The organism is Ammoniphilus soli (assembly GCF_040813775.1).
This window is the reverse complement of sequence record NZ_JBEGDL010000011.1, coordinates 1-57,671: the sequence shown is the minus strand read 5'-3', so window position 1 is coordinate 57,671 and position 57,671 is coordinate 1. Positions and strand designations below refer to the sequence as shown.

General features: G+C 44.1%; 57 protein-coding genes and 2 riboswitches (1 of these 59 running past the window's edge). Of the genes, 42 read left to right on the top strand and 15 right to left on the bottom strand.

Annotated features, from left to right (window positions below; all coding sequences use genetic code 11):
• Together nirD and ABLT31_RS20275 are read left to right on the top strand one after the other, a co-directional pair.
• Window positions 1-125 carry the final stretch of a nitrite reductase small subunit NirD gene (gene nirD, locus ABLT31_RS20280; protein ID WP_367755042.1) on the top strand. The gene continues 187 nt to the left of window position 1, outside the view, so 125 of the gene's 312 nt are visible here — the last part of the coding sequence; its start codon lies beyond the left edge, outside the window; it ends in the stop codon at window positions 123-125.
• 24 nt (window positions 126-149) lie between these two features.
• Window positions 150-962: a formate/nitrite transporter family protein gene (locus tag ABLT31_RS20275; RefSeq protein WP_367755040.1), complete on the top strand. Its 813-nt coding sequence runs from the start codon at window positions 150-152 to the stop codon at window positions 960-962.
• Window positions 963-995: 33 nt separating this feature from the next.
• On the opposite strand, the gene ABLT31_RS20270 is transcribed toward ABLT31_RS20275, so the two are convergent.
• Window positions 996-1,337 (bottom strand): hypothetical protein, encoded by a 342-nt coding sequence (locus ABLT31_RS20270; protein ID WP_367755038.1) that lies wholly within the window; start codon window positions 1,335-1,337, stop codon window positions 996-998.
• Window positions 1,338-2,105: 768 nt separating this feature from the next.
• On the opposite strand from ABLT31_RS20270, the gene ABLT31_RS20265 reads away from it, so the two are divergent.
• Together ABLT31_RS20265 and ABLT31_RS20260 are read left to right on the top strand one after the other, a co-directional pair.
• Window positions 2,106-2,393: an HU family DNA-binding protein gene (locus tag ABLT31_RS20265; protein ID WP_367755037.1), complete on the top strand. Its 288-nt coding sequence runs from the start codon at window positions 2,106-2,108 to the stop codon at window positions 2,391-2,393.
• A 439-nt stretch (window positions 2,394-2,832) separates the two neighbouring features.
• On the top strand, window positions 2,833-3,024 hold the full coding sequence (locus tag ABLT31_RS20260) for a hypothetical protein (RefSeq protein ID WP_367755036.1): 192 nt from the start codon (window positions 2,833-2,835) through the stop codon (window positions 3,022-3,024).
• 1,269 nt (window positions 3,025-4,293) lie between these two features.
• Here ABLT31_RS20260 and ABLT31_RS20255 read toward each other — a convergent pair.
• Both ABLT31_RS20255 and ABLT31_RS20250 read right to left on the bottom strand, forming a co-directional pair.
• Window positions 4,294-4,434, bottom strand: coding sequence for a protein-tyrosine phosphatase family protein (locus ABLT31_RS20255; protein ID WP_367755034.1), 141 nt, complete (start codon window positions 4,432-4,434; stop codon window positions 4,294-4,296).
• 27 nt (window positions 4,435-4,461) lie between these two features.
• Window positions 4,462-4,719, bottom strand: coding sequence for a hypothetical protein (locus tag ABLT31_RS20250; protein ID WP_367755032.1), 258 nt, complete (start codon window positions 4,717-4,719; stop codon window positions 4,462-4,464).
• Window positions 4,720-4,906: 187 nt separating this feature from the next.
• On the opposite strand from ABLT31_RS20250, the gene ABLT31_RS20245 reads away from it, so the two are divergent.
• On the top strand, window positions 4,907-5,785 hold the full coding sequence (locus ABLT31_RS20245; RefSeq protein ID WP_367755030.1) for a DUF1002 domain-containing protein: 879 nt from the start codon (window positions 4,907-4,909) through the stop codon (window positions 5,783-5,785).
• Between the two features lie 124 nt (window positions 5,786-5,909).
• Here the strand turns inward: ABLT31_RS20245 and ABLT31_RS20240 are convergent, their stop codons facing one another.
• Both ABLT31_RS20240 and spoIIP read right to left on the bottom strand, forming a co-directional pair.
• On the bottom strand, window positions 5,910-6,050 hold the full coding sequence (locus ABLT31_RS20240; protein ID WP_367755028.1) for a hypothetical protein: 141 nt from the start codon (window positions 6,048-6,050) through the stop codon (window positions 5,910-5,912).
• 64 nt (window positions 6,051-6,114) lie between these two features.
• A complete protein-coding gene (gene spoIIP / locus ABLT31_RS20235) occupies window positions 6,115-7,059 on the bottom strand; it encodes a stage II sporulation protein P (protein WP_367755026.1) in 945 nt (314 codons plus the stop codon).
• Between the two features lie 1,336 nt (window positions 7,060-8,395).
• Between spoIIP and ABLT31_RS20230 the strand changes: the two genes are divergently transcribed.
• From ABLT31_RS20230 to ABLT31_RS20155, 16 genes are all read left to right on the top strand, one after another.
• The gene (locus ABLT31_RS20230; RefSeq protein ID WP_367755024.1) at window positions 8,396-8,602 is read left to right on the top strand and encodes a hypothetical protein; all 207 of its coding nucleotides are present in this window, start codon (window positions 8,396-8,398) and stop codon (window positions 8,600-8,602) included.
• A gap of 1,127 nt (window positions 8,603-9,729) precedes the next feature.
• Window positions 9,730-10,194: a CBO0543 family protein gene (locus tag ABLT31_RS20225; RefSeq protein ID WP_367755022.1), complete on the top strand. Its 465-nt coding sequence runs from the start codon at window positions 9,730-9,732 to the stop codon at window positions 10,192-10,194.
• Window positions 10,195-10,656: 462 nt separating this feature from the next.
• A complete protein-coding gene (locus tag ABLT31_RS20220; RefSeq protein WP_367755020.1) occupies window positions 10,657-11,289 on the top strand; it encodes a GntR family transcriptional regulator in 633 nt (210 codons plus the stop codon).
• On the top strand, window positions 11,289-12,044 hold the full coding sequence (locus ABLT31_RS20215; protein ID WP_367755017.1) for a creatininase family protein: 756 nt from the start codon (window positions 11,289-11,291) through the stop codon (window positions 12,042-12,044). The genes ABLT31_RS20220 and ABLT31_RS20215 overlap by 1 nt, the downstream gene beginning before the upstream one ends.
• Window positions 12,031-12,480 carry a TRAP transporter small permease gene (locus ABLT31_RS20210; protein ID WP_367755015.1) on the top strand — a complete coding sequence of 150 codons (450 nt, stop codon included), beginning with the start codon at window positions 12,031-12,033 and terminating at the stop codon, window positions 12,478-12,480. The genes ABLT31_RS20215 and ABLT31_RS20210 overlap by 14 nt, the downstream gene beginning before the upstream one ends.
• Window positions 12,481-12,493: 13 nt before the next feature.
• Entirely contained in the window at window positions 12,494-13,780 is a 1,287-nt protein-coding gene (locus tag ABLT31_RS20205) for a TRAP transporter large permease (RefSeq protein ID WP_367755013.1), read from the top strand.
• 20 nt (window positions 13,781-13,800) lie between these two features.
• A complete protein-coding gene (locus tag ABLT31_RS20200; RefSeq protein WP_367755011.1) occupies window positions 13,801-14,823 on the top strand; it encodes a TRAP transporter substrate-binding protein in 1,023 nt (340 codons plus the stop codon).
• Between the two features lie 19 nt (window positions 14,824-14,842).
• Window positions 14,843-15,490 (top strand): RraA family protein, encoded by a 648-nt coding sequence (locus ABLT31_RS20195; RefSeq protein ID WP_367755009.1) that lies wholly within the window; start codon window positions 14,843-14,845, stop codon window positions 15,488-15,490.
• Window positions 15,491-15,520: 30 nt separating this feature from the next.
• Window positions 15,521-16,321 (top strand): carbon-nitrogen hydrolase family protein, encoded by an 801-nt coding sequence (locus tag ABLT31_RS20190; protein WP_367755007.1) that lies wholly within the window; start codon window positions 15,521-15,523, stop codon window positions 16,319-16,321.
• A gap of 91 nt (window positions 16,322-16,412) precedes the next feature.
• A complete protein-coding gene (locus ABLT31_RS20185; RefSeq protein ID WP_367755005.1) occupies window positions 16,413-17,882 on the top strand; it encodes an ethanolamine ammonia-lyase reactivating factor EutA in 1,470 nt (489 codons plus the stop codon).
• A complete protein-coding gene (locus ABLT31_RS20180) occupies window positions 17,857-19,221 on the top strand; it encodes an ethanolamine ammonia-lyase subunit EutB (protein ID WP_367755003.1) in 1,365 nt (454 codons plus the stop codon). The genes ABLT31_RS20185 and ABLT31_RS20180 overlap by 26 nt, the downstream gene beginning before the upstream one ends.
• 13 nt (window positions 19,222-19,234) lie before the next feature.
• On the top strand, window positions 19,235-19,939 hold the full coding sequence (gene eutC / locus ABLT31_RS20175; protein ID WP_367755000.1) for an ethanolamine ammonia-lyase subunit EutC: 705 nt from the start codon (window positions 19,235-19,237) through the stop codon (window positions 19,937-19,939).
• A gap of 188 nt (window positions 19,940-20,127) precedes the next feature.
• Window positions 20,128-20,304 carry a hypothetical protein gene (locus ABLT31_RS20170; protein WP_367754998.1) on the top strand — a complete coding sequence of 59 codons (177 nt, stop codon included), beginning with the start codon at window positions 20,128-20,130 and terminating at the stop codon, window positions 20,302-20,304.
• Between the two features lie 68 nt (window positions 20,305-20,372).
• The gene (gene gloA2 / locus ABLT31_RS20165) at window positions 20,373-20,756 is read left to right on the top strand and encodes an SMU1112c/YaeR family gloxylase I-like metalloprotein (RefSeq protein WP_367754996.1); all 384 of its coding nucleotides are present in this window, start codon (window positions 20,373-20,375) and stop codon (window positions 20,754-20,756) included.
• A 336-nt stretch (window positions 20,757-21,092) separates the two neighbouring features.
• On the top strand, window positions 21,093-23,183 hold the full coding sequence (locus ABLT31_RS20160) for an Ig-like domain-containing protein (RefSeq protein WP_367754994.1): 2,091 nt from the start codon (window positions 21,093-21,095) through the stop codon (window positions 23,181-23,183).
• Window positions 23,184-23,278: 95 nt separating this feature from the next.
• Window positions 23,279-24,145: a beta-propeller fold lactonase family protein gene (locus tag ABLT31_RS20155; protein WP_367754992.1), complete on the top strand. Its 867-nt coding sequence runs from the start codon at window positions 23,279-23,281 to the stop codon at window positions 24,143-24,145.
• A gap of 88 nt (window positions 24,146-24,233) precedes the next feature.
• On the opposite strand, the gene ABLT31_RS20150 is transcribed toward ABLT31_RS20155, so the two are convergent.
• Window positions 24,234-25,193 (bottom strand): hypothetical protein, encoded by a 960-nt coding sequence (locus tag ABLT31_RS20150; protein WP_367754990.1) that lies wholly within the window; start codon window positions 25,191-25,193, stop codon window positions 24,234-24,236.
• A 170-nt stretch (window positions 25,194-25,363) separates the two neighbouring features.
• On the opposite strand from ABLT31_RS20150, the gene ABLT31_RS20145 reads away from it, so the two are divergent.
• The gene (locus tag ABLT31_RS20145) at window positions 25,364-25,510 is read left to right on the top strand and encodes a hypothetical protein (protein ID WP_367754988.1); all 147 of its coding nucleotides are present in this window, start codon (window positions 25,364-25,366) and stop codon (window positions 25,508-25,510) included.
• 480 nt (window positions 25,511-25,990) lie between these two features.
• Here ABLT31_RS20145 and ABLT31_RS20140 read toward each other — a convergent pair whose 3' ends face one another.
• On the bottom strand, window positions 25,991-27,895 hold the full coding sequence (locus ABLT31_RS20140; protein ID WP_367754986.1) for a sensor histidine kinase: 1,905 nt from the start codon (window positions 27,893-27,895) through the stop codon (window positions 25,991-25,993).
• A 639-nt stretch (window positions 27,896-28,534) separates the two neighbouring features.
• On the opposite strand from ABLT31_RS20140, the gene ABLT31_RS20135 reads away from it, so the two are divergent.
• From ABLT31_RS20135 to ABLT31_RS20125, 3 genes are all read left to right on the top strand, one after another.
• Window positions 28,535-29,110, top strand: coding sequence for a DUF3231 family protein (locus ABLT31_RS20135; RefSeq protein ID WP_367754983.1), 576 nt, complete (start codon window positions 28,535-28,537; stop codon window positions 29,108-29,110).
• Window positions 29,111-29,235: 125 nt separating this feature from the next.
• On the top strand, window positions 29,236-29,817 hold the full coding sequence (locus ABLT31_RS20130; protein WP_367754981.1) for a hypothetical protein: 582 nt from the start codon (window positions 29,236-29,238) through the stop codon (window positions 29,815-29,817).
• Complete coding sequence (locus ABLT31_RS20125) at window positions 29,817-31,523, top strand: GMC family oxidoreductase N-terminal domain-containing protein (RefSeq protein WP_367754979.1); 1,707 nt, start codon at window positions 29,817-29,819, stop codon at window positions 31,521-31,523. The genes ABLT31_RS20130 and ABLT31_RS20125 overlap by 1 nt, the downstream gene beginning before the upstream one ends.
• 192 nt (window positions 31,524-31,715) lie before the next feature.
• Here ABLT31_RS20125 and ABLT31_RS20120 read toward each other — a convergent pair whose 3' ends face one another.
• Window positions 31,716-32,060 (bottom strand): helix-turn-helix domain-containing protein, encoded by a 345-nt coding sequence (locus ABLT31_RS20120; protein WP_367754977.1) that lies wholly within the window; start codon window positions 32,058-32,060, stop codon window positions 31,716-31,718.
• Between the two features lie 184 nt (window positions 32,061-32,244).
• Between ABLT31_RS20120 and ABLT31_RS20115 the strand changes: the two genes are divergently transcribed.
• The 4 genes from ABLT31_RS20115 to ABLT31_RS20100 all read left to right on the top strand — a co-directional run bounded on the left by ABLT31_RS20115 (window position 32,245) and on the right by ABLT31_RS20100 (window position 36,873).
• Window positions 32,245-33,255, top strand: a complete 1,011-nt coding sequence (locus tag ABLT31_RS20115) for an asparaginase (RefSeq protein ID WP_367754975.1) — start codon at window positions 32,245-32,247, stop codon at window positions 33,253-33,255.
• Between the two features lie 38 nt (window positions 33,256-33,293).
• Window positions 33,294-34,721 carry an aspartate ammonia-lyase gene (gene aspA, locus ABLT31_RS20110; protein WP_367754973.1) on the top strand — a complete coding sequence of 476 codons (1,428 nt, stop codon included), beginning with the start codon at window positions 33,294-33,296 and terminating at the stop codon, window positions 34,719-34,721.
• Window positions 34,722-34,805: 84 nt separating this feature from the next.
• Window positions 34,806-36,242: an alanine/glycine:cation symporter family protein gene (locus ABLT31_RS20105; RefSeq protein WP_367755346.1), complete on the top strand. Its 1,437-nt coding sequence runs from the start codon at window positions 34,806-34,808 to the stop codon at window positions 36,240-36,242.
• Between the two features lie 202 nt (window positions 36,243-36,444).
• Window positions 36,445-36,873 carry a cell wall hydrolase gene (locus ABLT31_RS20100; RefSeq protein WP_367754971.1) on the top strand — a complete coding sequence of 143 codons (429 nt, stop codon included), beginning with the start codon at window positions 36,445-36,447 and terminating at the stop codon, window positions 36,871-36,873.
• 85 nt (window positions 36,874-36,958) lie between these two features.
• Here ABLT31_RS20100 and ABLT31_RS20095 read toward each other — a convergent pair whose 3' ends face one another.
• A complete protein-coding gene (locus ABLT31_RS20095) occupies window positions 36,959-37,969 on the bottom strand; it encodes a DUF3231 family protein (protein ID WP_367754969.1) in 1,011 nt (336 codons plus the stop codon).
• Window positions 37,970-38,303: 334 nt separating this feature from the next.
• On the opposite strand from ABLT31_RS20095, the gene ABLT31_RS20090 reads away from it, so the two are divergent.
• On the top strand, window positions 38,304-38,846 hold the full coding sequence (locus ABLT31_RS20090) for a CBO0543 family protein (RefSeq protein ID WP_367754967.1): 543 nt from the start codon (window positions 38,304-38,306) through the stop codon (window positions 38,844-38,846).
• 116 nt (window positions 38,847-38,962) lie between these two features.
• The gene (locus ABLT31_RS20085; protein WP_367754965.1) at window positions 38,963-39,355 is read left to right on the top strand and encodes a VOC family protein; all 393 of its coding nucleotides are present in this window, start codon (window positions 38,963-38,965) and stop codon (window positions 39,353-39,355) included.
• A 50-nt stretch (window positions 39,356-39,405) separates the two neighbouring features.
• Here ABLT31_RS20085 and ABLT31_RS20080 read toward each other — a convergent pair whose 3' ends face one another.
• The 4 genes from ABLT31_RS20080 to ABLT31_RS20065 form a co-directional block, all read right to left on the bottom strand.
• Window positions 39,406-39,762: a MerR family transcriptional regulator gene (locus ABLT31_RS20080; protein ID WP_367754963.1), complete on the bottom strand. Its 357-nt coding sequence runs from the start codon at window positions 39,760-39,762 to the stop codon at window positions 39,406-39,408.
• 219 nt (window positions 39,763-39,981) lie between these two features.
• Window positions 39,982-40,860, bottom strand: coding sequence for a transglutaminase family protein (locus ABLT31_RS20075; RefSeq protein WP_367754961.1), 879 nt, complete (start codon window positions 40,858-40,860; stop codon window positions 39,982-39,984).
• On the bottom strand, window positions 40,857-41,828 hold the full coding sequence (locus tag ABLT31_RS20070; RefSeq protein ID WP_367754959.1) for an alpha-E domain-containing protein: 972 nt from the start codon (window positions 41,826-41,828) through the stop codon (window positions 40,857-40,859). Before ABLT31_RS20070 ends, ABLT31_RS20075 begins: the two co-directional genes overlap by 4 nt.
• 15 nt (window positions 41,829-41,843) lie before the next feature.
• The gene (locus tag ABLT31_RS20065; protein WP_367754957.1) at window positions 41,844-43,328 is read right to left on the bottom strand and encodes a circularly permuted type 2 ATP-grasp protein; all 1,485 of its coding nucleotides are present in this window, start codon (window positions 43,326-43,328) and stop codon (window positions 41,844-41,846) included.
• Between the two features lie 388 nt (window positions 43,329-43,716).
• Between ABLT31_RS20065 and ABLT31_RS20060 the strand changes: the two genes are divergently transcribed.
• The 3 genes from ABLT31_RS20060 to ABLT31_RS20050 are packed head-to-tail and all read left to right on the top strand — an operon-like array spanning window position 43,717 to window position 48,996.
• Window positions 43,717-46,386: an ATP-binding protein gene (locus ABLT31_RS20060; protein WP_367754954.1), complete on the top strand. Its 2,670-nt coding sequence runs from the start codon at window positions 43,717-43,719 to the stop codon at window positions 46,384-46,386.
• Window positions 46,383-47,246 carry a CheR family methyltransferase gene (locus ABLT31_RS20055; protein WP_367754952.1) on the top strand — a complete coding sequence of 288 codons (864 nt, stop codon included), beginning with the start codon at window positions 46,383-46,385 and terminating at the stop codon, window positions 47,244-47,246. The genes ABLT31_RS20060 and ABLT31_RS20055 overlap by 4 nt, the downstream gene beginning before the upstream one ends.
• Window positions 47,218-48,996, top strand: coding sequence for a response regulator (locus tag ABLT31_RS20050; protein ID WP_367754950.1), 1,779 nt, complete (start codon window positions 47,218-47,220; stop codon window positions 48,994-48,996). Before ABLT31_RS20055 ends, ABLT31_RS20050 begins: the two co-directional genes overlap by 29 nt.
• Before the next feature lie 247 nt (window positions 48,997-49,243).
• On the opposite strand, the gene ABLT31_RS20045 is transcribed toward ABLT31_RS20050, so the two are convergent.
• Entirely contained in the window at window positions 49,244-50,068 is an 825-nt protein-coding gene (locus tag ABLT31_RS20045; protein WP_367754948.1) for a stalk domain-containing protein, read from the bottom strand.
• 196 nt (window positions 50,069-50,264) lie between these two features.
• A riboswitch (cyclic di-GMP riboswitch) is annotated at window positions 50,265-50,358 on the top strand.
• A 14-nt stretch (window positions 50,359-50,372) separates the two neighbouring features.
• Here ABLT31_RS20045 and ABLT31_RS20040 point away from each other — a divergent pair.
• A complete protein-coding gene (locus ABLT31_RS20040) occupies window positions 50,373-50,513 on the top strand; it encodes a hypothetical protein (protein ID WP_367754946.1) in 141 nt (46 codons plus the stop codon).
• Window positions 50,514-50,574: 61 nt separating this feature from the next.
• On the opposite strand, the gene ABLT31_RS20035 is transcribed toward ABLT31_RS20040, so the two are convergent.
• Complete coding sequence (locus ABLT31_RS20035) at window positions 50,575-50,814, bottom strand: hypothetical protein (protein WP_367754944.1); 240 nt, start codon at window positions 50,812-50,814, stop codon at window positions 50,575-50,577.
• A 316-nt stretch (window positions 50,815-51,130) separates the two neighbouring features.
• Here ABLT31_RS20035 and cysQ point away from each other — a divergent pair, with 316 nt between their 5' ends.
• The 7 genes from cysQ to ABLT31_RS20000 all read left to right on the top strand — a co-directional run.
• On the top strand, window positions 51,131-51,919 hold the full coding sequence (cysQ, locus tag ABLT31_RS20030) for a 3'(2'),5'-bisphosphate nucleotidase CysQ (RefSeq protein ID WP_367754942.1): 789 nt from the start codon (window positions 51,131-51,133) through the stop codon (window positions 51,917-51,919).
• Window positions 51,920-52,032: 113 nt separating this feature from the next.
• Window positions 52,033-52,968, top strand: coding sequence for an extracellular catalytic domain type 1 short-chain-length polyhydroxyalkanoate depolymerase (locus ABLT31_RS20025; RefSeq protein WP_367754940.1), 936 nt, complete (start codon window positions 52,033-52,035; stop codon window positions 52,966-52,968).
• Between the two features lie 189 nt (window positions 52,969-53,157).
• Window positions 53,158-53,245: riboswitch (cyclic di-GMP riboswitch) on the top strand.
• A 32-nt stretch (window positions 53,246-53,277) separates the two neighbouring features.
• Window positions 53,278-53,463: a hypothetical protein gene (locus ABLT31_RS20020; protein ID WP_367754938.1), complete on the top strand. Its 186-nt coding sequence runs from the start codon at window positions 53,278-53,280 to the stop codon at window positions 53,461-53,463.
• A 437-nt stretch (window positions 53,464-53,900) separates the two neighbouring features.
• Window positions 53,901-54,983 (top strand): DctP family TRAP transporter solute-binding subunit, encoded by a 1,083-nt coding sequence (locus ABLT31_RS20015; RefSeq protein ID WP_367754936.1) that lies wholly within the window; start codon window positions 53,901-53,903, stop codon window positions 54,981-54,983.
• An 83-nt stretch (window positions 54,984-55,066) separates the two neighbouring features.
• A complete protein-coding gene (locus tag ABLT31_RS20010; RefSeq protein ID WP_367754934.1) occupies window positions 55,067-55,624 on the top strand; it encodes a TRAP transporter small permease in 558 nt (185 codons plus the stop codon).
• Between the two features lie 3 nt (window positions 55,625-55,627).
• Window positions 55,628-56,905, top strand: a complete 1,278-nt coding sequence (locus ABLT31_RS20005; RefSeq protein ID WP_367754932.1) for a TRAP transporter large permease — start codon at window positions 55,628-55,630, stop codon at window positions 56,903-56,905.
• A gap of 54 nt (window positions 56,906-56,959) precedes the next feature.
• On the top strand, window positions 56,960-57,671 hold a 712-nt coding region (locus tag ABLT31_RS20000; protein ID WP_367754930.1), incomplete at its 3' end, for an alcohol dehydrogenase catalytic domain-containing protein.

The following is a 57,671-nucleotide window of genomic DNA, read 5'->3' as shown; positions in this document are numbered from 1 at the left end:
TATTTTGCCCTCTCCACGACTGGAAAATTTCCTTGTGCGATGGATTGGTTCAAGCACCGGATACCGGATGCATCAAGACTTACGAAGCGAGCGTAGAAGGAAAGGACATTTACATCACGCTTTAATGATGAACACTATAGGAGTTGGATATGTATAAGGAAACGTTTGAAACGATTGGTAATCTAGCAGAAGAAAAGAAGAAGATGATCCTTCAACATCCATTCCGTTATTTATTATCATCCAGTCTTGCCGGTGCCTATGTGGGATTTGGCATCGTCCTGATTTTTATCTTAGGCGGCCAATTCTCTGCGGCCAACTCACCATTCACGACGCTGATCATGGGAATATCTTTTGCGGTTGCCTTGATTCTGGTGGTGTTTTCCGGATCTGAACTATTTACTGGAAATCATATGATCTATACGATCAGTACATTGTCGGGCAAGACAACGATAAAAGATACTCTGATAAATTGGGCATGGTGTTATGCCGGAAACGCACTTGGTGCAGCAGTATTTTGCTTATTAATCATCGGATCAGGGGTGTTTTCCAACCTTCCTATGGACCATTTGCTGTATGAATCAGCCAACAAAAAAATGCACTTGTCTACTTCCGAATTATTTTTTCGGGGAATCCTGTGCAACTGGCTGGTCTGTTTAGCGATTTGGATGGGGATAAAAACAAAAAGCGAGTCAGCAAAAATCATGCTTATTTTTTGGTGTCTATTTGCCTTTGTTTCCTCCGGCTATGAGCATAGCATCGCCAATATGACCGTACTCTCTTTGGCTTTGCTTTTGCCTCATCCCGAAACGATTTCCTGGGCAGGATTGGTTCATAATCTCGTACCAGTCACGCTTGGAAATATCGTGGGAGGCGGATTGTTTGTTGGAGCCGCCTATTGGTCAGTAGGGCAGCCGAAAACAAATCGAGTCTTCAAAGAATCAAAGGGTAAAAAATTAGCATGATAAATTAAGATGGAACAGTAAAGTAAGGGAGCTTTAGAGGGCATTTTTCTTAAGGCTCCCTTGCTTTAGCTTGTTTTTTATGCGATATTCGATCGAGTGATCGAACCATCGTTCCACTTCCTTACCTATCTCATCTGCAAAAATTTGAAGAACAGGGTTTGCTTCTTCTGTCTTATCTTCAAACCGGCGATAGACACTTTGATATTCCCATTTTTGAAGTTTAGGGTCATAGACGGCATGCATCGAATAAATATTATCTTTTTCTATATCGTTTTCCAAAACAAAACAGTAATGTACTTTGACTCGAACAATCGTATCGTTCATCTGTTCCCAAACCAATTCGCCATTTAACCATGCATGCGAAATTTCAATCATAAACATGGCTCCTTTCGTTTTATTAAGGAAATAAAAGCAGGAAATGGGATGAAAAAGATATTTTAGCGAGCGTTCTATTGGAAACGCTTACACAAAGAATAATACATTTAACTTTATTTTACAAGACTATTTCTTTAATCTGTATGACCATTCACTCTCAAGTTCTGTCGTACTACCGTATTTGCTATCTGTTAAAAAACCATGTGATAAAACCTAACAATAAATGTGTCGAAATAGTGAACCCGATATATAATCAAATTACATAAAACGATAAGGGGCGGAGAGAAATGAGAAACTTTGATCTATCCACATATACAGAAGAAGAGTTGTACTGGGCAATCTACCAAAAAGAGCAAAAAGAGCAAACCAATAAAGGGGATGCCCCTAAAGGCCGGTAAAAACCGACTTTATGGGTCAGCTGGCCCTAATTTGGAATATAATTCCACCTTACTATAAAGGACAGGTGGGAAACATCGGGCATGGGCGGTATGCTCGCTTAACAATCATAAAAAGCACTCTCAACTGAGAGTGCTTTTAATAATTATCTAAATTTAGTTAACATGTCTAAAAAACTAGTGATTTGTCCATAATGCTAGTATCAAACTAGCAGGAAATGGGTGGAGGATAATACCACCTGAAGGGTAGAAGATCCTTTACCTTGGAATCTAGTAAAGGAACAGAGATTTCGTTCAATTAACACTTGATTCCGAATGCTGTTTTTCATTATATTTGTAATAATGATAATATTTTCGCTAGGAGGGCTTAAAAATGAACAAAACTGAATTAATTGCTTATGTTGCTGAACAGGCTCAATTGACCAAGAAAGATTCCGCAAAGGCGGTGGATGCCGTTTTTGAAGCGATTGAGAACAGCTTGAAAAAAGGTGAAAAGGTTCAACTCATCGGTTTTGGAAACTTTGAAGTTCGTGAACGTGCCGCCCGTAAAGGCCGCAACCCACAAACGGGTCAAGAGATTGAGATCGCAGCATCCAAAATTCCTGCCTTCACAGCCGGGAAAAGCTTGAAGAGTTCCGTCAATGGAGAAATAACGGCATAAAGAACGGCAAAAAAGCCTTGAGAATCTATGGTTCTCAAGGCTTTTATTTTTGCATTTTTCCATTTGAAATTTTTCTTTAGTCACTTCTTGTTTGCCGTTTAATTTTTTCGATCATCCACTTCATTAGGACTGGAACAAGAATATAAAATGGAATGGAGTATATATGCTCCCAATGTTCCAACTTATAAATCTCTAGCCATACAAGGATAGGCTCTAAAACAAAAGCAAAAATCACTGCCAATAAAATATGTGTAAAAAGGAAATTCTTCCAATTGGAAAAGTATTGGTAAATTAACATATTCCGAAAGGGCGGTTTTCTTTGTTTTGGAAGGAAAATCGCCAAGAATAGCTTTAGTCGATTTTTGTAAGTATTTAACTAGCGATAGATCTATCTTTATATGGGCATATATGGTAAATTAAGTGCAAGGAGTTAAGGATGATGGAAGAAGGATTTGGGCGTTATATCTATTCAAATCTTCTTTATAACCTGGGTACTCTTTTGCTGCTACCAAAAGGGCTGTTAGGAGGAAAAGGCAAAATCAAGTTCAAGGCTGATTCGCTTCTATTGTTCATTCATAAACCAAGGCCTGATATTCTCCGGGTTCGGATGAACAGGCCTTTTGTCTTTTAGACTTCTGATGCTTTTATGATTTATCAACCTTATGGGCATTAAAAGTAAAAATGGGAACCTCCACTAAATCATTGGAAGACATAAAATGAGATTAATTAAATAAATGTTTTGAAAATTCATTGACTTTACCATTTGTAAAATGGTAATATATGTAATGTTAGATCCGATAAGAACTTAACTTATTATGATACTATTAAACTCAAAAATAGGAATCCAATAGTAAAATGTTTCTTTGCTCGAAAAGCGCGATTGCTTACGCGTAGATTACTGAACATTATATAAATTCAACCAATTATCTGGTGACCAGTTTACGAGGTTAGTAAAAGGAATCACTTCGAAGGACAAAAAAAATAATGAGGCGGAAAGGATGAAGAAAGTTATGGTGCATAATGTCAGGTTTATCGATGTAATGAAAAACGCTACCTTTCAAATCATAACACGGTATTTTATCCAGAATCGTTGTCTGAGTCCCTTTCAGTGGTTCATGCTTGAATATCTATTGGACAAGGAAACCTTATCTGCAACTCTAGAAGAAACAGTCCTAGGGAGGCGATACAGCGGTAACGCATCTCGTGTGAAGGCATTTCAATATGTAAACATGAAAGTGGAAGTTCGGTTTAATAGGCTAAGGGAAAGCTTATCTATTAGTCGATCTGGGTGGCGTTATTTAAAGAGTAGAAAACGAAATGCAAGTAGCCCCAATGTGCAATTTGATCGCGGGAAATTTGAGGGGATTCATGGAATGGGAGTACGGGGCACATTATTAGAATTTTTCAGGGGAGGATTATTTTCCATACGATCAGATTTTAGAAGTATAAAACGAGATTCGCAATTCGTAAAGAGGGACCTATTTTTTCTGTGGAATACCTATTTAAGTGAGGAGCGAGGTCCACCAAGTCCTTCTAGACTATTGGTAAGTATGAGTACGGACAAGCCATAGCTAAACCACTTCATTCTGACTTTGCATGAGCTGCTACATCACTGAAATACCTTTGCGTGATTGTTGCCTACCCCCTAAATCTAACTCAATAAAATTGAAATGTAAGGAGGAAGAATACAGGTAAACTATAACTAAAGTTCGTATTAAATATGAGCGACTATTTTGACCTATTGACCAAAAAATTTTTGTATCTTGTTCTACTCTACTTTTTACTAATGATTAAGGCCTGATCCCTTCCCCGCTGGGATGAAGATCAGGCTTTTTTTTGATTTTCGGGCTTCCGCCATCTGTTCATCTACTTGCCCGTCGACTGAGGAGTTCCTCAATTCTTACGCTGATGGAAACAAGGCTTTCAAGTCCCGCTTGAATTCTGGAGAAATTTTGACCTGTGGACGAATGGCCTGGAGCATAGCTTCCGCTTCGTCAATTGTGTCTGCTTTTTTTAGAGCGAGTAATACACCTGCTGCCACGCTTCCAGCGCGGCCTCCGCCGCCTTTTCAATGGAGGGCGGCTTTTTCACCTTTGTGGTAAGCCTCGACTAGCTGGTCTATGGCTTCCTTCAAAGGTTGAGCTTGGTTTGTTTTTGCGCTGTCCAGCGGGACATTGACCCATTGAGCGTTCTCTGGAGCTGAACTTTGTTTCGCTTCGGCCCTCACGTCTACGATGAGAGTCGCTTTCTCATTGGTGATCACCGAAGGTACGTCAGCTTCCCCACAAATAAAGATACCTTCTAGAAAAGATTGGTATGCCGCCAAAATCGTCCCTCCCTTTATATGATAGCTTGTATCTATCATAACTGGAATGGGAAGGAAAAGCCAGTTGCAAGGATGATGGGTTTACTCTAAAATGCTTCAATGAAGCATTTTTAGTTTGGTACGCTAGACGGAGGTCATGCAAAACTATACTATACTATGCTATATTAATCGTGGAGGTGGTGAAAAAATGACAATAAAAAAGAGACTGCTAGCCCTTATGCTCACGGCTTTTGTTATGTTCAGCTCTGCGGCTTCAGCTGACGTTGCCGTCGGAGACCGCGTGATTACACTCGGAGCAGACCTCAACGCCAGCCAAAAAACTCAGATCCTGAACGAACTTCAGCAGAACAGCGAAGACATGATGGTTACTGTAACGCACCAGGACGAGGTGAAATACCTGAAAGGGCTGGTTCCGGCTTCCGTGATTGGAACGCGAGCCATTTCTTCTGTCCTCATCACCTTTGGAAACCAGGGAGACGGCTTAACCGTAGAAACCAACAATATTACTTGGGTAAGCCAGGATATGTATCGAAACAGCCTTCTCACAGCAGGGATTAAAGATGCTGATGTGGTCATTACAGCTCCGTTCCCTGTGTCTGGAACAGCGGCCCTTGTAGGGATTACCAAGGCTTTCGAAACGGCAACGGGAGAGAGTCTCTCCGAAGAAAATAAACAAGTAGCCAATGAAGAAATGGTCAAGACAGCTACTCTAGCGGACCAAATCGGGGACAAAGAAAAAGCAGTCCAATTCATCTCGGCACTGAAAGAAGAAGTTCAAGCTAAAAACCCTGCGAGCGACGCCGATTACGCAGCTATCGTTACGTTGGTCGCGGAACAGATGGGGATCCAGTTAACGGATGAACAGATCGCTTCTCTCACGGAACTATTAAAAAAGATAAAGGATCTAAATATAGATTGGCAGGGAGTAGCTGATCAAATCAGCGATATTGCGGAAAAAGCCAATGTTTGGATAGAGAATAATCCAGAAAAAGTAGAAGCGGGAAAAACCTTCTTGTCATCGGTTTGGAACGCATTAATCGAATTTCTAACGAAGATATTCTCTTAAAAGAGTGCCTGTCATCACCCGAATTTTGCCGATGATGGTCAGAATCAAATTTTGAATAGACTGGAACAATTTCTGGCCATTAAAGCCCACCTTGAAAATAATTTCGAAGTGGGCTTTTCTTTAACTAATGAATCTGCTCATTATCTATTATTTCAACTTCACCATTATCAATTGCATTTGTAATTGATTCATAGCTAACCCCAGCTAGTGCGATCAATTCTTCTAGTGTGTATTTTGTTGATTCAATCTGAGGGTTTTTATTCATTATTCATACTTCCTTTACATTGAGTATTCATTCAATAAATTATTTTTACCAAATGTATCCCCCTCTAACCCGTAGGCGATGAATCTGCTTTTTTGTCTTGCTGAAAGTAGGTATCGGCCAATACATCTGCTAACGCAGCAGCGGTATTATAACATTCCTCCAGGGTATTATCGATTCCTCCGATTTCAACTAATACACTATTTGGAGAAAGCGACTGATTGTATTCCCCGTTTCCTTCCGCTGTTCCTTTATAGTCAATTCCCCGTGATAGATCCGGAAACTCCTGTTCTAGATGAGAGTGAATTTTCTGAGCGAACTCATCATTTTTCTCCCAGTTTTGATGGCCTTTTCCAACCACAAAGGAGATGCGTGCGTAGGATTTACCATCAATATTGGTTGTTGTCATCTCTTTAGGAAAAGAATCTCGGTGGATATCCAAAAAGTAATGGATATTCTGTTCTTTAGTGGCTTCTTTTAGCATTTTAAGGGATTGGGCATAAGAAAATGCGTAGGGCAGACCATTCTCTTTCAGTAATTTTTGGTGGTCCGTAGGATCAAATTTTGCCTTAATTCCCCTTTTCTGAAGCTCCTCGGATAACTTTTTACTAACTAATGAAATATTCTTTTTGTCATCGGTCACGTCCGGGTTGTCTGAGACGTGAGTCCACGATTCCGTATTATGGGTATTGTAGATTAATACCACTTGCTCATGCTGTTCCTCTATCTTTGAATTCTTTTCTGTCGGCGTTTCGGGAGAATTTTCGACCATAGATGGAGCGGGAGACTCGATGGAAACAGCATGTTGATTAGGTTGATTAGGTTGATCTACTGCTGTCTTTTCGTTAAAAGCCCTTAAACCAGGCAGCTCTCGGCTGACCACCGAGGCAAGATCGGATGGCTCTAGATTTGTTAAGGTCTCAAATAAATATAAGGATATGGGTTTTGGGGGATCTTCTGATTCATGGGTTAGAATCCCAAGATAGGGAATCGCCATTTCGAAAGATTCCATCATGATCCTTTCGGGAACATAAAAAAAAGTTTGCTTTAATGTTCGTGAAGTGCTGATCGTATACTGATAGTGAAATAACCACCCCAAAAAAACAATCAGCAATATGCCGCAAATAGAAAAAAGGATAAAAAGGTTCGGTTCACTTGGTTTAGAATGTTTGTCCATCATTGTTCCTTTGGCTAATGCATATTTTAATTTGATTTTATTTTACGCCTACCCTAAAAATACTGATCAATAAATCCCATTTATCATCCTGGGTATTACGTATGTATAATCCTCAATAAAGAAAAGCGGGGTGAACCATACGGGTTAGTTAAATGGAAACCAGGGAATGGCTAACCAATCTAGAAAAAAGATGACCCAATGATTAATAGTGGTTCAGTCATAGTTTATTTTTGTGTGAAGAAAGTCCTGTAAAAATGAACCAATGGTAATGATTTTGTTCGATTTCCTTTTTGAAGCCTTTCAAGATATTGACAAGATGATACATATAGATGTAAATTACACCTATATGCTTAATTGTGAAAATAGTCCAACAATGATATTAACGATAAAAAACAAGTTGTACATCAACGCTGTCGTTTAAAACATGAAAACACCCAGAATTTAATCATATGTATACGGATGTAGGAAGAATGAGTGGGGTGATAAACGTTGAAAGAAATCAATTTGGTCATACAATGTGAGTTCTGTGAAGATGGAATTTACGCGGATATATTAGAGGCATACAGAAACATATTGTATGTAGTTAAATGTAATCATTGCGGGAAAGTATATGAAATTAAACCAAGCCATTACCAACCCAGACCAATAGCGAAAGATGAAGCAAAGTTATGGACGCCGAGATAAAAAATATATAGGATATATTTTGTCAATTTCTCGAGTATGCCAAAGGTGTGTCCTGCTGATGTTATTCCTCTCAGAAAAACTTATTCTACTCAATAAGGTAGGAGGATGCGAGATGAATAAGAAAATATGTTTTTGCAACAATTGTTCACATGATAAATATATTCTTGTAGAAAAGAAAAAGATTTACGTTGATAATAAAGGTCGGATAATTCTTCAATACAGGCAATGCTTAAATTGTTGTAAAAGGTATAAAGTTGCTTATGATGGAATTAAAGAATTTTATTTTTAATAAAGATCGTTGTGCTTGAATGAATGATTGATGAAAGCAAAAGGGATAACCAGATTTTTATGGTGTACCTCTTCTAGTATCGTACTCTTTTTTGAGCAGATCATCTTCATCATATCCATTTGTGTTAGACTATAAGAAATTGAGGTGATGATATCAATGGAGGATCTTTTAAAACAAATACTTTTGAAGCTAGACTCAATGGAAAAGCAGACAAGAGAAGGATTTGAAGAGGTAAATCAGCGCTTTGATAAAGTGGATACTCGTTTAGTTGGTATTGAACAATCCGTAAACAGCATTCAACATGCACAACCCAAAGATATTGAAGCTATGCTTGGTATTTTGAATATGAAGCTGGATATGCTCACTCACCATAAGAAAATTAAGATTAAAAAGAAAAATTCCTAACTGTTAAGGGCTTTTTGTTTTTAATCGACAGTCTGGTATTGCCGGTTATTTTGATCGGTAGATGCTGGAATTGTGAATGGAAGAAGCTATTTAAAAAATGTTTATAGAGATCAAACTGGCTATCCATTAGTGGAACTATGGTTGATCAATGGAATGGGGCACGCCTGGTCAGGTGGCAGCTCTGCTGGATCGTATGAGGATATACTAGGCATACCACCTAGATTAATTGACCAGTGGCGATTGTGCCGAAAAAGGGTGAGGGTGTTTACTAGTTATTGATAGCCGGCTGCTAGGTCAGCCTATTTTTTGCCTAACGAGAGGGAGCATAGCAGAATAGGATGAAAATGAATGGTGGTGTGGGCTAACCGATCTCGCTTGAAAAGAATTTTAGATATTATGGATTTACTTTTATTCAGAATTCTTATTAATCCCATCTAATGCGGCTTACATAAATAGGAATGCCTAGAAATTTGTAAGTTCTGATAATAAAGCGCTTACCGCGTGAAAAATCCTGTTCTCTAGAAGTTTCAATTCTAAACCATTTGCCATTCTTCATATTAGCACCTTCTTAAATAAAGTTTTAGTGGATGTAATTTACATTATATGTTGGAAGTGCAAGGAGTAGAAGATAAAAAATCTCGACAATTATTTTAATGGCAGTCTATCTTTGTCGAATATGAGCGATCTTGCAAAAACATCCACTTTCTTTATGCCTGAGAAACACTGATCTTAATTAAAAATGTGTGTCCTCCCAGGAATTTAGCCGTTCCTATTAATCTATAAATTTCATTGTATATTAATAGATTAATAGACAAGGGAGTGAATAACGGATGTCCAAAAAATACTCAACGGGTCCGATGCTCAGCGTATTTCCGAAAGATGGAAACAATAACCTTGTCTCTGCTCAAAGGGTATTGCACTCCGAATTAAAGAGAGTCTAGTTTCATGCCTCAAACCTTGTATAACTGCCTGGAAAAGGGCAGTTATTTTTTCGGCGGTTGTGATGATATCATAGAAGCCGCTATCTGGATTATTGTTAATTGACTTTTATGGGGTTTATTCGGACAAGTAATGGATAAAATTAATTTGAGAATGCCTGAATATCATTAAGGTGGATGATCAATATAATGGAATGGGTAATAAACTGGACTTTTCTGATCCTATCCCTAGGGATCCTTTTCTATTGGATACGTAATCCACCATTTAAAGATTGGCCGCTCGTCTTTTTTTCAACCGGTTATGTTTCCATCATACTTGCTGTTGTTTTAGTTGAAAAAGGATGGTTTTCTTTTCCTGTTCGGTTTTTTTCTGAGCATTTTCAGAGCAGTATCTTGTATGAGTATATGATTCTCCCGGTCATTTCTGTTTTTTATAACAGCACCACGTATGTTTCAAAGACGAAAGGAATTATCGTGCAGGCCATTCTATACAGCATTCCATTGACTGTATTGGAATATCTGATGGAGAGACATTCTGATCTCATTGAGTATCATAAATGGACATTGGTTCATACCTTTATAACGCTTATCCTTTTATTTATAAGTATCAGATATCTAATAGCTTTTTTGCGAAACTTGACTGATCACAAGTGAACTTAGGCTTAAAGCCTAATCTCATCTTTATTAGATGAAGTCTAGGCTTTTTTGCTATTATAGGGTTTTTGGAAATTATATAAACCATAACAATACCTTCATCAATTTTCGACAAACAAGGTATTTGGTTTCATGTAACTTACTCGGATACGTGGAGTATCCGTTTTTTTTATTTAATAAAATAATCTAAAAATTTCAAATTGACATTTAGTAATAATTGCAATATTATCTATGTATAGCAGTTGTATACAACCTGCATTCACGAGTCGAATGAGAAGAGGTGATAGGAATAGTTAACGAACCCAGGAAGAAAAAGCTGTTACATTTCCTTACTAAAATCGAACGCTGCAACAAAGACCATGATAAAAATAATTCATAGAAAACTTTTTCTTTTTTATACCACTTGTATACAACCTGTATCAAAACAAAGCGCAACCAGTATTCTAGAAAGGAGGAGAAACCATGGTTACAAAAAAAGCATTGCTAAAAGATGTGGCCTACGAAAAAATCAAACAAAAAATCTTGAGAGGAAGAGAGGATTACACGTCGGAAAATACATTAGTAGAAGAACTCGAAATGAGTAGAACACCGATCCGTGAAGCCTTACAGCGTCTGCAATATGAAGGCTTCATCAAAATTATCTCTAACCAGGGCGTGGTTATTCCAGAACTCTCTGTGAAAGAAACCAATGATTTGTTTGATATGAGAATAGCGATCGAAACCTTTTCTCTTAAACAAGCGGTGGATATCACCACCAAGGAAGATTTTGAAGCGATGTATCGCTTGATTGAAGAACAGAAGGATGCTGCTCAACACAACGATGTTTTTCAATTTATAGAGAAAGATGCAGAATTTCATCTTTACCTGTTGGATATCGTGGGGAATCACTTATTTATTCAGAGTTTCAATAATATTAAAGATCGTCTCCATCGCACAAGCCGAAACCTCAAAACGAATACAGAAAGATTGCTGCTGCTTGCAGAAGAGCATGTTAGAATCATCGAGTTCATTAAAAACAAGGACATCGATCGTGCAGTCGTCGAAATGGAAAACCATCTGAATGGCGGAAAACTAAATATTTATGGAGGGATCTAATGATGAACCAACGTACAAACTTTTTAAAGGAAATGAGCTGGACGACCTTTGCGGAGCGGAAAAAGGAAACGAATCTTGTGATTATCCCTTCCGGAGCCTTTGAAGTGTACGGGCCTCACCTGCCTTTAGGTACGGATACCCTAGTTGCTGTGAAAATTGCCGAGCTGGTAGCCCATCGTGTCCCGTCTATCATCGGACCGACACTTGAAGTGGGGGATTCATCGGTATTGGATGTATTTCCGGGTACGATCACGATTAAACCGGATAGCTTCAAACAGTATATGCAAGATGCGGTGACGAGCTTGAAGAAGTGGGGTTTCAGAGATTTCTTGTTTGTGAATACCCATTTGGGAAATGTTCCGATCATCAATGAAATAGCCCACGAGCTTCATCGCACGAAAGAATATCGCTGTGCCCAAATTGACTACTGGCGCTTCATTAAATCGATAGACGAGGGGATTATCGAGACAGGGGATTTAGCGCATGCGCATGCCAGCGAGGCAGGCACATCGGTGATGCTTCATTTATATCCTGAATTGGTGGAAGTGGAGAAATGGGTAAACGATCCGCCTACATATGATTCTAGCTTTTCTGACATTATTCAATACAGAGACTATGACTTCTATACGAAATCGGGGACGATCGGGGATGCGACAAAAGGAACTCGAGAGAAAGGAGAAGCTTTAGTTCAACGTTCCGTAGACCGTATTGTCCAATTTTTAAATGAAAGTTGGAACCATCATGAAAAAAATTGAGAAGTTACTAGAAATCATTACGGTTACGCTGATGGCTCTTCTGGTGATTGTGGTAAGTGCCCAAGTTATTTCCCGCATGTTCAATAGCCCCTTTATGTGGACAGAAGAGTTCTCCCGTTTTGCCCTTGTGTATCTTACCTTTTTGGGTGCAGCATTGGCCTATTATAAAGGAGAGGGTTTGCGGATTACGATGTTCATCGATCGATTTCCGCCTGCCGTGCGTAAGGCGAATGACGCGGTCATGCTGGTTATGAGTGTCATTTTATCCGTATGCTTAGTCATCTTTAGCTTTGATCTGGCAAAAGAACTTTGGGGTACCCCTTCTACGGCTCTGCAATGGGATCGAGGGATTGTAGTTTTGGTCATCCCGGTCGGGTTTGCTCTGATTTTCCTGAAGTTAATCAGAGATGTGAAAAAGACCATACTGACGAGGTAAGGGGGGATTCAAGTTGCTGTATCTTTTGTTTTTCTCGATGTTTGCCCTCATCATGCTAGGGATGGATATTGCCTTTGTTTTGATGGTGAGCACGGTCATCGTGATCGGGGTGAGTCATTTGGGAGACTCCCTGATCCCGGTCGCGGTTGTGCCCCAGTATTTATTCGGGGGAGTCAATTCCTTCAGCTTCACGGCGATTCCCCTCTTCATTCTCGCCGGTGAAATCATGAACTATGGCGGAATTACGGACAGGCTGGTTCAGTTTTCCCAACGCATGGTTGGACATATTCGAGGCGGGGTGGCCCAAACGGGTGTAGCGCTGAACGTATTTATGTCTGGCGTATCGGGATCGGCGGTAGCGGATTGTGCGGCTACAGGTTCCGTACTGATTCCGGCGATGAAGAAAGATGGGTACAGTGCAGAAAAAAGTGCCGCGGTCATTGCCAGCGCTTCGACCATTGGTCCGGTGTTTCCTCCTAGTATTCCGATGATCATTATTGGATCGCTCGCTGGCATTTCCGTAGGGAAGCTATTTTTAGCCGGGATGATTCCAGGGCTGATGATGGGAATCGCGTTGATGATCTATATCTATTTTTACGCGAAAAGAAAAAACATGCCCAAGAGGGAAAGGGCCACGCTGAAGGAGCAATGGAAAGCGACCAAAAGTGCCGCGCTGGCGCTTGGGATGCCTGTTCTGATTATTTGGAGTATTATGTCCGGGATTGTCAGTCCGACGGAGTCGGCAGTGCTGGGCGTACTCTATGCCTTAATCATCACGATGTTCATTTACAAAACGGTCAATATCAAATCCCTCTATCAAGTGCTGCTTCAGTCTGTGATATCCACGGGTTCCATTATGATTGCCGTTGCGGGAGGAGTGCTCTATGGCTGGCTTGCAACCTACCTGGGGATCGGGGATACCATTCAAGAATTTCTGTATTCGATCAGTGACAACAAGTATGTTCTTCTCTTAGTCATCAACATCATCTTGCTCGTACTGGGTATGGTTCTGGAGGCCATTCCGATTATCCTGCTCATGGTTCCTATATTGTATCCCATGCTGACTCAAATGGGAGTGGACCCCATCCACTTTTCCGTCATCATCGTGGTGAATCTGATGATTGGATTAGTAACTCCGCCGATTGGATTACATTTATTTATTACTTCTTCTATTGCAAAAGTGCCGATGTCTGGAGTCATGAAAGCCTCTTTACCCTTTATGGGTGTGCTGATTATCGTCTTGCTATTAGTAACCTTTATTCCTCAAATCTCTCTATTTTTGCCTAATCTATTTAATTAATAATTATGGGGGTTATGATGATGAAAAAAAGATTCCTATCTAGCATTCTCGCTTTGTCTCTACTTGGTTTAACCGCATGCGGTCAAAGCCAGACCTCTTCGGATGTGAAAGAACAGCCAACGGGAAGCGCGGAAAAAGTCATCAATTTGAAGTCTGCAGATACGGTGGCAGCCACAAGCCCCTATACCGTGGGGATGAATGAATTCTCGGAGCTATTGGCCAAAGAAACGAATGGCAAAATCCAGCTGAAGCACTTTCCTGCGGGACAGCTAGGGAATGATATCGAAGTGGCTGAAGGCGTGAAGATGGGGAGCATTGATTTGGCGATGATCGGAAACGTCCAAACCAAGGCAACGGATGCTTTTTACCTGCCCTTCTTGTTCGAGGACAGTGAGCACTGGCATGCGGTGCTAGATGGTGAAATCGGAGAAAAAATCAAGCAAAAGATCGAAGAGCAATCAGGCTTAAAGCTCATAGGGTATGTATACTTTGCACCCCGAATTATGACCACAAAAGGAAAAGAAATCAAAACGCCTGAAGACCTAAAGGGCCTAAAGATTCGCGTTCCTGAAATCCCCCTCATGGTGGATACTTGGAAAGCTCTTGGGGCAACGCCTACTCCGATTGTGTTTGGCGAGCTGTTTTCCGCCTTGCAGACCGGTATTGTAGATGCACAGGAAAACCCGTATGAGATTGCGGTGAATAACAGCTTTTTCGAGGTTCAAGATACGATTATTGAAACAAATCATAGCATTCCCGTCCGCTTCTTGGTCATGAACAAGAAAAAATATGAATCTCTCACTCCGGAAGAACAAGGAATTCTGCAAAAGAACTGGGATGCGACAGCATTGAAAATTGAGTCTCTCTATAAGGAAAACGAAGCCGAATATATCCAAACTCTAAAAGATAAAGGGATGAAATTTGTACAGCCGGATGTTAATGCCTTTAGAGAAGCAACCAAGGATGTATGGAAGAAATATGCTCCAGAAGCTTGGGGTGAAGGCGTGTACGAGGAAATCGAAGCTTTGAGAAAAAATAAATAATCGAATGGAGGATGAGACGATGTTTACGATCAATCCAAGAGTACAAGGTGTTACACCCGCCCTTTTAGACTTATATGAAAAAGTTTGCCCTTCTACCATTGGCCATATGACCGATTTTGGGTTCCTGAAAGGGCTGCAGCCCTTATCCCGTCCGATTCGTTTTGCCGGGAACGCGGTAACGGTCCGCATTCCGCATATGGACTCTACAGCCGTGCACCGGGCTCTCGATTTCGTCGAGCCAGGGGATGTCATCGTGGTCGATATGTCTGGAGACACCGAGCGTTCCTGCTGGGGAGGAATGGTTTCTTATGCAGCGAAGGCCAAGAAAGTGGCCGGCGTGGTGATTGGCGGCTGCATTAATGATGTTCCGGAAATTCTGGAGCTGGGCTTGCCGGTCTTTTCCCTAGGGGTAAGTCCCATTACGACGCGATTATTGGGAATTGAAGGCGAGATCAATACCGCGATTAGTGTTTGCGGGGTCAGTGTTCATCCCGGGGATCTCGTGGTGGCCGATGATGATGGAGTGTTTGTGATCAACCCTAAGCAAGCTGAAGAATTTGGCAGGATTGCCCTTCAAAAGCAGCATGCGGAAATCGAGATGAAGCAAAAAATCGATCGAGGAATCTCGCTTTCTGCGATAAGCGGCGCACTCGAGTTGACGAAATAAACCAATCTATATTAAGGAAGGTGTATACCAATGAAGGTAGCGATTGCACAGCTAACATCCAGTTTAGACAAAACATCCAATTTGCAGAAAGCGGTGGAGTATATTTCTCGGGCCAAGGGCTTGGGAGCAGACTTTGTCATTTTGCCGGAAATCTATATGGCTGCAACCACTCCAGGCTGCGGCGTGCTTCCCTCCGAGGTGGCAGAGCCATTAGATGGCCCTTTTGTCACCGGTTTGGCGGAAGCCGCTCGCGAAAATCAAATCTATGTGATTTGCGGCATGTTTGAATCCACTGTGAGAGAAGATAATCGAGCCTATAATACAACGGTATTTCTAAACCGTTCGGGGGAGCTGATTCAGTCCTACCGCAAGACGCATCTCTATGATGCCTTCTCTTATCAGGAATCGAAAACCGTAGCACCGGGTGAAAATCCCTACGAAGTCGTCGAAACCGAATTTGGAAAAATCGGGTTGATGGTTTGCTATGAAGTCAGATTTCCGGAGATTGCCAGGCAGTTTGCCCTTCAGGGAGCAGATATCCTGTTTATGCCTTCCGGTTGGGTAGCTGGGCCGATGAAAGAAGATCATTGGGAAACTTTGATCCGGGCCCGTGCGATTGAAAACACCATGTTCATCTGCGCGGCGGATCTGGTAGGCAGCATTTTCTCGGGTCAAAGCCTGATTGTCGATCCGATGGGCGTGGTCGTATCCCGAGCGGGAGAAGAAGAGTCGTTGATTATTGCCGATCTGGATCTGAGCCGCGTTCAGCGAGTGCGCCAAAAGCTGCCCAGCGTAGGCCATCGAAGAACTGAATTTTATACGCTAAGATAGCATATTCATTAGGAGAAGGCTGCTATTTCGGGTGACAGATCTACCTGGAATAGCCCTTTTTCATATTTGAGTTGAGATTTGGAGGGAAATCGTGAAAGGTCACTGGATCACGAGCATGGGGTTAGACCTGGGAACGAGTACCACGAAGATGATTATCAGCCGTCTTCGATTAGTGAATACAGGAGGGCCATCGGCTCTTCCTCGCGTAGAAATTGCCGAGCGTCAGCTTGTTTATGCCAGTCCGATCTATACGACTCCGTTAAAGAACCATGAGGAAATTGAAATGGAGGCGATCAGTGAGCTGCTCCGGCAGGAGTATCAAAAAGCAAAGGTCAGTTTAGCGGATATCCAGACAGGCGCTGTCATTATTACAGGAGAAACAGCTACGAAGAAAAATGCCGAGGTTGTCGTCCATTCCCTGGCCCATCGGGCGGGAGATTTCGTCGTTGCGACAGCAGGAGCAGATTTGGAAGCCATTTTGGCCGGGAAGGGGTCGGGAGCCGAGCGTCGATCGCTGGAAAATCAAGCAGCCATCGCTAATATCGATATTGGGGGAGGAACCGCCAATACGGTCTTTTTTGAAAATGGGGAAACGGTCGGCACCCTGACCTTTCATGTGGGTGGGCGGCTGATTCGGCTGGATGCGAAGGGAACGCTCCATTATGTGTCGGATGCCTTGAAGCCCTGGCTTACAGCCAATGGATATACGTTGACTCCTGGCGAATCTATCGATTTGCAACACCTTATGGAAATGACCCGCCGTTTATGTGAAAGCATGGTCTCTTACCTATTGAAACGAAACGACGACAATGACGCAGAGCTTCTTATTCTAGGGAACAGCAAGGATATGCGCCGTGATTTTCAAGAGTTAGTGATATCGGGAGGGATCGGCAGTCTTTTGGATCAGGAGCTTCCCCAATCGATGGAGGAGGTGGCCGTATATGGAGATTTTGGTCCCTTATTGGCACCGATTCTTCGTGAAGTATGTCTTGGGATTGGGGTCAAGGTGGTCCAAGCCAAGGATGCGGGGCGAGCGACGGTCTTGGGAGCGGGGATGCAGAGCACAGAAATGAGCGGATCGACGATTTACGCCAACCCATTGCTTTTGCCGCTTCGCAATGTACCTGTGCTCCAAGTGGATCTGGATGCAGAACAAGGCCTCGCGAAGGCTATCAATATCGGAATCACCCGTTTTCAGGATCTTCAAGACGCTCCCTTTGCTTTAGCCTTAATGGGACCTCCCGTTCACTCCTATGCGGACCTGACAAGCCTAGCAGACCAAATCGCTTCCTTATTGCGAACAAAACTGAGCCACAAAAGCTGTATGGTGATCCTCTGTGAGCATGACATGGCGAAAGCTTTGGGTCAGTCGATTTTCTTACGCTGTCGCCAGGGGCCACCTGTGATTTGCATCGATCAGGTTCAAGTCAGGCATGGAGACTATGTCGATATCGGAAAGCCGGTTGCAGGAGAGGCGATCCCCATTACGGTCAAAACCCTCGTTTTTTCGGAAGGGAATCAAGGAGGAGGAGTTCATGAAAAAAACAACCTTGTTCGGTAAAACCTATCAGTTTGGTGATATGAAAGAAATATTTGCGAAGGCCAATGAGCACCGCTCCGGTGACCAATTAGCCGGAATCGGGGCAGCAGACCGGAAAGAACGGATGGCAGCTAAACAGGTGCTGGCGGACTTAACGTTAGGAGAGATTCGCCATCATTCTCTTCTTCCGGCAGATCAGGATCAGGTTTCTTTCGTCATCGAAGAAAGTGTAGAGGAAGAGATTTACTCAGGCATTCAACGATGGACGGTTGCCGAGCTGCGGGAATATCTCTTAAGCGATCAGGCGGATGGAACGGCCATCGCTTCGTTGAGCCGAGGTTTGACGAGTGAAATGATCGCCGCCGTAACCAAGCTGATGTCGAATCTGGACCTCATTCAAGCCGCTGCCAAAGTTGACGTGATCACTCGCTGCAATACGGAAATCGGGCAAAAGGGTGTGCTGGCCAGCCGGGCTCAACCGAATCATCCGACGGACCATCTAAGAGGCATGCGGGCCTCCCTTTATGAAGCGTTAAGCTATGGGATAGGGGATGCTGTCATTGGGATCAATCCGGTCATTGATACGACGGAAAATATCGCCTCTCTCTTGAGGGAGTCCAAGGATGTGATCGAAAAATGGAACATTCCTACGCAAAATTGTGTGCTTTCTCATGTGACGACCCAGATGAGAGCGATCAAGCAAGGTGCACCGGTGGATTTGATCTTCCAAAGCTTAGCGGGGACGGAACAGGGAAATAAAGCTTTCGGCATTTCCATTCCCTTGCTTGATGAAGCTCATCAGCAGATTCAGGAGGAAGGAACGGCGAAGGGACCGAATCGCTGGTATTTCGAAACCGGTCAGGGATCGGAATTATCGTCGGAAACCCATCATGGCATCGATCAGGTCACGCTGGAAGCTCGATGCTATGGGTTGGCCAAGCGCTATCAGCCCTTTTTGGTCAATACCGTGGTAGGTTTTATCGGTCCAGAATATCTATTTGACAGCAAACAGGTGATTCGGGCAGGCTTGGAGGATCATTTTATGGGAAAAATGCACGGTCTTCCAATGGGCGTTGATGTCTGCTATACGAACCATATGGAAGCCGATCAGAATGATATGGAGAACCTCGGGTCACTGCTTGCTATGGCCGGCGTCAATTTTCTGATTGGCGTGCCGTTAGCGGATGATTGCATGCTGAATTACCAATCCTTGAGCTACCATGATATCGCGACGCTGCGCCAGCTCACGGGCATGAGGCCTGCGCCTGCTTTTGAGAAATGGCTGGAGAGCATAGGCGTGATGGAAAAAGGCTGCCTAACCCAACTGGCCGGGGATCCTCGAATCTTTCTAAAAGAATAAGGAGGCGGGAACAATGGAAAAGGAGAAAGAATGGGACTTTCTGCGGCGTTCTACCCCCGCGCGAATCGGGGTGGGAAGAACCGGAACAAGACCCCTTACACAAACGCTTTTGCAGTTTCGAGCGGATCATGCGGCAGCGGTTGACGCTGTGTATGGGGAAGTATCCTTATCATTACTAGAAAAGCATGGATTATTTACGATCGAAACGGAGTACAAAACCAAGTCCAATTATTTAAACCGACCGGATGATGGGAGGCGCTTCTCGGCAGAAGCCCTAGCTCATTTATCGAGTGTATGCGTGAAGAAACCGCAGGTACAAGTTGTGGTTTCGGATGGACTAAGTGCCAGCGCCGTGGAGGAAAATCTCTCGGATATTTATCCGGCACTCATGGATTCTTTAACCGTTTATGGTTTAACCGTGGGTACTCCATTTTTCGTAAAAGGGGGCCGTGTCGGTTGCATGGATCCCATAGGGGACTGCTTGGAGCCGGAAGTGCTGGTCTTGCTCATTGGGGAACGGCCAGGTTTAGTCACACCCTCCTCCCTCAGTGCTTATATGTGCTATCGTCCAAGAGCAGGCAGAAAAGATGCCGAGCGAACCGTCATCTCCAATATCCATCGGAAAGGGACGCCTGCTATCGAAGCCGGCGCCTATATCGGAACCCTCGCAATGAAGATGATCGAGCAGCAAGTAAGTGGGGTGGGGTTGGTATTATAGAGTGCCTGTCACCCCTCGGTTTTTGTCGAAGAAGTAGACGGATTCCTCATTCGTCTGCTTTTTTTACTTTAAGCTTATGTAAACTTTATGTTAATGGCACCAAAATCAATCCTTGTCCATGTTATGATGCAGATATAACAAAATTTTAGAAATTTGAGAAGGAATGTCAAAACCGAATGGGGGGTATTATGAATCAAAATATAGTTCAAAAGGTCATAGAATCCATTCATGAAATGCCAGAAGATAAAGCGAAACGATTATTATGTGATGTTCTTTTAGCAGTAGATGTTACAGATAAACATAAGGCTTATAAGGAAGCGAATAAGTTATTACGCGATATTATAGCGAAGATTATTACTGAATAGAGCATTAAGATTGCATTTTAAAAGCCATTTGGTTGTTCCTTTTAGAGAGAATGGAGTTGTTGTATAAAATGATCATAAATAAAATCCATCATGTAGCCATCATTTGCTCCGATTATGAAACATCTAAGCATTTTTATGTGCATATTCTGGGCTGTAAAGTGATCCAGGAAACCTACCGAAAAGAACGGGACTCCTATAAGCTGGACATGTTAGCGGGGGAGAGCCAGATTGAATTATTTTCCTTTCCCCATCCTCCTGAAAGGCCGAGTTACCCTGAGGCTAGGGGGTTGCGGCATTTGGCTTTTCAAGTGGATAACGTGGAAGAAGCAGTGGAATATCTTCAATCCGAGGGGGTAAATGTGGAACCTATCCGTACGGATGATTTGACAGGGAAAAGATTTACTTTCTTTGCTGATCCGGATCAATTACCCATTGAGTTGTATGAGAAGTAGTCCCACTTTAGGGGGATAGATTGACGCGGTTAACCTTTTTTATGGAAAACGAAAAAAGTTTAATTGTAAGTCTCTTTTGGGGAATTACCCTCAGCATCCCTTTGTGGATATCTACTATTGGATGGATGCAATTATTAATTCGCGTTTTTCGCATCATCAGTCGCACAAAATTGGCTTACTAAACCCTAACCATTTGTTTAGGGTTTTTATTTTGTATAGGAACTAGGGTCCAGCCTGGGTCCTTATTACCGTTTTTTTACAAATAGTGCAACTCTCTTTCCCTTCCCCTCGTCAAACTAATAAGAAGACGATCCTAATATATGGGAGGAAAGAAACATGAAAAGGTCAGCAGCAATTATGAGGTATATTTGCATGTTGATGGTCGCAGCACTAGTCGCGGCAGGAACGACAATGCTTGAGCCGATTCCGGTCGGGGCCGATCATGAGCCGGTTTCTGGGATTGCGTTGAACAAAACGAGTTTGACGTTGACTGCTGGTGGAGATCCCTATACCTTGACGGCCACTGTTTCTCCTTCGCATGCCAATCAGGAGGTCCGGTGGACTTCCAGTGATTCCGCTATAGCTAAAGTGGATGACCAAGGAAAAGTTACGCCAATCGCGGCGGGAACCGTCACGATCATCGCCTCGTCCGTGGATGGGGGCAAAACGGCCGTATGTACGGTAAAGGTGAATCCGATACCGAAAAGCGTAACAGGGATTACTTTGGATCAAACCCAAGTGACCTTGACATTGGGGCGGGAAACCATTACGCTGCAGGCGCGGATTCAACCGAGTGATGCGACGAATAAAGCTGTCAACTGGATGAGTACGGATGCCAATGTTGCGAAAGTCGACAAGTCAGGCAAGGTTACCCCGGTCGGAGTGGGAACCGCTACCATTATTGCAACGACAGAAGATGGCGGCTTTACAGCCACCTCTCAAGTCAAGGTGATCGGGGTTCCTGTAACCGGCATTACCTTGGATAAAACGAAGCTAACCTTATATGAAGATGGGGATACTGCCACCCTGAAGGCCACGATTACACCGTCGGATGCGAGCCAGAAGGAGATTGTTTGGAGCTCCAGCAAACCCTCGGTGGCTACGGTCAGTTCCTCAGGCGTGGTCAGGCCTCACGATGCGGGAACCGCAGTGATTACGGCCACAACCGTTGACGGCAGCAAAAAGGCGACCAGTACGGTTACGGTAATTCAACAGTTTAAAGATATTATTGTGGATAAAGAAACCAACAGTTCAGTTACAATTACATGGAATGGCAGCTCGGGATCGGTCCGGGCGGAATTGAAGAGAACAACCCGTTTGGTGAAATCTACCTCTACAACGAACCGCAAGGTGACTTTTACGGGATTGGACTCAAACGCCGAATATCAGCTTTATCTGAATGGCCAGCACGTGAAGACCTTTACCATTTCAAAGCTGACCCATCCGGATGTGAGGAATCTGACCGTTCAAAAAAATAGCTCATCGAGTGTCACGCTGACATGGAGCGGCACTTCAGGAACCGTTCAAGTCGATCTGATCAAAGATAGCCGCAAGGTGGATTCTCTTTCTACGAGCAGAAGGCAGGCTACATTTGATGACCTGGATGATGAGGCAGACTATAAAATCTTTATTGCCGGAAAGATAGCGGGAGCCTTTCGAATCGAAAATCTGAATCAAGCCAAGAATCTGGAGATCGAGATTACATCGGGGGATAGCGTCGAATTGTCTTGGACCGGTACGGAAGGAAGGGTAGAGGTTGTTTTGCGAGAAGATGGCCGGTTTTTCGACTCCAAAACCACCAGTGGGAACAAGGTAACCTTTTCCGGTCTGGAGGCGTATGAGGATTATGCCGTGTATATCGACGGAAAACACTTGAAAAGCTTCCGTTTTAATCCCATCACCTTTAGAGATGTTCGACAGCATTGGGCCAAAGAAGCCATTGAACGCTTAGCCAACCGAGAAATTCTGAACGGTTTTCCGGACGGCACGTTCCGACCTGATCTGACGGTAACGAGGGAGCAATTTGTAACGATGCTGATCCAGGCCAAACAGATCCGAGTGCCAAAAGGGAAAAACTTGTTTAGGGATGTTCCATCCGCTCTTTGGTCCGCCCCTTTTATTACAGCAGCGGTGGAAGAGGGCATTATCATTAGAAGTGAGTACGGTACTTCCTTCCGTCCTGAGCAGGCCATCACACGCGAGGAAATGGCCGTCATGATCGCCAGGGCACTTGATCTGAAATCGGATTCTGGCGTAATATCATTCAGGGATAAGACACAAATGAATCATGTCGGTTTGGTTGGGGCCGTAGTCAAGGAAGGGATCATTCTCGGATACCCGGATAACTCCTTCCGTCCGAAGCAATCCTTGACGCGCGCGGAAGCAGCCATCGTGATCGATTTAGTGATGAAAAAAATGGAGGATTAAGGCTGTTAAAAAGCAGATGACAAACCGTATCTAATTTAGGTACGGTTTTTTTCTTTTGGCATTTCTTAATAGTATGGCAGAAAGGAAGTGATAAAATGGCTAGAGCCTATGTTACAAATGGTGAAATTGGTCACGTCTTTGTCATCAACACTTTATCCAACCGGGTCATTTCTATGATACCTGTTGGAGAAGGTCCTAGCGGGGTAGCCGTAACACCTAACGGAAAACATGTCTATGTAGCGAATAGCGGCTGGTATAAAGTTTCCCGCACCGTTTCAGTGATCAGCGCGAAAACCAATCGGGTCATTGCCACCATCCCTGTTGGAAGAGGCCCTCGTGGGGTAGCGGTGACACCTGACGGAAAACGTGTCTATGTGACGAATTCCTCCTCCCATACGGTGTCCATAATCAACTCGAAATCGAATCGTGTCATGGCTACGATTCCTGTTGGAAGGGGTCCTGAAGCCATAGCAGTTAGTCCGGACGGAAAACAGGTCTATGTCGGGCATGCCCGCTCTCATACCGTTTCGGTAATTAACACGAAATCCAACCGTGTCATTGCTAGGATAGCGGTCGGTGACAGTCCTCGTGCTGTAGCAGTAGCGCCCAACGGAGGTCGTGTGTATGTAGCGGGTAAGCACGTGTCGGTAATCAGTGCGAAAACCAATCGGATCATGACTACAATCCCTGTTGGAGGCAACTCTTTAGCAATAACACCCAACGGAAGTCGTGTGTATGTAGCGGGTAAGCACATGTCGGTAATCAGTGCGAAAACCAATCGGATCATTGCTACCCTACCTATTGAAGGGACCTCTTTAGCAGTAACGCCTAACGGAAAACGTGTGTATGTCGCGGAGTCTTTCCGCGTTGTAGTTATTTATACTCCATCGAATCGGGTTATTGGACGGATCCCCATTAAAGCTGGAAGCGCTGAGGAGATCGCGATTTCCCGCAATCCTTAGCAGATCTCCCTTGATACCCATATGATCATAACGAAAAACACAAAAGAAGTTGCCTATCAATAGACAACTTCTTTTGTGTCACCAATCTTTATTTTCGTCTTTTTGCTCTCGCATTTACCACTTTAATCGTACTTAATTGGGCTTTGGTGAGCGGCCGAACATAAGAAAAATCTCCTTTTCGAGCCGTTGATTTGACCAATCCGAACTTACCTGCAGGTAGAGCAACCAAAGTCCTGAAGGATTGCATGGCCCAATGAATAGGGAAGCTGATGGAACGACCATCTGAATACCGGGCATAATTAACAGCTGTCGCATAGCCGTCGGGTAAAGAACACCAAACGGATCCGGAATCTCCTTCTAAGGATACTGGAAGGTATGATGATGTTATAATGGTTTGTCTTTCAAAGGAAAAGGTCCCGATTCCCGGATAGGTGAGATCTAAATCGGTATCGACCGATTCCACGACTCCGGATTTAAATCCTGTGGTACGTCCTGTCTTAAAGACTTGGAGTCCGACTCGATAACTAGAGAGATGACCTGGTATGGTAATGCGCCTTGTAAAGAATGGCCGATCCGGTTTACTCCCATAAGTTAGGTATCGCGGGTCAAGAACGGCATCTGAAGTGGGGAGACCAATTGCAGCATCGATGAAATTGACTTGTGGTCGGGGACGGAGAAGAACGATTTGCGACAATTCCCCTATTTTATCATTTGGAAGTGATCCTCCATCTGCACCGCCTGGTTGTATGATTTCAGTTAATTGGTTCGTGTTATTGGTCCCTAACACGTGATTGCAACTCAAAAAAAATAGTTGACCTCCTTTTGTTACCGTAAGTCCATATGTCCCTGTGCCTTCGTTAGAAGGACTAACGCTTACACCTCCTGGAACAGGGCGATGTCTGTTCCGATAGACCTGTGTTGGCCTCGCCTTTTCTGCACTGGATATAGGAGCAGTTGCCGTTGCTGTTCCGGCTTGGATGATTCGTACTGGCAAAGATGCGCTTGAGCCTGTCGCTCTGATCATGGCGGATACTACGATTTTGCCCAAATTCAGGGCACAGGTTGAAGACGAATATCCGTTTATTGGAAGAATTTATTTTTGGTCTAAAAGTCCTCCTCTTATTAAAAAAAGAAGAATCGAATTGCTTTAGTGATATAAAAGTATTCGCAGATGATGACGCAAGGCCGACAGATATCTAACCTTCAGGAGGAATATTCATGAATATTTTGTTCCGTTTCAATTGTTCTTGTTGTGGGAAGGAAAAGCTAACGGATTCGGTTCTATTAAAATGCTGCGATAAACTCATGACGAATGTTGGACATGTCATCATGTCAGACCATGATTTACAAAGACTCAAGCGATAGAAAAGAGATTCTAGTAAAGTTCCGCATTCTACCAGTTAATTAGACCAAGCACTTCTGATTCTTCCCTTATAAAATAGATTATCTTGACGAAAAGGGGGGAGGAACCATGAAAACTCACGGACACAGAAGACGTTTGGTTATTACTCGATCCCGGAGAAAGCGTAGTCATTCGCTGCCGCCGACGATAATAACAATCACTAATTTAAGAAGGGTGTCCCAAAAAGGCTTTTGGGACCCTTTTCCTTTTTGACCATGTTGAATAAGTGGAGAAACGTCAATTAAAGTCAAAATCAAATAAGATAAGGTCATAATAATGGGTAAAGCTCCCACTAATTCAGCTCAGGCCTATCATTTTGGCCGTTTCATCAGCAGTAGTGGTCGTTTTTCCATCTAAAGGTAAGATAAGTTCTTGATTTTGAGATTTTATTGGCGATTTTCCACTTATTTAAAACCAACTTTCTTTGTGCCTGCAGAAAAAGTCTATTGCCTACCGATAACTGGAAGCAATATCGTAAAAACAATCTTTTCCTCTTCTATCCTTACCTGCAATTCTCCGTTGTACCTTTTGACAAGGTCACTTACAATCGCTAATCCTTGACCATGATTTTTACTGGAAGTCCCTGTTTCTTTTGTGGTAAATCCCGCCTCAAAAAGCCGTTCCTGATCTTGTGGCGTAAGCAAGCCCGGTACCATCGTGTTGTGGACCTCAAAGCGGTAGTGCTCCCCGTTCTCATGCAATCCTATCTTCATCCAACGCTTCTCCTCAGGCATTTTGCTCGTGGCCTCAATGGCATTATCCATGAGGTTTCCATACATTCTGATCAGATCGGTTTCGGGATAATCCATCGTGAAGTCAGGCTCCACATCCATTTCAAATCTAATCTTCCGGTCAGCCGCGACCGTAGATTTCGAGAAAAACAGGACACTCAGCGTCGGGTGCGCGATTTTTATGGACTGGTCCAATCTTCTCACTTCGTGGGAGAGCTGCCTGAAGTATTCCTCAGCGCGATCATACGATTTTAACTGGAGATGCCCCCAGACGACCTGGAAGTGATTGTTCATGTCATGGCGAAACGATCGCATGGACGAAACTAGATTTTGAAACTCCTCCTGGTAGGTTTGCTGCGTAATTTGCAGGTCTTGCTTGGCTCTCGCTTTCATCTGCATAACCAGAGAATTCATCTTGACGGTCATCTCGTTGATATACTCCGCCACTTGATCCAAATCTGATTTCTTCTCGGGGAGGCGGATCACCTCCGTTAGATTTCCCTCAGATACCTTTTTTAGATGCTCTCGAATCGTGGACAAGGGCTGCAAGCTCCTTTTTGTCATGAAATACGAAAGGGAGCACATGAGGCAAAGCATAAACAGATAGGCCCCTATAATGATCACTAGAGCAAGCTGAAAGAAAGATTGTTCATCCTGCTTGTTCCGTGTCAAAATCATGGCTCGTTGATTCGGCAAGGGGACAAAGTGCTTTTCATAGAGGACACCATTCTCCTTAAAACGGAAGGCTTGGGCTTCGTGATCTAGCTGCAAATTCAGCAGATGCAATCGGTCCTCTGCTCTTGGCATCAGATCACGGCCAAAAAGGACGGTATTGTCCCGTTCCGGCACAATTTCGTTCGGCTTGGATATTCCTTCAAGCCAGGGAGTCACATTGACGATCGCAATGCTTTTAATCATTTGGTTTCTTTGCGTTATCTCACGGATAAAGTTTTCCGGACTAAATCTCTGTTTTACCATCTGAATTTGTTCGTCCTTGACGTAGGGAGCAATGAGATAAGGCGTTCCTTTTCCGTCCGTTGTGAGAAAATAGGCGTATTTGTAATAAGCATCCTCCCAAGAAGATTTAGCGACGGGCCCAACCCAGTAGCTAGGCTGTTTATAGCCTTCTTTCACGTCTGCGCCGCCCGTTCGAATCAATTGGCGCAACGCAATCGTCCAGGTATTATCCTCACCCCAGTCCTTGGAAGACACCCCAATCTCCCCTGGATCGGAGGATTGAATGATCTCGATATGACCATCGATCTCGACACATAAAGAAATCTGTGCAACCTGATATTTTTCTTTCAGCCTCGTAAGCTCTTGTCTACCAATCTCCTCTAGCCTTTTCCCTTTCAGATCTTCTGCAAGATTAACAGAAGCATAATAGAGCAACTGGTCAATGTCCTGTTCGACGGTTTGTGCAGCTTGATCCGAAAGATTAATGGACTGGATGATAATCTCCGTAGCGGATTGAACCTCTAATGAAATATGATTACTGAAATGCTCTTTAGATAGCCAATATAGGATGAAAGTAGAAAGCAATCCTACCATTCCGGTAATTAAAGCCAATTGAAGGGTCAACCGGGAGAGGATCGACCGATTTTCACGAAAAAACATAAGCCTAGTACCTCTTTCACCATGACATTCCGTGTTAATATATTGAACTATTATACCTAATGTTTAAGCAATAATCTAAGCCTCGTCGGACAGGTGAATGGCAATGGTTCGGTTAGTATAATTTTAGACAATTTATTATTTTTTAATAACAATGCTGTTAAGAGGATAAAAATGGGTATACTCTGGGTAAGGAGAAAATAATGCATATGATTGTTTAAGTGAATATAAAGCGTAGATTCTAGTGAAATTCCGTATTCTATCAGTTAAATTGACCAAGCACTCCGGGTTCTTCCCTCATAACATAGATTATCTTGACGAAAAGGAGGGATGAATGATGAAAACAAACCAACGCAGATCAGGACGTTTCGTTATTGTACTAAACCCCGGAGAAAGCGTAGTAGTTCGTTGCCGCGGTCGACGCCGCCGTAACGATAATAACCATTAATTTAAAGCATCTGCCGTCAGCAGATAAAAAACCTACACTTCAAATAAGTGTAGGTTTTCTTGTTCTGTCTCCAGGAAAGTCTACTGGATGGTTCATCCAATGCTTCGCCTCAGGCAATTTAGTTGTAGCTTCAATGGCATTATACATAAGGTTTGCATACATATTTCAAGATCTTGCCCCGGAAATCGTATGAATTGTTATTTTTTGTACAAATTATGGTAAAAGGAGGTTATCCTATGCCCAATCCGTTTGAATTGATGAAGGATTTTTTTGAACCTTTTATAGATGGGGAAAAAATGCCTTTGAACGTGGGAGAAGTCATGAATTTATGGTTTTATCTCAAGGGGTCTGAAGAAACATTACGGAACGAACAAGTAGCATTTAACATTGTAGAAGATGAAGAATTGCGAAAACTCTTCGAGGATGTTATAAACAACGTTCATAAACCTATTATTGATGAAATCAAAGATTTCTTGACAAAGGAATCTGTTCCTCTCCCCGACGTTACACCTGCTATTCCTATGGGGGATTTTAGATCGATTCCCTTAGGGGCAAAATTGAGTGATGAGGCCCTCTGTAACCTTCTGGAGTATAACATTGTCCTCGGGATCAATTACGCCGTTCGGGGTCTTACCGAGTCTGTCCGTGCTGATGTTGGCTTATTGTTTTCGAAGTGCCAAATGAGAAAGGTAGCATTTAGTGTTTCACTAAAACAATTTTCTATAAAACGCGGTTGGATAAAGATTCCGCCTTATTATAAAGCATTTTAAGCCGATCTGTTCCGGGTCGGTTTTTTTCTTGACATAGAAAACGAAGGTTCAGCTATATCTATATAGTACAGCCAATCTATCGAGGTGGTGAGGTTTCAATAGACGAGCAAAAGAGGCTCAACGAGATGGTTGATCGATATACGAGAGCAACCTTTCAAGCACTCGTGGATGCGATCATTCCGGCGACTCCCATTCTTGCCGCAACATTAGGAAGTGAACAAGCGGCTGGAGCGATTGATTTATGTATTTATGAATATGTAATTCAGGAGTTGAACCACTCCCGTCCGATGCAGGACGATATCCCTTTTTCAAAATCAACTGCTCTCTTACTCGACTCGTCTGCCATTGAACTGCTAAGGAAAGGGTTCGTAAAACATTTTCCCCATGTCAAGTCATTCCCCGGCGGCGGGCCTTTTTCAGCGCTTCGGCGCAGTGACCGGTTAAGAGCGATCGACCAATTGGATCAGCTGGATATTGAGCTTCATTCCCTTCCTCTTCCATATCAGGAAAATACCGCCCTTATTCAAACGATGATGAACTCGCTGAATCAAATCACCATGTTCGGCTATTATGCGGGTTGGTCCGGCGCTCGAACGGGGTGCTTTCCTCTAAGTTGGATCCAGGTCGGTTATCCGGGTCAGGCCTTTGGTTACCGCGATTTTCGCGGATATCTATTGAGATTTCCGCTTAAGGGGGGGAAATCCTAATGGCAGACCCGGATGTGATTGTCATTGGTGCAGGCGGTGGTGGCGCTGTTATAGCCAAAGAACTTGGAGAGGCAGGGTTAAACGTATTAGTCTTGGAAGCAGGCCCTTGGTATGGGAATAGAAACTGGCCCCATCCGAATACGGAACCCGGCAGCAAGAGCAGCTCCAGTCTGGATGACTTGGATATCCATCTCTACAAGAGATGGTTTGATAAGAATGAACTGAACATGAATGACTTAATTGCAGGAAGAATTCGCTGGGGACCAGCGGACCGTGAACGCCCGCCTTGGCCCCGTACGGTCTTGCGAAGAGGCTTTGTTTGGCAAAATTCCGGCGTGGGAGGCAGCACACAGCATTATCTTGCGAATTCTCCCCGCGCATTTCCTCAGGCTGTGGATTCGAAGTGGCCCATTTCCTATCGTGAACTGATTCCGTATTATGAAAAAGTGGAAGCCACCCTGCCGGTCAACTTTGCGCCGACGACTTCAAAAGAAGAAGTGTTTTATTATGGTGCGAGAAAAGCAGGGTGGCCATTGATTCCAACATTGGATGTTACAAGCCCCGGCTACCGCCCGCAACCTAATGCGATCCTGCCTCCCAATAAAAACCTTACCAATCCCAACTACTCGCTCGAGCAATTATCCTGGATGGAAGGCTGTACGCTTGCCGGCCATTGCATAAATGGTTGTCCTCATGGGCCTTCCGTCGAAAAAATCGCCAAGCGATCGACAAATGTGAGCTATGTTCCTCTTGCCTTAAGGACGGGAAACGTCAGGATCAGGCCGAATGCATTTGCCACCAAAATTTTAACGGATCAGCATCCGATTGAGGGATATCTCGCGATTGGAGTGCAGATAAGAGATACATGGACAAGGGAGACGGAGGAGTATAAGGCCGCAGCCGTCGTGATGTCTGCTGGTGCCGTGGAAAGCCCGCGTCTTTGGCTCAACTCGGGGTTGCCGCAGAATCCGTGGGTGGGGAGAGGGCTCGTCAACCATTATTTTGACTGGATAACGGGAATATTTGATGAAAAAAATGTCATTCCTATTTTGGGAAGCCGTGATATTAATCCCTTTATAGGCCATACATCAGGAGCCAGACTGGATTTCCCTGGATTGGGATCCATGCAGGTGACAGGGGTTAGCCCCGGTTTATTTGCTTCCATGACCTATGGTTTGAGTGATTCAGGCTACAACTTCTTGCATCCACCCATGCCTGGAATGCCATGGGATGCCTGCGGACGTATCGCGGGACCTGAGTTAAAGGAGCTGATGGCCAATTATCGAAGATCGCTGAGCATTGCCATTTTTTCCGATGATCAGGTTGACCAACGAAACGGCATTACGGTAGACCCCACTACTCGAGACGAACACGGACCCATTCCGATAGTGAACTATATTCCAACCAAGCGGTCGACGAAAAATCGGAACCACTTGGTTAAAATGGCAGCTGAGATCTTGAGGCGAGCAGGCGCCAAAAAAATTATCCGGTCAGATTGGCCCATGGCTCTGATGATTCATATGGAAAGCACGATGCGAATGGGATTTGTCGTCGATCCCAACGGTGAATCCTATCAAGTGAAGCGTTTATACATCGCAGATAACAGCGTGCATTTTAATTGCCTGGGGGGAGCCAATCCGACTCTGACGACCCAAGCTTTGGCTACGCGCACATCAGAAAAAATGGTGAGTAAGTATTTCAGTTAGTCGTAAAAGGGGATTTCCTATATTAAGTACGTGGAGAAACGCCAATTAAAATCAAAATCAAGCATGATAAAGTGGAAATAGTGGGATACGTGCCATCTAGATGGCCTGAATGGGAGTATTTCCACCTATATCAAAATCATAACTCACCGTTTAAATTGAGGCTGCCATTTCGGCAGTCTTTTTCTAGTTGAATCATCCCAGTTCTCTTTTCGTTCGGATAAAGGCAATCACTTGCTTGACTTCATCCTCGGACAGACACTTTTCATCTACGCATAGCTTCAAGGGACCGGAGGCTTCTAAATCGGTTAATTCAATGGTTTGGCCTGGTTCTAAGAGAGGATCATCGACGCGCCCGAACAGATAGTCAACGGAGGTATCGAGCAAATTGGCCAACTTAACAATGGCTTCCAACGAGGGTTGGCGATAACCGGATTCATATCCCGCATAGGTGCTCTTGGCAATGCCAAGCTGGTCGGCTATATATTGCAAGGACCATTTTTTTCTTTTTCGCAGGTCGGTCAATCGTTCCAGTATCATACTTCCCCCTCCTTTTGTTCTTTTATTATAACATCACTTGCCGTTCTTTGATTAAATTAAAATTATCTAAAAGTTCGCGAAATGAATAAAAACTATTGTGAAAATGTTAAAACGATCGTATAATATGGCTATAAAGTTCGCGAATCGCGAACAAAAAGAATGGGTTATGGAGGTGTGGGACCACATGAAGAAAATTCTCTTATTGGCAACTGGAGGAACAATTGCTTCTGTTCAGGGGAAAGATGGACTTACGCCGGGGATGACCCCGGAGGAACTGACCGGCTTTTTAGAGGCGAATCCAAATTGCCGTGTAGAAAGTAAAATTTTGATGAATATCGATAGCACGAACATGCAGCCGGAGTTCTGGGTGGAAATGGCGAAAGCGGTATACGACCATTATGAGGATTATGATGGATTCGTCATTACACATGGCACGGATACCATGGCCTACACTTCCGCCGCTTTATCCTACATGCTGCAGCATTTGGCTAAGCCTGTTGTGGTCACCGGGTCGCAGCTGCCGATGACCTACAAGAAAACGGATGCCAAGAAAAATGTATCCGATGCCATCCGATTTGCCTGCGAAAAGATTGGCGGGGTTTATGTTGTGTTTGACGGACGAGTCATTATCGGGACAAGAGCGGTGAAAATGCGCACCAAAAGCTATGATGCTTTCGAAAGCATTAACCATCCGTACATCGCTGCGGTCGAGGGGGACGCTGTCCGGTATTTCAAAAAGCTGCCAACGCCCAAAGCGGAGAAATTGGTTTTCGATTCGAGCCTTTGTCCGGATGTTCTGTTATTGAAGCTTCATCCCGGGACCAAGCCAGAGCTTTTTGACTATCTAAAACTTTTATATAAAGGTATTGTCATCGAAAGCTTCGGTTGCGGAGGGGTTCCTTTCGCAGAGAGGGATTTGCTTGGCAAGGTGCAGGAGCTGACAGCCGCGGGCATTTCCATCGTCATTACAACCCAGTGCTTGGAAGAAGGGGAAGATCTGGGACTATATGAGGTCGGACGAAAGGTAGCGCAAAATCGCGTCATTCTTTCCAAGGATATGAATACCGAGGCGATCATACCGAAGCTGATGTGGGCCTTAGGCAAGACGAATGATCCTGTTGAGGTGAAACGGATCATGGAAACCCCGATTTCCGGCGACTGTACAGTGAAGTACGAAAGAAAAAGCGTGTGCTGATCAAACATGAAAATATATTGAGGGAAGCTGGGAGAAATATGATCCATACACAAGAAATGAGACGGGAAAAAGATTTCCTCGGAGAAAAGGAAATCCCTAGCCACGCCTATTATGGGATTCAAACCTTGCGGGCCACGGAGAACTTCCCAATAACCGGCTATCGGCTGCACCCGGCCCTGATCCGGGCGATGGCGATGGTAAAAAAGGCGGCTGCACTCGCCAATATGGAGACCGGCCAATTAAATGCCAGGCTGGGACAAGCCATTGTCCAGGCGGCTCAGGAGATCCTGGATGGAAAATGGCATGATCAGTTTATCGTTGATCCCATCCAAGGGGGAGCGGGCACATCCATCAACATGAATGCCAACGAGGTCATCGCCAATCGCGCCCTGGAGCTGATCGGCGAGCGGAAGGGAGACTATTTCCAGCTCAGCCCCAACTCCCATGTGAACATGTCGCAATCGACGAATGATGCTTTTCCGACTGCAATCCATCTGGCTGTTTTGGATCTGCTCGAAAAGCTACTGGAAACGATGCAGACCATGCATGATGCGTTTGGGAAGAAAGCACAGCAATTTGACCATGTGATCAAGATGGGGAGAACGCACCTGCAGGATGCGGTGCCCATCCGCCTGGGCCAGGAATTTGAGGCTTACCGCCGAGTATTGGAGCGCGATCTGAAGAGGATCAGGCAATCGCGCCAGCATCTGTTTGAAATCAATATGGGGGCAACGGCCGTCGGCACCGGTCTCAATGCCGATCCGCGCTACATCAAGCAAGTGGTCCAGAGATTGGTGGAGATCAGCGGCTTTCCGTTAACTGAAGCAGAGCATCTGGTCGATGCGACGCAAAATACGGACGCTTATACGGAAGTATCCGCCGCTTTGAAAGTGTGCATGATCAACATGTCCAAGATTGCCAACGATCTGCGCCTGATGGCATCGGGGCCGCGCGCAGGCTTGGGTGAAATTTCCCTTCCGTCTCGTCAGCCGGGTTCTTCCATCATGCCGGGAAAAGTCAATCCGGTGATGGCTGAAGTGATCAATCAGGTGGCTTTCCAAGTCATCGGGAATGATCACACCATTTGTCTGGCATCGGAAGCCGGTCAATTGGAGTTAAACGTGATGGAGCCGGTGCTCGTATTTAACCTTTTGCAATCGATCAGCATCATGAACAACGCATTCGGTGCGTTTACTGCGTATTGCTTGAACGGGATTGAGGCGAATGAAGAACGGATGAAGGCCTATGTGGAAAAAAGCGTAGGAATCATCACGGCGGTCAATCCGCATCTCGGCTATGAAACAGCCGCCCGAATCGCAAGGGAAGCCCTTCAGACGGGGAAATCGGTCCGCGAACTGTGCTTGCAGCACAACGTCCTGACAGAAGAGGAGTTGGATCAGATTCTGGATCCCTTTGAAATGACACATCCCGGCATTGCCGGCGCGAAGCTGTTATTCAAAAATTAAATGCCGCCCTCTTGCAAAAGAGGGAAGCTTTTTCGATAGGAAATGAAAACGCTAACTCAAGTGGAGAGAGGAGATGTTTTTGAAGTGTCATTTTTAGAACAGTTTGTTTCATTCAGCAATGATATATTGTGGTCTTATATTCTTATTGCCTTGCTTATCGTGTTAGGAACCTATTTTACGATTAGATCCCGTTTCGTCCAGTTTCGCTTATTTCCGGAGATGGTGCGGCTTCTGGCGGATGGCGCAGGAAAGGTAGGGGAGAAGAAGGAGGGGATTTCTTCCTTTGGCGCTTTTTGTATCAGTACCGCATCTCGAGTGGGGACGGGAAACTTAGCCGGAGTGGCCATGGCGATCGCCCTGGGCGGACCGGGAGCTGTATTTTGGATGTGGGTGATTGCCCTGATCGGTTCGGCATCCGCCTTTGTGGAAGCGACCCTTGCCCAGATTTACAAAGTGAAGGATGGGGACGGATACCGTGGCGGTCCCGCGTATTATATGGAAAAAGCTCTGAACCAGAGATGGATGGGCGTTCTTTTCGCGGTGCTCATTACGTTGTGCTTTGGTCTTGTGTTTAATTCCGTTCAAGCCAATACGATTACAATGGCTATGGAAACGGCATTCGGCACGGATCGCCTGATTACAGGATTGGCCCTTTCCGCTGTGACCGCTGTTATCATCTTCGGAGGGGTAAAACGGATCGCCCGCGTAGCGGAATGGATGGTTCCGGTGATGGCTGGTGCCTATGTATTGATTGCTGCTTTTGTTATCTTTAAGAATTTTGCATTGATTCCGACTGTATTGTTACTGATTGTCAAAAGCGCATTCGGCTTCGAGCAAATGGCAGGCGGCGGAATGGGTGCGGCTCTCATGATGGGGATCAAGAGAGGACTTTTTTCAAATGAAGCAGGAATGGGAAGCGCCCCGAATGCGGCGGCGACGGCCGAGGTCAGCCATCCAGTCAAGCAAGGGCTGGTCCAGTCCCTTGGCGTATTTGTTGACACGCTCGTGCTTTGCAGCTGCACTGCTTTTATCGTTTTGCTTTCCGGGGCTTATACAATAGAAGGATTACAGGGAATCGAACTGCTCCAGACCGGACTCAGTTCTCAAATCGGTGCCTGGGCCTCCAGTTTCATGGCTTTTGCCGTACTGTTGTTTGCCTTCAGCTCCGTCATCGGAAACTATTATTATGGCGAGACCAACATTGAATTTATCAACTCCAACAAGGTTTGGGTTTTATTGTATCGAATGGCTGTAGTAGGAATGGTCCTGTTCGGTTCCGTGGCGAAGATCGGTATCGTGTGGGATATGGCAGACTTATTTATGGCTTTGATGGCCTTGACGAATTTGGCGGCCATCATGCTGCTCGGAAAAATCGCGTTTGCCGCACTGGCGGATTATGTGGAGCAAAAGAAGCAAGGGAAAGATCCCGTGTTCCATGCCCGCAGCATTGAAGGCTTACAGCATGCGGAATGTTGGATGGATGGGGAAGACAGATCCCGCAAACAGAAGCGGGTTGTGTAATCGAGCCTAATCTTATCGGAAAGAAAACTGTAGATGGAGCATAGTCGTCATATATTCCGGTTGCCTAGGAATCCAGCTGATAGCGAAACATGCTCGGGTTGGTCTTTTTATTACGGAAAAGACCTTTATGACAAAGCTAGCATTCCCCTCTTTAGGCTATCGGTAATATTCTGTGGTGATATGAAGATGGTGAGGTGAAACCATGGCAGTTGTTAAAGCAAGGCAGTCTGACATCGATCTCTTAGCAAGATTGCTTCGGGCTGAAGCTGAGGGTGAAGGAGAATTGGGGATGCTGCTCGTTGGGAATGTAGGGATTAACAGGATAAGGTCAAATTGTTCCGATTTTAAGGGTCTCCGTACCATTCCGCAAATGGTTTATCAGCCGCATGCTTTTGAGGCTGTCATTCATTCCTATTTTTACCAAAAGCCGAGGGATAAGGAAAGACGTTTAGCGCGAAAGGTGATAAACGGAGAGAGGTATTGGCCGGCAAAGTTCAGTTTGTGGTATTTCAGGCCTCCGGGAAATTGTCCTCCCACGTGGTATGATCAGCCTTTTGTAGAGCGTTACAAGCTGCATTGCTTTTATCAGCCAACAGGTGCAGAGTGTGAAAATGTTTATAACGCGCTTTAAAAACAAGAAGGACTGACTTCCATCCAGATGGGAGTCAGTCCTTTTTTCTCTGCTAAGAAGTTAATTCAAGATGGATGCCATGCAGTTATGGATTCTTTTTTATTAATTCATTCCTATTTAGAGATTGCGGGGGCTCTTCCATCCATCCGCTTTCAATCAGAAGATCGGCAGCATCTTCTGCAAAAGCTCCAATCTCTGCAATAAATCGGGCATACATAAACGATAAATCGTGCCTCATACTGGATGCTGCGGCAAGCCCGTAATTGCCAATGCCTGCTGCATTCAACATGGTTGTAAGATAAAGCATAAGCTTATCTGAAAAAGGTGCTTCTTGAGAGGCTGTCACGGATACATCCCATAGAGATGGAGCAGGAAGGTTATCTTCCTGCAATTTTTGGGCAAAGGCTTTGGCGTGCTTGTCCGCTATCTTTTTGCCTCTCCATAAGATCGTTTTGACATCTTGGGATTGGGCAGTTTGGGAAAAAGCTGTCATTAAATTGGACCCTAATAAATTCGTATCCAGGTTCGTAAAGATACTTGTGATTTCAATGGAGGTTAATGGTCGGCGTTCTCCAAAGAAACCTGACATAAAATTCGTGCCTTCAACAAAACTCACCTTTTCAGGAACGGGCAAATAGGGCGGCCTAATAAGAATCCCCTTATTTAGCGCGACTTGCAGTGCTTTGTCGTCTAGTTCTTGAGTGGTATCTATACAATATTTAAAAACCGATCGAACATCCTGGCGGGTAGATAGGCAACGAGCTAAAGAAAAAGTGCTTAAACCAATTTTCGCAATACTCTTCACGAAATGAAGCATAAATATATCTGTAACCAATCGAGGCGCGTTCATATTTACATCATTGTCTGTAAATCCCTGGGGGATGGGAAAATCCTCTTTTTCAAACACTTTTTTGATATCCTCTGTATAGCCATTTGCTACTTCAAGCGCATATTCAATTACTGGTTTAATCTCTTCATCCTGGACTGTATTTAAAAAATATTTCAGGATACAGATGGATAAGGCGCCGTTCATATAACTAGTCCAAAGACTTGAAATCTCCGATGCGGTTAGTTCGGTTTCTTTTACATGTTCCACCTTAAGCTCACCTCCATATACAGCCCTTGGAATTAATTTGTTTCAATAAAAGCAAATTAATTCTATGCGGATAAATTTTTAATTATGAGGATTAAATTGGAAACTTGGGCAGAGGAGTAGATTGATATGCTGGCTAGCATATCAATTTTCGGGGTAGCGATTGTGATCGCACTCATTGAGGTTCCCGATCTATTGAAAAAAATTAAAAAAGGAACTAAGGGTTTTTTCAATTCTTCTCGTCTTAGGGACTGGCTTTGGATAAATGTTTAAAAAATGACTCTTTGGTCATTAATAATCGTAGAGGTGAAAGTAAAGATGCCCAAAGAACGATGTTATGATGAATCCAAAAGATAAAATGATTCAGCTCCAAAAACAAATTCATGAAATAACGTTAGAACATTGGTTGGATGAAGTATTCCTATCATTTCACTGGTGGATTATTATCATTGTTACCATAGGTTGGATTATAATTTGGTGGAAGCTAGTAGATCGTAAAAGATTAACAGAAGTATTATTATATGGGGCATTTATTGCTTTATTATCCACATTTGCTGACGTCTTTGGATGGAATTTCGGACTATGGAGTTATCATAATAAATTGATTCCCATATGTACACCGCTTATTCCCATTGATTTAATTATTATACCGATGACCTATATGCTGATTTATCAGTATTATACAAGTTGGAGTTCGTTCCTAGTTGCTAATTCAATAGTTGCTGTTGTCTTTGCCTTTATCGGTGAAAATATTCTTGAATGGATGGAATTTTACCAACCGCTTAAATGGAAGCACATTTATTCAGTTCCGGGATACCTGGGAATGGCTGTGTTATTCAAATGGTTAATGATTCAGGTCAAACAAATTCAAACCAATTGAATTTTTACACAAAAGTTAGTTAATTGACTAAAATAAAAAAGCTTAAACGAATGAAGCCATGTGATGAATATAGTATCATATTTGTAATGTCTTTTTTAAAAACTGGAGGAATAGGTATGGCTGTTAAAAAGTTAGAGCATGTCGGAGTCATGGTAAAAGATATGGAAGCATCCATTGCTTTTTATAAGGAAGTTTTGGGTATGGAGCTGCTAGGGAAGGCAGAACACCCCGATCCCAACATCAAACTGGCATTTTTGGGATTTAAAGATGCAAAAGAGACGGAGCTTGAACTCATCCAAGGGTATAATGACCAGCTTCCCCAAGAGGGAAAGGTTCATCATATTGCCTTTACCGTGGACAACATCGAAGAGGAAGTTCAGCGCTTAAAGCAGTTGGGAGTAGCCTTCATCGATAAGGAAATTACGACCCTGCCGAATGGTTCCCGATATATGTTCTTCTACGGTCCGGATGGAGAATGGATTGAGTTGTTCCAGTCTGCTCGGATTTAATTAAGTGCCTGTCACTACCCGGATTTTGTCGAAACAAAAGAGCGATTCACCTAATATAGGAATCGCTCTTTTTCTTTTGATAGAGGGTTTTGCAGGCTATCCTTTCTATTCTTGTAGAAGGTGGAATTCAATTGTCCTTGAATCATTTGGTTTCGAGCCTTTTCTTCGCGTTTGGCTTTTTCTTTTTCCAGCCTTCTGATCTCGAAGGTTTGTAATCCGTCCTCCATTTTATTGGCAATATCCATAAGTTTATCTATATCACTAAAAGAATATTTTCGCGTTCCGCCATTTGTGCGAGCTGGGAAAATAAGCTTTCGTTCTTCGTAATATCTAATCTGTCTGTCTGATAGGCCTGTCAACTCGCTGACAATACCAATGGTAATGACTTTTTTTTCGGTATACGACATGGTTTCTCCCTCTCCATTTATCGCTGATCAGTTCGTATTTCTTCTATTCGTTCGTTGATTAAATATACTTTTTTGGATAGTGTCAAACGAGAATCGAAGCTCAACTCCGAATTGTTAATCTGCTGTTCGAGTGATTTTTTTTCTGATAGGAGAGCTTCTATATTCGTCATAGAGGTTAACCTCGAATGAAAATTGCATAACTCTAGCAATAACACGTTTTTATCCCCCGTTCCCGTAGATTCGTTTTACATCCACTTTTACTTCCAACTGCTGCTGGTTCGTGCCTTGGTAGACGCCTTTAACCGGGACAATATCGCTATAATTGCGGCCGTGGCCGATTTTTACATACCGCCAGTCCATTTTCCCGTTATTGGTAGGATCAAAGCCGGTCCAACCGATTAAAGGAACATAGGCTTCCACCCAGGCATGGGAGGCATGCTGAACTTCGGTGTATCCGTCGCTTAAATCACCGATGAAATGATATCCGCTGACATATCGGGACGGTATGTTATGCATCCGGCAGAGGGCAATCATCAGATGGGCATAATCCTGACAGACCCCCCGCTTTAACTCCAATGTTTCTTCTACGGTGGTATGAACATGCGTTGCTTTTGTATCATAAGTCAAGTTGGAGTAGATGGCATTTGAAATGTTCTCAAGGAGCTGATAAACACTCTCTGCATGTAATGGGTTTATATTTTCAACGGAAAACGTTGTTAATTCCGCAGTGATCCGTGTGTAGTTTGTTTCCATTAAATATTCTGCATATTGATTCTGAAAGGGTTCACTCATAAGGATGTCCCGTTCGTCCACATAGGGAAGCCGCTGGGTGGGCTCATGATGGTTCTCCGTTGTCTCAACGATGGAATTCGAATAGATCAAAAGTTCTTCATGCGGAGCGGGAACGGTAAAATAATGGGCTGTATTGCCAAAGTAATCCTCATAGGAAAAGAGAGGGACTGATGGCTCAATCAAGATGGAATGCTCGCAGCATGATTGGTTAGCATCTGTTCTTGGCGTGAGCCGGATCTCATTGACACTGTCGGTTACCGGCTCTTGATAGGCGTATCTTGTAAGATGGGATATTTGTAATTTCACGCTGTAACGAACTCCTCTTGAAAGAAAGTTTTGGAAATCCCCAATCCGAGCTGGTGGCAGGACCTGAGCATGTCATGAAGCAGCTTCCATCCATCCTGTTCAGGATGGCCTTCATCAAGGCCGGACAGGATGGCTTTGATTTTTGCCGTCAGGAGAATCGCTTGATCGGAAACAACCGCAAAATCATAGTCTTGCTGCTTGATGGCGTTGAGGCAGCTTTCCAAAGAAGTTAAGGAAAATTGGACAGACCGGGGAAAAGTGGGATTGAGCATCATAAACTCAGCCGCTTTTGCGAAGCTGACGTCATTGGCGTGAAACCTGCGGAAGGCTTCATAACCGCCAACAGACTTTAGCAGCACGATCATCCGGTTATAATGATTCTGGTCTCGGAAAGGAAACCCATCGTGCATAAAGTTGGTATAGATGGTATGGAGAATGCGCACGGTGTTCTCCGCCCGTTCCATATACTTGCCCGCTTGAATGAAATTCCATTCGAGTTCCCTTACCATCAAGGAATCGGCCATACCGTTAAAGAGGGACAACCATTCTCTTACGCGCTGGTAGAACATGTGCGGCGATGGATTCATTAGGGTACTGATATCCTGTTCCATCAGCCACAGGTAAAAGGCGTTGATCGTATTCCATAGCTCGCTCGGCAGCAGCTGCCGCAAAGCCCGCATATTGTTTCGGCTTTGATAGATGCAAGAAAAAACGGAATTCGGATGGAGCCGCTCAAATGTCAAAAAGTGCAGGGCAGACGCTTCATTTACATCGGGATGTTTAGCCTTAAAAGCATGAACATCACCAATGGCTGCAACGAGTTTTTCCCATATATAGGCTTGTTCCGTTTCTATTCCTTTGAGTTCATGGCGCATATGATAATTTACATCAATCAATCGCGTGTGGTTTTCCGCCCGCTCCATGTACCGCCCTATCCAAAATAACAATTCAGCGCTGCGATTCATCATAATCATTCACCTCATTTAATTTTTGTGGGAGTCTCTTTGCAAAACCCATGTATCTTTTGTGCCGCCGCCCTGCGAGGAATTCACCACAAGGGAACCTTTTTGCAGGGCTACCCTTGTAAGTCCCCCTGGTACGACCTGGATATCCTGACCCATAAATACGAAGGCGCGCAAATCAATATGGCACGGAGCCACTTCCCTGCCGGCAAGAGAAGGAGAGCAGGACAGCTTAATCGTCGGCTGGGCAATATAGCGGTCCGGATGACGGACAATTTTTTCAGCGAAGGCCTGACGCTCTTGTTCGGATGCAGTCGGCCCGATCAGCATGCCGTATCCTCCGGAAAGGGAACGCTCTTTAACGACCATTTCGGCCAAGCGGGCAAGTACGTACTCCCTTTCTTCGGGCTTGGAAAGCATATAAGTCGGAACATTTTTCAGGATGGGCGCTTCATTCAGGTAATAGCGAATCATCTTCGGTACATAAGCATACACTGCTTTATCATCGGCCACACCCGTTCCCGGGGCATTGGCAAGAGCCACTTGACCGGCGCGGTACGCATTCATCAGCCCGGGCACACCCAGTAAAGAATCGGGGCGGAACGCGAGCGGATCAAGGAATTCATCATCAATTCTCCGATAAATCACGTCGACCTGCCGAAGCCCTTGAATGCCCTTTAAGTACACTTTTTGGTCAATGACGATTAAATCCCGTCCTTCCACCAGTTCGATCCCCATTTCTTGAGCGAGAAACGTATGGTCATAATAGGCCGCATTATGTACGCCCGGCGTAAGCAAGACGACCAGAGGATCCGGCTTGCCCTGGGGAGCCAGGCTGCGCAAACTGCTTAGCAAAGCGTTTAAGCCGTGGTCGATATCCTGGATTTGATGCTCAAAGAATAGCCTGGGGAAAAGATGCATCATCAGGGACCGGTTTTTATAGACATAGGACAATCCGGAAGGACTCCTCAAATTATCCTCCAAAACATAGAATTCGCCATTTTCGCCACGAATCAGGTCGATCCCGGACAGAGGGATATACACTTGATTCGGGATATCCAACCCGGCCATTTCCGGCCGGAAATAAGGATTGGTTACGATCATTTTTCTTGGAATAATGCCATCCTTAAGAATGTTTTGCTCATGGTAAACATCCCAAATGAAGGCATTTAAGGCACGGACTCTCTGTTTAAGCCCTTGTTCCAGGAGCGACCATTCATCCGCGGTGATGATCCGAGGAATCATATCAAAGGGAATGGTACGCTCCAGCGATGCATCCTCAGGGTTTTCGCTATACAAGGTGAAGGTGATGCCTTGTTTGACCATCTGCGATTGCATGAAAGAGTTTAGATTATTCAGCTCTTTTAGCTCCATCCCGGAGAATTGCTGGTAGACCCTTTTATATGAAGGCCTGACTTTACCGAGTGGATCAAACATTTCATCATAGAACATTAGATTAGAGTAATCCGAAAACGCGTGATTGTTTCTTGCCATCAGCATGACCATCCTTTTATCCCTCCAGGTATTATTCATGATTCGTATCGGTTATGTTAGTTTTTATTACACGACGATCAACACGGATAAGTATATGACAATCTGGAATTACTTGTATGTCGAAAGAAGTCTTTGATTTGTGTCTAATTTGTGACAAAAAATAAAGCGTTGTACATTATTTATAAAAAATATACGCAGATCGCAAATTTATGTAATGTTTAATTACATCGCATGTTGGGTAATAAAACAGAGTATTTGAGCTATAGACACCGATGAATCCGTTTTCTATGCTGATTTCTATTAATAGCCGTTTTGTCAAAATAAATAGGGATGGTATATGATAGGTACATCTTTTAGTGATGGAAAAAAATGAAAGTTTTATTTTTGACAGGAGGGACTCGTGAAGTTCACCATCGGCAAAAAATTAATTATCGGGTTTTTGTCTATTGCTGTTTTCTTTGGAGCCATAAGCGCCATCTTTTACTATTACATAGCAAAAGTGAACGATTCTTATTCGGATTTAATCAACCGCCGGGTACAGATCTTATCCAACGCTAAAAATATACAGGTTTTGGCGATCAAGCAAACTAATAGTTTGCGAGGCTATCTTTTGACGCAAAGCCCGGACTTTATCATTGAACTAAGAACGGCGAGTGCGGAGTTAAACCACCACATCAGTGAAATGAAATATCTGGTCACCCTGCCTGAATCGAAAGATACTGTAAGTAATTTGGAATCATTGAATCAAGAATTTCAGAAAAAATATGAGGTATTGCTGTCCATTTATCAAAATAAGGATGATCAGAACGAGGCATTGAACTATTTCATGAAAGAAGTTTTGCCGATCGGCATGCAACTTGAACCTCTCGCCCAACTCATAACGAATAGCAATCAGCAGTTAATGGACGAGGGAATAGAAGAGAATACCCAACTGGTTGAAAAAGTAAAAGCATCCACATTTCTTTTATGCATTTTTGCTTTTCTTTGTACAGTCATGATCGGCTTCCTGATATCGCGGAATATTACCAGAAATCTGTTTGAAGTTACGAAGGTGATATCCGGCGTTACCTCGGATTTTAAGGAAGCAGAGGCACCTCGGATCGAGGTTCATTCTCGGGATGAAATTGCGGATATTGCCCAAGCTTTCAATAAAATGGCGAAGTCCCTCAAAGAAAAAAGCTGGCTGGAAAAAAACATTGCAGAGATGGCCACCATGTATCAAGGAATTCATGATTTGAAGACCTTGGCTCGGCAGTTCATTACCAAGATTACACCGATGGTGGGAGCGGATTATGGCGCTTTCTACGTGAAAAGGGGAACCGGTGATGAAGAGGGCCTCCATAAGCTGGCAGCCTATGCGGATGGGAGGGAGAGCGATTCATTGGTTTTCCGCTTGGGTGAAGGGCTTGTCGGACAAGCTGCTTTGGAAAATCGAATGATGATGCTTACGGATATTCCCGGAAATCACGTTCAAATCACGTCCGGGATGGGAAAGTTCTCACCGTCAAGCCTGATCATCCAGCCGGTGGAATTTCAAGGAGAGGTCATCGCCGTGATTGAACTGGCATCCTTGAAGCCCATGAGCAAGATCCAGCAAATGCTGCTGAAGCAGGTGCTGAGTCATATGGGGATCACCATTGACAGCGTGACCGGCCGCATGAAGATTGAACATCTGCTGAGTGAAGCGAAGGCTCTAACGGATGAATTGCAGGTCCAATCGGAAGAACTGCAGCTGCAGCAGGAGGAATTGAAAAGCATTAACGACAAATTGGAGGAGCAGTATAAGCACGCTGAGCAGAGGTCAAAGGAATTGGAAAAAACAAAGATGGAGCTGGAGGACAAGGCGGTACAGCTAGCGTTAAGTTCACAGTACAAATCGGAGTTTCTCGCCAATATGTCACATGAGTTGCGAACCCCCCTCAATAGCTTGCTCATCTTGTCCCGCCTGCTGATCGATAATGAGGATGGCAATCTTACAGCCAAGCAAGTGGAATTTGCCAGCACCATCCATTCGTCCGGAAATGATCTGTTGCAGTTAATCAATGACATCTTGGATCTATCCAAAATCGAGTCAGGGAAAATCGACATGATCCCTGCCGAAGTGAACCTGGATCAGGTATGCTCCTTCATGAAGCGGCAATTTCTTCCTATAGCAGACGAGAAGGGTGTCGGGTTTGCCGTACAGCTGGATGCCGGGCTGCGGAAAACAATCTTTACGGATGAACACCGCTTACTTCAAATTTTGAGAAATTTATTGTCCAATGCTTTTAAGTTTACCGAAAAAGGTCAAGTCACCCTTCATATCCGCGAAACCGGAAAAGATACGCTGGCGAAGCATCCCGAGCTGGCCTTCACTGTAAAGGATACAGGCATCGGCATCGCAAAAGACCAGCAGAGTATTATATTTGAGGCCTTTCAGCAAGGGGATGGAAAGACCAGCCGGAAATATGGAGGCACGGGGCTGGGGCTATCCATTAGCCGGGAAATCGCCCAGCTGCTGGGAGGGAAGATTGACGTGGAGAGCGTGGCGGGACAAGGCAGCTCGTTTACCTTCTATTTGCCCATGCCTGAAGCGGAAAGGCCTGCTGCCGAAATTTCTAATCCAGAGGTTGCTGCCGCTCGTTCCGAATCCCCGGCAATAGATGGAGAGGATATCCTATCACAGGATAGGGCTCCCTTTTTGAAGGGGAAGAAAATCCTTATCGTTGATGATGATATGCGTAACATCTTTGCCATTACTGCGGCGCTGGAAAAAAAGCAAATGAAGGTCTTTTTTGCGGAAAACGGGAGGCAGGCCCTAAACGTTCTGGGAGAGAATCCTGACATCGATCTGGTCCTCATGGATATCATGATGCCTGAGATCGATGGCTTTGAGGCCATGCGCACGATTCGTAGCATGCCCCATTTCCAAACCTTGCCCATTATTGCGCTTACGGCTAAGGCGATGAAAAATGACAGGGAAAAATGCATGGAGGCTGGAGCGTCCGATTATATCAGCAAACCTGTAAAATTGGAGCAGCTTTTCTCGCTCATGCAGGTTTGGTTATACGATAGGTGGAATGAAAGATGAACCGATCCCGTCAGCCTGTCCCGTTGAACGGAAGGGAAGATACGGATGAATTGGAGAGAATGGAAATTGAATTTTTGCTTGAAGCTATTTTTCGGCGTTATGGATTTGACTTCCGAGACTATGTTTTTTCTTCCATTCAGCGCAGAATCATGCATCGGGTTGAATTGGAAAATTTGAGAAGCGTATCCGGCCTGCAGGAGAAAGTTCTTCATGATCCGCAGATGATGAAGAACTTATTGAACGATCTCTTGATTAATGTGACAGAGATGTTCCGGGACCCGGGTTTCTTTCTGTCCTTTCGTCAAAACGTCGTTCCTTTATTGAGGAATTATCCTGCTATCCGGGTGTGGCATGCAGGCTGTTCTACTGGTGAAGAGGTTTATTCGATGTCGATTCTCCTATATGAGGAGGGCTTGCATGAAAAAACGAGAATCTATGCCACGGATATGAATGAATCTGTCTTAAAAAAAGCCAAGCAAGGAGCTTTTCCTTTAAATAGAATGTCCTTGTATACAAGGAATTATCTAAAAGCCGGAGGAACGAGAGCGTTTAGCGAATATTACAGCGTGACAGGAGATCAGGCGGTTTTTCATCCGTTTTTATGCGAAAATGTTGTGTTTGCTCCGCATAATCTAGCAGTCGATCACTCGTTTAATGAATTTCACGTGATTCTTTGCCGGAATGTGATGATTTATTTCAATACGGCTTTGCAAAACCGCGTCCATGATTTGTTTCATGATAGTTTAGTTTTATCCGGGGTCCTGGGATTGGGACAAAAAGAGAATATTGCCTTTACCAGCAAAACTGCGTGTTACAAGGAGATCGATCCACATGAGAAACTATACTGCAAAGTTAAGTAGTGCTGCACAAAAAGTCAATATCCTAATGGTTGATGACCGTCCCGAAAATTTGTTAGCCCTCGAAAATGTGTTAACTTGCCCGGATTATCATTTGGTCCGTGCAACCTCCGGCGAGGAAGCGCTGAAGCATGTACTGACCGAAAACTTTGCCGTGATTCTGCTTGATGTGCAGATGCCGGGCATGGACGGCTTTGAAACGGCTCGAATAATCAAATCGCGGGACATGTCCATGCATATCCCGATTATTTTTATTACGGCTATAAGCCAAGCGATGGAGCATGTCAAACACGGTTATTCCGTAGGCGCCATTGACTATATCTTTAAACCGTTCCATCCGGAAACGCTGAAAATGAAAGTGGAGGCATTTGTCAAGCTGCATCAATACCAGGAGCAAATCAAGCTCCAGAATCAACTGCTGAAAGTCATCGGGGAAACCTCCATTGATACGATCGCTACCCTTGATGAAAAGGGAAGGCTGTTAACTGCCAATCCTGCCCTATGGGATATGTTTGGCTATACAGAGGAAGAATTGCTTGGACATCCCATCGATCAATTGGTTCCCGGACTGTTTGAGAATGGTTTCGATGAGCAAGCCGTAGGAACGGTCATCGAAACCGTTGCCTTGCGAAAAAATGCAGGCTACTTCCCCGCAGACATTCAAATTGGTGAAGCCAGCGTAGAGGGACATCGTATTTATATCTGTTCCATTCGTGATGTCACCGAGCGGAAATTGCTGGAGGAGGAACGGTTCCGCAAAATCTTTGACTCTACTCCCTGCTTAGTGGCCTTAAGATCACGAAAGGATCGGAGATATATCAATGTCAATGAAAGCTGGGTGCATCATACGGGCTTTCATTATGATGAAGTGATTAACCAAACATCGGACGTCCTGCAATATATCATCGATTCAGATGAAATGGGAGAACTGGTTCGAAATGCAAAGATCAGCTTTTTGACCAAGTCCGGAGACTTGAGAGAAGGACTCTTATCCACGGAAGTAATGGTGATCCATGGGGAGGAATGCCTTCTCCATGTGATCACGGATATTACGGACCGAGTGTTTTTGGAGAAAGAAATGGCCCGATTTGACCGTTTGAACATCATGGGGGAAATGGCAGCCGGGATTGTGCATGAAATCCGCAATCCGATGACGACCGTTCGCGGCTTTCTGCAAATGTCGAAAGACACCCCCGCGACCGACTATATCGATATCATGATTGAGGAACTCGACCGGGCCCATAACATCATTACGGACTTTCTATCCGTTTCAAAGCCCAATCCTACCAAGCGAAAGCTCAAGGAGCTTCATCCGATCGTAGAAACCTTATTTCCTCTGATTCAAGCGAAGGCATTATGCACCAATATCGATGTGAAGCTTGAATTGGAGCGATGCCGGCCCTTGTCATTGGATGAAAAAGAAATTCGCCAGCTGATCCTGAATCTTTCATTGAATGGATTAGAGGCGATGTCTGCCGGGGGAACGCTCACGATCAAAACCTACCAGAGGGAGAATGAAGTCATCTTGGAAATACAGGATGAGGGCTGCGGAATCAAGGAAGAACTGCTTGAAAAAATAGGCACCCCATTCTTCAGTACCAAGGTTCACGGCACCGGGCTCGGTTTATCCGTTTGCCATGGGGTTGCAGCCCGGCATGGCGCTGAGATCAAAGTGAAAACCAGCAAGGATGGTACGAGATTTTTTGTCCATTTTAAGAAAGCGGAGACGGGTCTAACCGGATTAGCCCCGTAAAAAAGGTTCAGAGTACCCTATCCGGAGAAGTCATTCAAAAACAACATGGCAATCGTCCCAATCTGGCTAAAGAATTTGTCCGTGCTGCATTTAAGCGAAGAGGGATTGTTTGTGCCGTGGAGATACTGTACGAATCCTTTTCAATGACTTTTCCAATCCCATGCAATAAAACGGGATTCGGTTGTTAAACAAGAAAAATGGTTGCGATAAAATATGCAACCATTTTTACATTTTATGGGTTTGTGAGTTATTTAGTAATTTCTTGGTTTAATACAAGATTGTAGTTTTTAATATCATACACCCTAACCTTTACTAAATTTCCTTCGTTATTGCTATCATTCTTAAAGAAGTTAACGTAGACTTGATTATCTTGGCAGGTCACTTTAATGAACGTGTTTTTATCGTGTTCAATCCTTTGGGAGTTCACCTTGGTGATGACATCATTCTGTATTTTGAAGAAAGAGATGTAATTTAGGCTATCATCTGACTTCCATAGGTTCTCATTCATCATAAATACACCATCATTTGCATTACCGTTTAGGCTGATTAGCGATTGATGGTACCCCGCGACATGAGTAGCATTCGTTGTATATCCAGAAATTTTGGTGACGGGAATGTTAAGGGTTTTATTCGTTGCAAAGTTCTGAATGAATGTCATGCCATTGGAGACCAGATCTGACACCCCGAAATATAAGTCATTGAATAAAGGAGCATATTTGGTGTATTGACCCCGACTATCTTGATTCTTTAATATCGCATCGTTCTTTTCCTTAATGGTTGGACCAATGGAACCGCCTTTTGGAGAAGATACCCGAACTGCTGGTGTTTTGTTATCCCATTCTTGGTGGACTCCTATCCCATTGGCTATGGTGGCGATAGGTGCGTAAACATTTCCGTTGTAGATGAACGGCTCAGCTTTGGTTTGGATCTTCTTTCCATCCACAATAAGTTGAATTTGCGCAAAACGAGCTTGAATGCTCTTCGTCTTAGCCGTCCAAGCAAAGGCTGAACCGGTTAAAAGCAACGTACCAGCAATCGTTCCTAAAATCACTTTCCTTGAAAATTTGAACATGTTCTTTCCCCTTTCGAAAGTGAACTCAATTCATCTGCGACAAACATGTAAGATTTTGCCATCACTATGTAATCTGACGCTTTATCCCCCACAATTGTTTCATCCATATTTAGAAAAAAAGAAAAGCACCACATTAGGCGCTTACATAAATGGACTTGTATTGGAAGTGTTTTCATATTAGAATGTAAGCATTCCTGACTGATAAAGGCAAAACCATTGAAAAGTGGTGACGCAAAACTATAGGGGCTTCATCGATCGATCGGCGATCGTTATGCCAGCCAGTATCCCAAAGGAGGAGCGCGATATGTTTGCACAACAAAAGAAAAATAAAAGGAAATCAGCAAAAACGGTTAGCGACCGCTATTTAACAAGGGCTGAACGAAAGGCTCTGGAATGGTATGAAAAAAGAAGATTAATAGAAGAAATGCAGCAAGCTGCTCAATGAAAACGCCCAAGTGGGCGTTTTATATTTTTTAGGGGAGTCCAAAACCTATCCAGAGGTTTTTTTACTGCAACCGCTTTGCTTGTGCTTTCATCAAATCCTGTTGGATTTCTTCTCGAACCTTACTGGCTTTTGTTCCTGCAAATCCAGGCTGCAAGGCATCTTGATAGCTGGGAGGTACGACTGGCGCTGTATCCCTAGCAATGTCCTCTTTCACTTCTTGGATGTTTGTCATCGAAAAGTCTGCATTAAGTATAGTCTGAGATCCATTCGGTTGATTTTGCCCGTTTTGATTTGAATTCATTTCTTGCTCCTCCTTAAAGAGATATCGAATAGGGTCCCCTACAATCTCCTCATTATGCAATGTTTAAGTTCCCTTAAGCGGATGGAAACAGGTTTTCAAGTCCCGCTTGAATTCCGGAAAGATTTTGACCTGTGGACGTATGGCCTGGACCATAGCTTCAGCTTCGTCGATCCCCTATCTTCTAGAAATGACTGGTATGCTACCAAGATGTAAGAGAAATAAAACCGCTTTTTATGGAATTGCCCGTTTTGATCGTTCGCATGATCTGGTAAGATTATGGTAGTTTATAATGCGAATAAAAGATAGGAGATCTGCAATGTCTATCATAAATTTGAATCATCTTATAGCAATAGCCCAAGAGGCGGGCCAAGCCATTTTAGAGATTTATCAGACAGATTTTACAATCGAAAACAAAGAAGATGACTCCCCGCTCACCTCGGCGGATAAAGCTTCTCATGCTATTATTGCAAAAGCCCTTAAAGAGTCGTATCCAGTTATTCCGGTTCTGTCTGAGGAGGGAAAGGGAGTGGCTTATGAGGAAAGGAAGAACTGGAATCGGTTCTGGTTAGTCGATCCGATTGATGGCACGAAGGAATTCATTAAAAGAAACGGCGAGTTTACCGTGAATATTGCTTTGATCGAAAACGGCTATCCGGTCTTGGGTGTGATCTATGCCCCTGCCTTAGGAACGCTCTATGTAGGCCAACAGGGGGAAGGAGCCTACAAAGTAGACGATAGGGGAATCAAGACAGAATTAAAGGTGAAGGCATTGGAAGAAAGCCAATACACTATCGTAGAGAGCCGGTCTCATCCTTCTCCAGAGGTGAATGAATATCTATCCAAGCTTGAAAAGCGGTTTACGCAAATTCGTCGAATTGAAAAAGGAAGCTCGTTAAAGTTTTGTGCTGTGGCGGAAGCTTTAGCGGATTCTTATCCCCGATTTGGCCCGACGATGGAATGGGATACGGCGGCTGGACAAGCGATCGTGGAAGCCGCAGGAGGAAAAGTGGTTAACCTTCAGGGGCAGCGTTTTTCTTATAATAAAGAATCATTGCTTAATGACTACTTTATTGCCCTCTCTCATGAGGTGGATACCATAAATTAACTTTAAATTTTGGTAAAGGACAAAAAGTGACATAATTTTACGACCACCCCTTGTTAAAATATAGCTGAAATTGATTTTTTTAAAAAATGAATCTTAGAGGGGTGGAAAGTAAAATGTCAAAATTTTTGCAGTTTCATTACGATGGGGAATATGTCCATGACAGTCTACTAGGTTTCACTTACAAATTATTCGTTCCAAGCGGATACCAAAAAGGGACAAAAGTTCCTTTAATGGTGATGGTCCATGGATGCAAACAGAATCCGGATGACTTTGCTGCAGGAACAAGAATGAATGAAATAGCGGAAAAGGAGAATTTCCTGGTTTTGTATCCTGAACATCCGATTCAAATTGAACTAGCTAATCCGGACGGCTGCTGGAGATGGTTTGAGGATCGAAATCTACACCGTGGAAGAGGCGGTGAACCCGATATCATCGTTGGTATGATTCACGAGGTGAAAAAACATTACAGCATTGATTCGAATCGAATTTTTGCTGCAGGACTTTCATCCGGTGCAGCCATGACTTCCAATTTAGGAGCAACATATCCAGATGTATTTAGCGGTATCGGCATATGTTCAGGCGTAGAATATTGCGCAGCAGATATTGAAGATCTGGAAAATCCATTGGCGGCAATGGACAAGGGTGGGGATGATCCATATAAAAGCGCAGAAAAGGCATTTCTGGAAATGGGAGCGAATAAACGAAAAATACCGGTTATTGTCTTCCATGGAACAAGCGATAACATCGTTCATCCTATAAACGCAGAACAGTTAATTACTCAATGGTCACAAACCAACTTCCTTGTCGAAGGCGGAATAGGAAAGGCGGAGATTATCCCAGCATCTGTACAAGCTGAAATTGTGAACGGTAGAAGCTATTTAAAGAATGTATACCATGATCAAAATGGCTATCCATTAATGGAATTGTGGTTGATCAACGGAATGGGACATGCTTGGTCTGGAGGAAGCTCTGAAGGATCGTATACGGATACGTTAGGACCGGACGCTAGTACAATCATATGGGATTTCTTCGTTAGGCATACGACCTAGTCTTGATTTAAAGAGTCGTTGGATCGATTAAGGCACCCGATTTGTGCAAAAACGATCGTTTCTATTTATTATTATTTTCCGATACTATAGAACTACTTGAATTTCCAAAAAATAGTCCTAATTTCTCACTCGTAAAGATGGTTCGATGTTCGTATTGTTTTAACCATTCTTTTACAGTATTCTCAATTTATAGAGACAAGGCAAAGCCATTGAAAAATGGTGACGCAAAGCTATAGGGACTAAATTGATTCATTCAATATGTCAGCCAGTTGCCTCCTAATTTTTCTTGATGAATAGGGAGGATACAGCATGTCTATGGAATTAGCAAATGAAACATTGGATTTCTTAACAGCGCTTCAAACATCAGACCCGGAGAAAGTATTTTCTGCATTAGTTAGAGTCATCCAATCGGACGAATACATAGAAGAACATACTAAAAATCAACGGGTTGAACAGCTTCTTCAGGCATATCAAATGGCGAAAAATATAGCTTAAAGTATTTATTTTCAGGATGGATGATGCTTGGACATGTCCATTCTTTTTTATGATCCTAAACCTAAACCATGTCACTCTGCTAAAGTATTAGAAAAGTTCCCGATTCTTTCATGAATCGGGAACTTTTCTGTTTCTTGAAGTTTTTTTTCAAATAGTTAACCGCTTTGTTGGAATTTTTCCTTTGGTTTGAGTACCTATGGAAGGCAGTTCTACCGGGGTTTGTTTGATTATGCTTATAGATCCATGCTAATCTCAAGAATGAAAAATATATTTATTTTTTTAAAAAAATATTGAAGAAAATTACCAACGGTGATAGAATAAATTCAACGAAGAAAATTTACAGAAACTTTTGAGTAAGGTGAAAAAACTTTGCGAAGATTCCAGACTTCTTTAAGAGTATGGCGGTCGCAACCATTCAGAATGCGGGGGGATAAAAGATGTTAAAGAAAGCGTTATCAGGACTAGGGGTTATCATGTTAGCGGTATCAATGACAGCTTGCGATACGGCAACCAATTCTTCTCAAGGAGATCAAGGAAGCTCCAGTCCGAAAACGGAGGCTCCAGCTGCGGATACGGGAAGCAAAGCGGAGAAGGTCACTTTCAACTTATCTACACCTGATCCTGACACCGCTTCCATTACGATAGCAGCTAACGAATTTGCCAAACTGGTCAATGAGAAGAGCAAAGGGTCCATTGAAGTGAAAGTGTTTCCAAGTGGTTCCCTATATGGGGGAGACCCTTCCGCAGCTGTCAAGCAGCTAGGTGCGGGGTCGCTGGATATGTTAGCCCTATCGACTTCTCTCTATGCCAACTTTGAACCGAAGTTCAGTGCGATTAGCATTCCATACTTATTCGATGATCGCGAACAGTTTATGAGTTACCTGAATGGGGAGCCAGGGCAGCAGCTTCTTCAGAGTATTGATTCGTTCAACATTGAAGGATTAGGCTACTGGGCAAGGAACTTCAGGCAGATTACGAATTCCAAGGGACCGATTCAAGAGCCAAGCGATTTGGAAGGAGTTCGTTTAAGAGTTCCGAATAACCCGCTGTGGGTGGAATTTTTCAAAGAGACCGGAGCTGTCACGACTCCTATGGCTTTCGGTGAAGTGTACAATGCCCTTCAGCTGAAGACGATCGATGGGCAAGAAAACCCGGCGGAAATTCCAATGAATGCGAAGTTCTATGAGGTTCAAAAATACTTAACGGTATCCAACCATATGGCAGACAGCTGGGTGATCGGAATCAATAAAGATAAATTCAATAAGCTGGCACCTGAGCAGCAGCAGGCCTTGAGGGAAGCCACTAAGGAAATTCAGGAATGGGCGCTTGACTATGATCAGAAGCAAGAAAATGAAGCGATTGAGTTCCTGAAGGGGAAAGGGATGGAGGTCAACACGCTCACACCTGAAAATCATCAGAAATTCGTAGATATTTCTAAGCAGCTTTATCCTAAGTTTAAGGACCTAGTAAAAGATGAGGCTTTCTTCAATACGACGCTCAAATTTGTAGGAAAAGAGTAGAGTAACTAAATGAAGGCAAGTGGAAGGAGGATCGGCCTTCCGCTTGCAACACCAACTATTTTTGTAGAGGGAGATCGTTCAAATTGAAAACCTCAACAGTCAACAATACAACGCCTGATGAAAAACCGTTGGGTGTGACAACGGAAAAAGGAAATAAAATGAAAGAATTCTTTAAGTATGCAAATAAAAGTTTCGATCTAACAGCTATATTAGCGACCTTTGCGATCATTCTGACCGTGCTGTTGCAGATTGGAGGCAGACTGATGGGAAGTCCGGCTCCCTGGACAGAAGAAGCCACGAGGTTCATTTTCATCTGGATGATCTTTTTGGGTATTGGAATCGGCTTTCGCCAAGCGGAGTCGGCAAGGGTGACGTACTTTCTGGCTTGGATGCCTAAAATTGTGCAGCGGGGTTCGACATGGCTCTACATAATCGCCACGATCGGGTTTTTCGCATTCATGCTGGTTACGGGAACCCAATTGATGCTGCAGCAATTTAACATGAATGAGATGGGGTCAGCTCTTAGGATTCCCATGTGGATTATCGGACTCAGTCTCCCGGTTTCGGCTATCGTTGGTATTCTGGGTGTGATTGAATCGTTCCTGTTTCATCGAGATTTGCTGGAACCGGAGGAGGAATAGGTTATGTCGATTGCCCTTCTTGTTATCTTTTTTATCCTAATGTTCCTAGGTCTTCCGATTGCTGTAGCCCTGGGAATCTCATCCGTCCTTGTATTGCTCCTGTTTGTGGATATCCCTCTGAATCTGGTCATCCAATCGATGTTCAGTTCGATGAACAGTTTCCTGATGGTTGCCGTACCCTTGTTCATTCTCGCAGGGATTCTGATGGATGAAGGTAAGGTGGCTGAGAAAATCAATGATTTTGCAGCCAGTCTGGTAGGCTGGATCACGGGAGGTTTAGGGCATGTGAACATTCTGGCGAGTATGATCTTTGCCGGAATGGCAGGGTCTTCCGTAGCGGATATCGCAAGCACGGGGAAGATGAGCATTAATGCCATGGTCAAAAACAAGTACCCTGTTGAATATGCGACAGCTCTAACCTTGGTTTCCGCCATGCTGGCTACGATTATTCCTCCCAGCATTCTGATGGTGATCGCAGCTTCCACTGCGGGAGTGTCGATTGGGGCTGCCCTAGTCGGCGGACTCATTCCAGGGGTCATCATCTCCGTATTATGGATGATTTATAACTATTACTATTGCAAGAAGCACGGGATCGGTGAGCGGGTTCCTTTTCAATGGAAGAATTTAATTGAGAGTTTTACTCATGCCTTCCCGGCCTTGCTGGCGCCGCTCATTTTGCTTGGGGGAATTCTAAGCGGTTTCTTTACCCCGACGGAAGCAGCGGCGATTGCCGCCATCTATATTCTTTTCATCTCTATGTTTATCTATAAGACGATACGGTTCAATCAGCTTCCGAGAATCGCGTTCCTCACGGCCAAAATGACGGGAACCATTCTTTTTATCGCAGTGACAGCGAAGCCGGCAAGCTGGATTCTCGAATATGATGGCCTGCCATCACGGATTGCTAGCTTAATCGGGGAAGCTTCAACCCATTCCATTGTCATCATGCTTCTGCTCTTTATTTTTCTGCTGATTGTGGGCATGTTTATGGACGCTACGGCGGCGATCTTTATCCTGATTCCGATCTTGCTCCCGACCATTCATGCCGTTGGAATTGACCCTGTGTTTTTCGTAATCTTTATGGTTATCGTCTTGTCTTTTGGTTTGATTACACCGCCTGTCGGGGTATGCCTTTATGCCGTATGCAATATCACTGGGCTTAAGATGGAGAAGGTGACGCGCAGCACGCTGCCTTGGATGGCTGTTACGGCAGGAATTATTCTCATTTTCGTGCTTTTCCCATCCTTGATTACGGTCCCGATCCAATGGTTTGGGATGTAAAAGACAGTAAGAAATCTACTATATACGAACATCAAAATGAAGGAGTGGACAACAATGAAAGCAGCGATCTTTCACGGACCAGAGAACATCTCATTAGAGGAAGTGCAAACGCCGGAAATTAGTGAAGAAGAAGTTTTAGTGAAGATTTATGTCAGCGCCGTGTGCGGGACGGATGTGCGAATTTTTGACGGAAAGAAAACGAAAGGCGTTCGAACGCCCTCCATTATCGGCCATGAAATGGTGGGAACGGTGGAAAAGGTAGGGAACCAGGTGCAGGAGTTCCAAGTGGGGGATCGCGTGGGGATTATGCCTGTCATCCCTTGCCGGAAGTGCCACTACTGCTTGAACAACCGGGAAAACGCTTGTGCGAATCGAACAGCGATCGGGTATGAATTCGATGGCGGGTTTGCGGAATATGTGCGGATCCCAAGGGAAGCCCTGGAATCGGGCAACCTCGTGAAGATCCCCGACCATGTTCCGTTCGAGCAGGCGGTCGTGGTGGAGCCGCTAGCGTGCTGCATTAACGGGCAGCGCAAGGCGAATGTTTCGATGAACGATACGGTCGTGATCATCGGGGGAGGCCCGATTGGACTGATGCATGTCCAGCTGGCGAAAGCGGCAGGCGCGCGCCAAGTCATCCTGAGTGAGCCGATCGATCATCGCCGGGAAAAGGCTTTGATCGCCGGGGCGGACCTCGTGGTAAATCCGGAAGTGGATTCGTTGCATGATTTGGTCATGAAGGAGACGGATGGACTGGGAGCCGATG

Coding starts and splice junctions, on each gene's coding strand:
- ABLT31_RS20275 (WP_367755040.1), top strand. CDS start 150: ATGTATAAGGAAACGTTTGAAACGATTGGTAATCTAGCAGAAGAAAAG.
- ABLT31_RS20270 (WP_367755038.1), bottom strand. CDS start 1,337: ATGATTGAAATTTCGCATGCATGGTTAAATGGCGAATTGGTTTGGGAA.
- ABLT31_RS20265 (WP_367755037.1), top strand. CDS start 2,106: ATGAACAAAACTGAATTAATTGCTTATGTTGCTGAACAGGCTCAATTG.
- ABLT31_RS20260 (WP_367755036.1), top strand. CDS start 2,833: ATGGAAGAAGGATTTGGGCGTTATATCTATTCAAATCTTCTTTATAAC.
- ABLT31_RS20245 (WP_367755030.1), top strand. CDS start 4,907: ATGACAATAAAAAAGAGACTGCTAGCCCTTATGCTCACGGCTTTTGTT.
- ABLT31_RS20240 (WP_367755028.1), bottom strand. CDS start 6,050: ATGAATAAAAACCCTCAGATTGAATCAACAAAATACACACTAGAAGAA.
- spoIIP (WP_367755026.1), bottom strand. CDS start 7,059: ATGGAATCTTTCGAAATGGCGATTCCCTATCTTGGGATTCTAACCCAT.
- ABLT31_RS20230 (WP_367755024.1), top strand. CDS start 8,396: ATGGAAAAGCAGACAAGAGAAGGATTTGAAGAGGTAAATCAGCGCTTT.
- ABLT31_RS20225 (WP_367755022.1), top strand. CDS start 9,730: ATGGAATGGGTAATAAACTGGACTTTTCTGATCCTATCCCTAGGGATC.
- ABLT31_RS20220 (WP_367755020.1), top strand. CDS start 10,657: ATGGTTACAAAAAAAGCATTGCTAAAAGATGTGGCCTACGAAAAAATC.
- ABLT31_RS20215 (WP_367755017.1), top strand. CDS start 11,289: ATGATGAACCAACGTACAAACTTTTTAAAGGAAATGAGCTGGACGACC.
- ABLT31_RS20210 (WP_367755015.1), top strand. CDS start 12,031: ATGAAAAAAATTGAGAAGTTACTAGAAATCATTACGGTTACGCTGATG.
- ABLT31_RS20200 (WP_367755011.1), top strand. CDS start 13,801: ATGAAAAAAAGATTCCTATCTAGCATTCTCGCTTTGTCTCTACTTGGT.
- ABLT31_RS20195 (WP_367755009.1), top strand. CDS start 14,843: ATGTTTACGATCAATCCAAGAGTACAAGGTGTTACACCCGCCCTTTTA.
- ABLT31_RS20190 (WP_367755007.1), top strand. CDS start 15,521: ATGAAGGTAGCGATTGCACAGCTAACATCCAGTTTAGACAAAACATCC.
- ABLT31_RS20180 (WP_367755003.1), top strand. CDS start 17,857: ATGAAAAAAACAACCTTGTTCGGTAAAACCTATCAGTTTGGTGATATG.
- eutC (WP_367755000.1), top strand. CDS start 19,235: ATGGAAAAGGAGAAAGAATGGGACTTTCTGCGGCGTTCTACCCCCGCG.
- ABLT31_RS20170 (WP_367754998.1), top strand. CDS start 20,128: ATGAATCAAAATATAGTTCAAAAGGTCATAGAATCCATTCATGAAATG.
- gloA2 (WP_367754996.1), top strand. CDS start 20,373: ATGATCATAAATAAAATCCATCATGTAGCCATCATTTGCTCCGATTAT.
- ABLT31_RS20160 (WP_367754994.1), top strand. CDS start 21,093: ATGAAAAGGTCAGCAGCAATTATGAGGTATATTTGCATGTTGATGGTC.
- ABLT31_RS20155 (WP_367754992.1), top strand. CDS start 23,279: ATGGCTAGAGCCTATGTTACAAATGGTGAAATTGGTCACGTCTTTGTC.
- ABLT31_RS20145 (WP_367754988.1), top strand. CDS start 25,364: ATGAATATTTTGTTCCGTTTCAATTGTTCTTGTTGTGGGAAGGAAAAG.
- ABLT31_RS20140 (WP_367754986.1), bottom strand. CDS start 27,895: ATGTTTTTTCGTGAAAATCGGTCGATCCTCTCCCGGTTGACCCTTCAA.
- ABLT31_RS20130 (WP_367754981.1), top strand. CDS start 29,236: ATGGTTGATCGATATACGAGAGCAACCTTTCAAGCACTCGTGGATGCG.
- ABLT31_RS20125 (WP_367754979.1), top strand. CDS start 29,817: ATGGCAGACCCGGATGTGATTGTCATTGGTGCAGGCGGTGGTGGCGCT.
- ABLT31_RS20120 (WP_367754977.1), bottom strand. CDS start 32,060: ATGATACTGGAACGATTGACCGACCTGCGAAAAAGAAAAAAATGGTCC.
- ABLT31_RS20115 (WP_367754975.1), top strand. CDS start 32,245: ATGAAGAAAATTCTCTTATTGGCAACTGGAGGAACAATTGCTTCTGTT.
- aspA (WP_367754973.1), top strand. CDS start 33,294: ATGATCCATACACAAGAAATGAGACGGGAAAAAGATTTCCTCGGAGAA.
- ABLT31_RS20100 (WP_367754971.1), top strand. CDS start 36,445: ATGGCAGTTGTTAAAGCAAGGCAGTCTGACATCGATCTCTTAGCAAGA.
- ABLT31_RS20090 (WP_367754967.1), top strand. CDS start 38,304: ATGATGAATCCAAAAGATAAAATGATTCAGCTCCAAAAACAAATTCAT.
- ABLT31_RS20085 (WP_367754965.1), top strand. CDS start 38,963: ATGGCTGTTAAAAAGTTAGAGCATGTCGGAGTCATGGTAAAAGATATG.
- ABLT31_RS20080 (WP_367754963.1), bottom strand. CDS start 39,762: ATGTCGTATACCGAAAAAAAAGTCATTACCATTGGTATTGTCAGCGAG.
- ABLT31_RS20070 (WP_367754959.1), bottom strand. CDS start 41,828: ATGATGAATCGCAGCGCTGAATTGTTATTTTGGATAGGGCGGTACATG.
- ABLT31_RS20065 (WP_367754957.1), bottom strand. CDS start 43,328: ATGGTCATGCTGATGGCAAGAAACAATCACGCGTTTTCGGATTACTCT.
- ABLT31_RS20055 (WP_367754952.1), top strand. CDS start 46,383: ATGAACCGATCCCGTCAGCCTGTCCCGTTGAACGGAAGGGAAGATACG.
- ABLT31_RS20050 (WP_367754950.1), top strand. CDS start 47,218: ATGAGAAACTATACTGCAAAGTTAAGTAGTGCTGCACAAAAAGTCAAT.
- ABLT31_RS20045 (WP_367754948.1), bottom strand. CDS start 50,068: ATGTTCAAATTTTCAAGGAAAGTGATTTTAGGAACGATTGCTGGTACG.
- ABLT31_RS20040 (WP_367754946.1), top strand. CDS start 50,373: ATGTTTGCACAACAAAAGAAAAATAAAAGGAAATCAGCAAAAACGGTT.
- ABLT31_RS20035 (WP_367754944.1), bottom strand. CDS start 50,814: ATGAATTCAAATCAAAACGGGCAAAATCAACCGAATGGATCTCAGACT.
- cysQ (WP_367754942.1), top strand. CDS start 51,131: ATGTCTATCATAAATTTGAATCATCTTATAGCAATAGCCCAAGAGGCG.
- ABLT31_RS20025 (WP_367754940.1), top strand. CDS start 52,033: ATGTCAAAATTTTTGCAGTTTCATTACGATGGGGAATATGTCCATGAC.
- ABLT31_RS20020 (WP_367754938.1), top strand. CDS start 53,278: ATGTCTATGGAATTAGCAAATGAAACATTGGATTTCTTAACAGCGCTT.
- ABLT31_RS20015 (WP_367754936.1), top strand. CDS start 53,901: ATGTTAAAGAAAGCGTTATCAGGACTAGGGGTTATCATGTTAGCGGTA.
- ABLT31_RS20005 (WP_367754932.1), top strand. CDS start 55,628: ATGTCGATTGCCCTTCTTGTTATCTTTTTTATCCTAATGTTCCTAGGT.